48 protein-coding genes and 1 pseudogene are annotated in these 53,416 nt (G+C 65.2%); 21 read left to right on the top strand and 28 right to left on the bottom strand.

Features of this window, described 5'->3' with window-relative positions; genetic code table 11:
• The coding region (locus tag Q8R73_RS04035) for a LysR substrate-binding domain-containing protein (RefSeq protein ID WP_305718246.1) at positions 1–292 on the top strand (292 nt) is incomplete at its 5' end.
• Between the two features lie 26 nt (positions 293–318).
• Here Q8R73_RS04035 and Q8R73_RS04030 read toward each other — a convergent pair.
• From Q8R73_RS04030 to Q8R73_RS04015, 4 genes are all read right to left on the bottom strand, one after another.
• Positions 319–918 (bottom strand): thiamine pyrophosphate-dependent enzyme, encoded by a 600-nt coding sequence (locus Q8R73_RS04030; RefSeq protein WP_305718245.1) that lies wholly within the window; start codon positions 916–918, stop codon positions 319–321.
• Positions 915–1,484: a thiamine pyrophosphate-binding protein gene (locus Q8R73_RS04025; RefSeq protein ID WP_305718244.1), complete on the bottom strand. Its 570-nt coding sequence runs from the start codon at positions 1,482–1,484 to the stop codon at positions 915–917. The genes Q8R73_RS04030 and Q8R73_RS04025 overlap by 4 nt, the downstream gene beginning before the upstream one ends.
• A 138-nt stretch (positions 1,485–1,622) precedes the next feature.
• Positions 1,623–2,855 carry a rhodanese-like domain-containing protein gene (locus Q8R73_RS04020; protein WP_305718243.1) on the bottom strand — a complete coding sequence of 411 codons (1,233 nt, stop codon included), beginning with the start codon at positions 2,853–2,855 and terminating at the stop codon, positions 1,623–1,625.
• Between the two features lie 823 nt (positions 2,856–3,678).
• Positions 3,679–4,596, bottom strand: coding sequence for a DMT family transporter (locus tag Q8R73_RS04015; protein WP_305718242.1), 918 nt, complete (start codon positions 4,594–4,596; stop codon positions 3,679–3,681).
• A 207-nt stretch (positions 4,597–4,803) separates the two neighbouring features.
• Between Q8R73_RS04015 and Q8R73_RS04010 the strand changes: the two genes are divergently transcribed.
• On the top strand, positions 4,804–5,283 hold the full coding sequence (locus tag Q8R73_RS04010) for a MaoC family dehydratase (protein WP_305718241.1): 480 nt from the start codon (positions 4,804–4,806) through the stop codon (positions 5,281–5,283).
• Between the two features lie 31 nt (positions 5,284–5,314).
• Here the strand turns inward: Q8R73_RS04010 and Q8R73_RS04005 are convergent, their stop codons facing one another.
• The 7 genes from Q8R73_RS04005 to Q8R73_RS03975 form a co-directional block, all read right to left on the bottom strand.
• On the bottom strand, positions 5,315–6,751 hold the full coding sequence (locus Q8R73_RS04005) for an NAD-dependent succinate-semialdehyde dehydrogenase (RefSeq protein ID WP_305718240.1): 1,437 nt from the start codon (positions 6,749–6,751) through the stop codon (positions 5,315–5,317).
• Between the two features lie 77 nt (positions 6,752–6,828).
• On the bottom strand, positions 6,829–7,473 hold the full coding sequence (locus tag Q8R73_RS04000) for an ATP-binding cassette domain-containing protein (RefSeq protein ID WP_305718239.1): 645 nt from the start codon (positions 7,471–7,473) through the stop codon (positions 6,829–6,831).
• Positions 7,473–8,174 carry an ABC transporter ATP-binding protein gene (locus Q8R73_RS03995; protein ID WP_305718238.1) on the bottom strand — a complete coding sequence of 234 codons (702 nt, stop codon included), beginning with the start codon at positions 8,172–8,174 and terminating at the stop codon, positions 7,473–7,475. Before Q8R73_RS03995 ends, Q8R73_RS04000 begins: the two co-directional genes overlap by 1 nt.
• Positions 8,171–8,914: an ABC transporter ATP-binding protein gene (locus Q8R73_RS03990; RefSeq protein ID WP_305718237.1), complete on the bottom strand. Its 744-nt coding sequence runs from the start codon at positions 8,912–8,914 to the stop codon at positions 8,171–8,173. Before Q8R73_RS03990 ends, Q8R73_RS03995 begins: the two co-directional genes overlap by 4 nt.
• The gene (locus Q8R73_RS03985; protein WP_305718236.1) at positions 8,905–9,951 is read right to left on the bottom strand and encodes a branched-chain amino acid ABC transporter permease; all 1,047 of its coding nucleotides are present in this window, start codon (positions 9,949–9,951) and stop codon (positions 8,905–8,907) included. The genes Q8R73_RS03990 and Q8R73_RS03985 overlap by 10 nt, the downstream gene beginning before the upstream one ends.
• A complete protein-coding gene (locus Q8R73_RS03980; protein WP_305718235.1) occupies positions 9,948–10,868 on the bottom strand; it encodes a branched-chain amino acid ABC transporter permease in 921 nt (306 codons plus the stop codon). Before Q8R73_RS03980 ends, Q8R73_RS03985 begins: the two co-directional genes overlap by 4 nt.
• A gap of 100 nt (positions 10,869–10,968) precedes the next feature.
• Positions 10,969–12,264, bottom strand: a complete 1,296-nt coding sequence (locus tag Q8R73_RS03975; protein WP_305718234.1) for an ABC transporter substrate-binding protein — start codon at positions 12,262–12,264, stop codon at positions 10,969–10,971.
• A gap of 135 nt (positions 12,265–12,399) precedes the next feature.
• Here Q8R73_RS03975 and Q8R73_RS03970 point away from each other — a divergent pair, with 135 nt between their 5' ends.
• The 13 genes from Q8R73_RS03970 (at position 12,400) to Q8R73_RS03910 (ending at position 25,168) form a co-directional block, all read left to right on the top strand.
• A complete protein-coding gene (locus tag Q8R73_RS03970; RefSeq protein WP_305718233.1) occupies positions 12,400–13,236 on the top strand; it encodes a MurR/RpiR family transcriptional regulator in 837 nt (278 codons plus the stop codon).
• A 33-nt stretch (positions 13,237–13,269) separates the two neighbouring features.
• Complete coding sequence (locus tag Q8R73_RS03965) at positions 13,270–14,094, top strand: SDR family NAD(P)-dependent oxidoreductase (RefSeq protein ID WP_305718232.1); 825 nt, start codon at positions 13,270–13,272, stop codon at positions 14,092–14,094.
• 144 nt (positions 14,095–14,238) lie between these two features.
• Positions 14,239–15,291 carry a GTPase ObgE gene (obgE, locus tag Q8R73_RS03960; RefSeq protein WP_305718231.1) on the top strand — a complete coding sequence of 351 codons (1,053 nt, stop codon included), beginning with the start codon at positions 14,239–14,241 and terminating at the stop codon, positions 15,289–15,291.
• Positions 15,292–15,368: 77 nt separating this feature from the next.
• Positions 15,369–16,499: a glutamate 5-kinase gene (gene proB, locus Q8R73_RS03955; protein WP_305718230.1), complete on the top strand. Its 1,131-nt coding sequence runs from the start codon at positions 15,369–15,371 to the stop codon at positions 16,497–16,499.
• Between the two features lie 206 nt (positions 16,500–16,705).
• Positions 16,706–17,998 (top strand): glutamate-5-semialdehyde dehydrogenase, encoded by a 1,293-nt coding sequence (locus Q8R73_RS03950; RefSeq protein WP_305718229.1) that lies wholly within the window; start codon positions 16,706–16,708, stop codon positions 17,996–17,998.
• 22 nt (positions 17,999–18,020) lie between these two features.
• Entirely contained in the window at positions 18,021–18,665 is a 645-nt protein-coding gene (locus tag Q8R73_RS03945) for a nicotinate-nucleotide adenylyltransferase (protein WP_305718228.1), read from the top strand.
• A 226-nt stretch (positions 18,666–18,891) separates the two neighbouring features.
• Complete coding sequence (gene rsfS, locus Q8R73_RS03940) at positions 18,892–19,245, top strand: ribosome silencing factor (RefSeq protein WP_305718227.1); 354 nt, start codon at positions 18,892–18,894, stop codon at positions 19,243–19,245.
• Positions 19,246–19,337: 92 nt separating this feature from the next.
• Positions 19,338–19,820, top strand: a complete 483-nt coding sequence (rlmH, locus tag Q8R73_RS03935) for a 23S rRNA (pseudouridine(1915)-N(3))-methyltransferase RlmH (RefSeq protein WP_305718226.1) — start codon at positions 19,338–19,340, stop codon at positions 19,818–19,820.
• A 23-nt stretch (positions 19,821–19,843) separates the two neighbouring features.
• Entirely contained in the window at positions 19,844–21,223 is a 1,380-nt protein-coding gene (locus tag Q8R73_RS03930) for a murein hydrolase activator EnvC (RefSeq protein WP_371126029.1), read from the top strand.
• Positions 21,220–22,575: a S41 family peptidase gene (locus Q8R73_RS03925; RefSeq protein WP_305718224.1), complete on the top strand. Its 1,356-nt coding sequence runs from the start codon at positions 21,220–21,222 to the stop codon at positions 22,573–22,575. The genes Q8R73_RS03930 and Q8R73_RS03925 overlap by 4 nt, the downstream gene beginning before the upstream one ends.
• 181 nt (positions 22,576–22,756) lie before the next feature.
• Entirely contained in the window at positions 22,757–23,953 is a 1,197-nt protein-coding gene (locus Q8R73_RS03920) for a divergent polysaccharide deacetylase family protein (protein WP_305718223.1), read from the top strand.
• Positions 23,954–24,046: 93 nt separating this feature from the next.
• Entirely contained in the window at positions 24,047–24,550 is a 504-nt protein-coding gene (locus Q8R73_RS03915; RefSeq protein ID WP_305718222.1) for an RNA pyrophosphohydrolase, read from the top strand.
• A gap of 108 nt (positions 24,551–24,658) precedes the next feature.
• The gene (locus Q8R73_RS03910; RefSeq protein WP_305718221.1) at positions 24,659–25,168 is read left to right on the top strand and encodes an RNA pyrophosphohydrolase; all 510 of its coding nucleotides are present in this window, start codon (positions 24,659–24,661) and stop codon (positions 25,166–25,168) included.
• 128 nt (positions 25,169–25,296) lie between these two features.
• Here Q8R73_RS03910 and Q8R73_RS03905 read toward each other — a convergent pair whose 3' ends face one another.
• The 5 genes and pseudogenes from Q8R73_RS03905 to Q8R73_RS03885 form a co-directional block, all read right to left on the bottom strand.
• A complete protein-coding gene (locus tag Q8R73_RS03905; RefSeq protein ID WP_305718220.1) occupies positions 25,297–25,704 on the bottom strand; it encodes a F0F1 ATP synthase subunit epsilon in 408 nt (135 codons plus the stop codon).
• 94 nt (positions 25,705–25,798) lie between these two features.
• Entirely contained in the window at positions 25,799–27,241 is a 1,443-nt protein-coding gene (gene atpD / locus Q8R73_RS03900; RefSeq protein ID WP_305718219.1) for a F0F1 ATP synthase subunit beta, read from the bottom strand.
• A gap of 26 nt (positions 27,242–27,267) precedes the next feature.
• A pseudogene (locus tag Q8R73_RS03895) lies at positions 27,268–28,146 on the bottom strand (F0F1 ATP synthase subunit gamma).
• A gap of 115 nt (positions 28,147–28,261) precedes the next feature.
• Positions 28,262–29,791, bottom strand: coding sequence for a F0F1 ATP synthase subunit alpha (gene atpA, locus Q8R73_RS03890; RefSeq protein ID WP_305718218.1), 1,530 nt, complete (start codon positions 29,789–29,791; stop codon positions 28,262–28,264).
• On the bottom strand, positions 29,791–30,351 hold the full coding sequence (locus Q8R73_RS03885) for a F0F1 ATP synthase subunit delta (protein WP_305718217.1): 561 nt from the start codon (positions 30,349–30,351) through the stop codon (positions 29,791–29,793). The genes atpA and Q8R73_RS03885 overlap by 1 nt, the downstream gene beginning before the upstream one ends.
• 650 nt (positions 30,352–31,001) lie before the next feature.
• Between Q8R73_RS03885 and Q8R73_RS03880 the strand changes: the two genes are divergently transcribed.
• Positions 31,002–31,499 (top strand): septal ring lytic transglycosylase RlpA family protein, encoded by a 498-nt coding sequence (locus Q8R73_RS03880; protein WP_305718216.1) that lies wholly within the window; start codon positions 31,002–31,004, stop codon positions 31,497–31,499.
• Positions 31,500–31,677: 178 nt separating this feature from the next.
• On the opposite strand, the gene Q8R73_RS03875 is transcribed toward Q8R73_RS03880, so the two are convergent.
• Entirely contained in the window at positions 31,678–33,888 is a 2,211-nt protein-coding gene (locus Q8R73_RS03875) for a primosomal protein N' (protein ID WP_305718215.1), read from the bottom strand.
• A gap of 242 nt (positions 33,889–34,130) precedes the next feature.
• Between Q8R73_RS03875 and Q8R73_RS03870 the strand changes: the two genes are divergently transcribed.
• Positions 34,131–35,033: a tyrosine recombinase XerC gene (locus Q8R73_RS03870; protein ID WP_305718247.1), complete on the top strand. Its 903-nt coding sequence runs from the start codon at positions 34,131–34,133 to the stop codon at positions 35,031–35,033.
• Between the two features lie 104 nt (positions 35,034–35,137).
• A complete protein-coding gene (locus Q8R73_RS03865) occupies positions 35,138–35,728 on the top strand; it encodes a DUF4337 domain-containing protein (RefSeq protein ID WP_305718214.1) in 591 nt (196 codons plus the stop codon).
• Between the two features lie 52 nt (positions 35,729–35,780).
• On the opposite strand, the gene lpdA is transcribed toward Q8R73_RS03865, so the two are convergent.
• From lpdA to Q8R73_RS03810, 11 genes are all read right to left on the bottom strand, one after another.
• Positions 35,781–37,184 (bottom strand): dihydrolipoyl dehydrogenase, encoded by a 1,404-nt coding sequence (gene lpdA / locus Q8R73_RS03860; RefSeq protein ID WP_305718213.1) that lies wholly within the window; start codon positions 37,182–37,184, stop codon positions 35,781–35,783.
• Between the two features lie 35 nt (positions 37,185–37,219).
• Positions 37,220–37,966, bottom strand: coding sequence for an SDR family oxidoreductase (locus tag Q8R73_RS03855; protein ID WP_305718212.1), 747 nt, complete (start codon positions 37,964–37,966; stop codon positions 37,220–37,222).
• A 100-nt stretch (positions 37,967–38,066) separates the two neighbouring features.
• Positions 38,067–39,317: a 2-oxoglutarate dehydrogenase complex dihydrolipoyllysine-residue succinyltransferase gene (gene odhB / locus Q8R73_RS03850; protein WP_305718211.1), complete on the bottom strand. Its 1,251-nt coding sequence runs from the start codon at positions 39,315–39,317 to the stop codon at positions 38,067–38,069.
• 120 nt (positions 39,318–39,437) lie between these two features.
• Complete coding sequence (locus Q8R73_RS03845) at positions 39,438–42,413, bottom strand: 2-oxoglutarate dehydrogenase E1 component (protein ID WP_305718210.1); 2,976 nt, start codon at positions 42,411–42,413, stop codon at positions 39,438–39,440.
• A gap of 134 nt (positions 42,414–42,547) precedes the next feature.
• The gene (gene sucD / locus Q8R73_RS03840; protein ID WP_305718209.1) at positions 42,548–43,432 is read right to left on the bottom strand and encodes a succinate--CoA ligase subunit alpha; all 885 of its coding nucleotides are present in this window, start codon (positions 43,430–43,432) and stop codon (positions 42,548–42,550) included.
• Positions 43,433–43,469: 37 nt separating this feature from the next.
• Positions 43,470–43,949 (bottom strand): DUF1579 family protein, encoded by a 480-nt coding sequence (locus Q8R73_RS03835; RefSeq protein WP_305718208.1) that lies wholly within the window; start codon positions 43,947–43,949, stop codon positions 43,470–43,472.
• 3 nt (positions 43,950–43,952) lie between these two features.
• Positions 43,953–45,149 (bottom strand): ADP-forming succinate--CoA ligase subunit beta, encoded by a 1,197-nt coding sequence (gene sucC, locus Q8R73_RS03830; RefSeq protein ID WP_305718207.1) that lies wholly within the window; start codon positions 45,147–45,149, stop codon positions 43,953–43,955.
• A 158-nt stretch (positions 45,150–45,307) separates the two neighbouring features.
• Entirely contained in the window at positions 45,308–46,276 is a 969-nt protein-coding gene (gene mdh / locus Q8R73_RS03825) for a malate dehydrogenase (protein WP_291867862.1), read from the bottom strand.
• A 238-nt stretch (positions 46,277–46,514) separates the two neighbouring features.
• The gene (gene zapE / locus Q8R73_RS03820) at positions 46,515–47,699 is read right to left on the bottom strand and encodes a cell division protein ZapE (protein WP_305718206.1); all 1,185 of its coding nucleotides are present in this window, start codon (positions 47,697–47,699) and stop codon (positions 46,515–46,517) included.
• A 144-nt stretch (positions 47,700–47,843) separates the two neighbouring features.
• Positions 47,844–48,380, bottom strand: a complete 537-nt coding sequence (gene thpR / locus Q8R73_RS03815) for an RNA 2',3'-cyclic phosphodiesterase (RefSeq protein ID WP_305718205.1) — start codon at positions 48,378–48,380, stop codon at positions 47,844–47,846.
• A gap of 134 nt (positions 48,381–48,514) precedes the next feature.
• On the bottom strand, positions 48,515–49,219 hold the full coding sequence (locus tag Q8R73_RS03810) for an arylesterase (RefSeq protein WP_305718204.1): 705 nt from the start codon (positions 49,217–49,219) through the stop codon (positions 48,515–48,517).
• Between Q8R73_RS03810 and Q8R73_RS03805 the strand changes: the two genes are divergently transcribed.
• From Q8R73_RS03805 to Q8R73_RS03795, 3 genes are all read left to right on the top strand, one after another.
• Positions 49,218–49,952 carry an ABC transporter ATP-binding protein gene (locus tag Q8R73_RS03805; RefSeq protein WP_305718203.1) on the top strand — a complete coding sequence of 245 codons (735 nt, stop codon included), beginning with the start codon at positions 49,218–49,220 and terminating at the stop codon, positions 49,950–49,952. The genes Q8R73_RS03810 and Q8R73_RS03805 overlap by 2 nt on opposite strands.
• Complete coding sequence (locus tag Q8R73_RS03800; RefSeq protein WP_305718202.1) at positions 49,949–52,534, top strand: ABC transporter permease; 2,586 nt, start codon at positions 49,949–49,951, stop codon at positions 52,532–52,534. The genes Q8R73_RS03805 and Q8R73_RS03800 overlap by 4 nt, the downstream gene beginning before the upstream one ends.
• A gap of 273 nt (positions 52,535–52,807) precedes the next feature.
• Positions 52,808–53,416, top strand: a 609-nt coding sequence (locus Q8R73_RS03795; protein ID WP_305718201.1) for a Bax inhibitor-1/YccA family protein, incomplete at its 3' end; no start/stop codon positions are given.

Below are 53,416 nucleotides of genomic sequence, written 5' to 3'. Positions count from 1 at the left end.
ATTGACGCTCAACACCATGATGGAGGCCGATTCCTACCGCGCCCAGATCGCGCTGATGGAGGAGGGCCTGGGCTACACGCTGTTGCCGGCGTCCGCGATCCGCGCCGAACTGGCGGCCAAACGCCTGGAGATGGCGGCCCTGGTGAACCCGTCGGTTTCCCGCGAACTGCTGCTGGCGTCGCCGATCGCGCGCCCGTCATCGATCGCCACCAGCACCATCTCGGCGCTGGTCCTTGCCGAGATCGCACAACTGTCCAGGGAAGGCCTCTGGAACATCAAGCTAACGGGCTGAACGCAAAGCCCACCCCGTCCCCCGGCTCAGTTATAGAGCGCCTCGTCGCCGAGCACGGATTGCCGGAAGCGCGTGGTCAGGATGACGCCATCGGCCGGCGGCAAGGTAAAGACCAGGGCTTCGGGATTGATCTTCATCAGCGCGAACACCGTTCCCTTGCCCTGGTGGACGAGATCGCGAATCTCCGACACCTGTTCCATGGTTCGGACCGTGCACGAGGTGCGGATGCCGGCGGCGAGCGCCATGCCGGCAAGGTCGACGCCGGAGGCGGTGTGGGTCTTCTGCATGCCGGTCTCGCCGAAGCGTTCGTTGTCGAGCACCGCGATGGTCAGGTTCGCCGGCTTCTCGACCGCGATGGTGGCGAGAGAGCCGATGCCCATCAGCATCTCGCCGTCGCCGGTGATGACCAGCACCTTGCGCTTCGGCTGCGCCAGCGCGAGGCCGAGGCCCATCATCGCGGCGGCGCCCATCGCGCCCCACAGCGGAAAATTGTTGGCGTGGTCGCCGGCGGCCGAGACGTCCCAGTTCGGCGCGCCGAGACCGGCGACGACGAGAATATCGCCGCGGTCGCGCAGCAGTTCGTTGACGACGTCGCGACGATGAAGCAGTGCATTCGGATTGGTCATTTGCGCGCCAGTTCCTTGAAGTTCTTGGCTCCCAGCACCCGCTGCCCGATCAGGACCGCGGCCGGACGCCAGGTGTTGAAGGCGAGATTCGCAGCACCCCAGACCATCGGCGCGACATCGTCAGGGGTGTCCGCCCGGGTCACGATGACGCCCATGGCCTCGAGCGACGCCTGCGTGCCCTGCCCCATCGGGATTTGCCACGGGTTGAACTCGCCCCAGTCGCCCCGCATCGTCACCAGCATCAGCAGCGGCATGTGGCAGATCGCGGGAAGCGACAGCATGTTGATGCAGTTGCCGACGCCGCTCGACTGCAGCAGCAGCACGCCGCGCTGGCCGCCGAGCCAGGCGCCGGCCAGCATGGCCACGCCTTCCTCTTCCGTCGTCAGCGTGACGAGGCGGGTTTCCGGATCGGCATCGAAGGCGCGAATGAGACGGCTGTGGCCGGCATCCGGCACCATCGCGACCTGTTTGACGCCCGCTTCCTTGAGGATGCGGTAGACATCGTCAGGCCATGAGGGCAACGGCGCAGTCGCCTGGTCTTTGGTCTTGGCAGCCGTGTCGGCCATCGCGTGGCGCTCCTCAGGTCGGTTGGCGGATTTGATGCGTAGACTAGATTGTTTCGGCGGGGCGCACGACGCCCATTGTCGTTATGGCTTCTATCGCAAAATTGAAACTCTCGGCGGGTCTAGACCGCCGCCTCGCCGTCAGATCACATAGAACCCGTGCGTGGCATCGCGGCGGAGTTGCTCGACCAGGCCGTATTCCCAGTCGAGATAGGCCTGCATCGCGCCGGCATCGACGTCGGTGCCCTCATAGGGGCGCCGGTAGCGGTGCGCCGGATCGGGCTTCGGCAGGGCTGGCGGCGGCCCCGCTTCGAGCGCGCCGTCATAGCCGCCGTCGAGCACGCAGGTTTCCCAGCCCATTTGCGCGAGCCAGGACGCGGTCATGTCGGCGCGCACGCCCTTGTCGTCCGTCAGCAGGATGCGCGCGCCGCGCACCGGTGCGGCCATGTCGACCTCCTGCACCAGCTGGCCGCCCGGATAATGACGAAAGCCTGCGATGTGGCCGGCCTCATACTCCTCCGCCGAGCGGACGTCGAACCGATAGAGCGTGCGGTGGGTCTGCGCCTGCAGCGCCAGCGCTTCTTCCGGACCGAGATGCCGGACGCCGGCGCGATAGGCGACGTCACGGGCATTGGCTTCGGCGCCCGCGAAGGCGCCGATCTCGCCGCGCCTGCTGGCGCCATGCTCGAGATTTTGTTTGGCCAGCGTCCAGCCGATCGTGCCGTTGCGCAAGGCCGCCACCCTGTTGGCGACGCCGGCATTGATCAGCGACTGGGTGCCGATGATCGACCGGGTGCGGCCGGCGCAATTGACGATGATGGTGGTCGCGGGATCCGGCGCCGCGCGGCCGGCGCGCAACACCAGTTCGGCGCCGGGCACGCTGACCGCGCCCGGAATGTTCATGGTGGCGTATTCGTCGAACCGCCTGACATCGAGGATGGCGATATTGGCGCCGCTCGCGATCAGCCCGGCGACTTCGTTCGCAGGCAAGGAGGGGGTGTGGCGGCGGGACTCGACCAGTTCGCCGAAGGCCTTGGCGTAGGAATTCACGTCCTGGAAGACTTCGTAACCCGCCGCCTGCCAGGCCCGTAGCCCGCCGTCGAGCTGACGAACGTTGCTGTAGCCCAATGCCGCAAGGCGATCCGCGGCCTGCGCAACCAGGCCCTCGCCGGCGTCGTAGACGACGACAGGCACGTCCTTGCGCGGCAGCCGCGCGTCGGCTTCCAGCGCGATCCGGTCGGCCGCCATGTTGGCGGCGAACAGCGGATGGCCGGTGGCGAAGGCAGCCTCATGGCGCAGATCGAGCAACGCGATTTCCTCGCGCAGCAGCAGCATGGTGCGGACTTGCGAGGGGGTGACGGTGGGCAGGGTCATGGGCCGGTCGGGTTGAGGGTGAATTGAGGACGCCATGGGCTTAACAGCCCCACGGCATCCGGGGAAGCCTCCGGGCCCGGCACTTTCATGGTGTTGTGTTGTCACGGGCAGACGTGCAGTTGCGCACAAGGCGCGAGGGGGATCGAATTCGCAAACACAGCTTCGCATTCTCGCGGCGCGATACGCCCGAGGTTTGCGTCAGTGTCGCCCTCTTCAAGTAGAGAGGGCGCGGGGAAAGCCGGGCGCCGATCGCACCCGCGGTCGTGCACAAGAAGCGCACGAGTAGACCACAGGGCAACCGGATCATCCGGCTTTCCCCGCGCAACGGTTTACGGCTTATACGTGCTCACCCTGGTGAACCGGGCTTTCTTGCCACCATCGCCTTGCGGATTGATACATCCAAACCCGGTTGGGCCGGATGAATCTCCGCAAGACTTGACGCCAGCGTCGGGGCGCCAGGCCTGCACGATTTCGCTCGTCCGCGCCCGTCTCGACAAAGCTCCCGCCGGACCTCGTAGCCAATCCGGCGAGTTTCGTCGAAGACAGTTTTAAGCGCCGTTCGTCCGCGCGCCGGATAATCGCTCAGGGAGTTGATCCCGCCCCGCGATCCCTTGCGCGCCCGACGCTTCGCGTCCATCGCATCCCGCCGCGCGTTCGTGACGTGCGCACGCCCCTCGTTCGGGCGGGACGGGCGAATCAGTAAAGGTGATTTGCCCGACGTGTTAAGGGAAATATTTTTGTTTTCCGGCCTTGACTTTCAATTCCGATAATCAGAAGTGATTTGCCCGTCGGGTCGACGGCAGCCTTGCTGGAGGAAAAGAAGTCATGCCGGCGGGTTGACCACCGGCTCCTCGCGGCCGAGCCTCTGTTCGCGCCAGAAGATGTAGATCCCCGCGGCGATGATGATGGCCGCGCCGATGATGGTCGGCGGCTGCGGGATGTCGCCCCACACGAAATAGCCGAACATGACCGCCCAGACGATCATCGAATATTGATACGGCACCACCACGCTGGCGGGCGCGAGTTTGAGCGAGCGATTGACGCAGAGCAGCGCGCCGACCGAGATGAAACCGGCCGCGGCGAACAGGCCGAGGCTGCCGAGGCCGGGCGTCACCCAGCCGAACGGCGCCATCAGCGCACCCAGCGCGAAGGTGCCGACAAATTGCGAGGTCGCCAGCACGATATCCGGCGTCGCCCGCAGCGAGCGGGTAATCAGCATCAGCAACGCGAACGACAGGCTGCCGCCGAGCGCGATCATCGCGGGCCAGCTCACCGTCTGCGCCGACGGCCGCAGCGCGATCAGCACGCCGCAAAATCCGATCAGCACCGCGGTCCAGCGCCGCCAGCCGACATGCTCGCGCAGCACCAGCGCCGACAGCGCGGTGACGAAGATCGGCGCGGCCAGATAATAGGTGATGACGTCCGCGAGCGGCAGATAGACGGTCGCGATGAAGAACGCCGCGACTTCGAGGGTGGAGAGCGTCACCCGCAGGAGCTGCAGCCACGGCCGCTCCAGCCTGCCGAACGCCGCGCGCTGCTGCCAGGCGATCGGCAGCAGCACCAGCAGCGCCGCGCAGGCCCGCAGCCACAGCAACTGCCCGACCGAATAGGTCGCGACCATGTACTTGCCCAGCGCGTCGCCGAACGAGAACATGAAGATCGCCAGCAGCATCAACCCGATGCCGGCCAACCGCGCGGACCGCTCATCCAGCCCGGTCGAGATTTTCGCAAGCAAAGTCATGGGGTGACCGGGGCGCTTCCACTTGTTCTTGTCATGGCCGGGCTTGTCCCGGCCATCCGCGTCTTTGGCGTGACGCTGTTTTCGTGACCCTGTTTTAAAGACGTGGATGCCCGGGACAAGCCCGCGCATGACGAATTAGGCAGAACGGATTGCCGCAGCGACACCGCTGCGATACGGAAGGGTCGCAGAATCCACAGGAAATCCGGCATGACCGAGTTCGATCCCGCCTTGCACCGCATGGTGCCGGAACAACGCTGGTTCGAGGATTTCGTGCTCGGCGAGCGCTTCGTGATTCCCGGCCGCACCCAGACCCCGGCGGTGTTCGCCGCTTTCCAGACCGCGAGCGGCGACACCCATCCCGTTCATTACGACGTCGAATATTGCCGCGCCCGCGGCATGCCGGATTTGCTGGCGCATGGCTTCCAGACCCTGGTCCACACCGCGCCGGGGGCCGGGCTGTTTCCCTATAGCGTCGAGGAATCGCTGGTCGGTTTCCTCGAACAATCGAGCAAATTCCTCAAACCGGTCTATGCCGGCGACACCATCTACCCGGCGCTGGAAGTGACCGAACTGGTGCCTCGCCGGACCACCGGCGTGGTGACCCTGCGCAGCACCGTGTTCAACCAGCGCCGCGAACTGGTGCTGGAAGGAATGCAGAAATTCCTGATCCGCCGGCGGCCGGCCTAAGGCAGAACGAAGCCGCCGGCAGATCGATTTCTCAGACGCCGGTCTGCGAGATGAACTTGGTGTTGAAGTACGCATCCATGGCTTCGGTGCCGCCCTCCGAGCCATATCCGGAGTCCTTGATACCTCCGAACGGCACTTCCGGCAGCGCCAGACCAAAGCTGTTGATCGAAACCATGCCGGCTTCGATCCCGGCCCCGATCGCGGTTGCGGTCCTGGTCGAGCTGGTGAAGGCATAGGAGGCGAGACCGAAGGGCAGCCGGTTGGCCTCTTCGGTCACCTCGTCGAGCGTCGAGAAGCGCGAGATCAGCGCCAGCGGTCCGAACGGCTCCTCGTTCATGGCGCGGGCGTCCTTCGGCACGTCGCTGACGACCGTGGGCTCGTAGAAATAACCCTTGTTGCCGACCCGATGGCCGCCGGTTTCCAGCTTTGCGCCCTTGCCGATGGCGTCCTGCACCATGCCCTCGATCGCGGTGACGCGGCGCGGATTGGCGAGCGAGCCCATCTTCGAGTCGGGGTCCATGCCGTTGCCGACATTCATGGATCTGGCGCCCTCGACGAACTTGTCGACGAATTCGCGGAACACGTCGTCCTGCACCAGCATGCGCGTCGGCGAAATGCAGACTTGGCCGGCGTTGCGGTATTTCGCCGCCGACAGGATTTTGGCTGCCGACGTCACGTCCGCGTCGTTGAAGACGATCGCCGGCGCGTGCCCGCCCAATTCCATGGTGGCGCGCTTCATGTGCAGTCCGGCCAGCGCCGACAATTGCTTGCCGACCACGGTCGAGCCGGTGAAGGAGATCTTGCGGATCACCGGATGCGGGATCAGGTATTCCGAGATCTCCGACGGCACGCCATAGACCAGATTGATCACGCCATCCGGCACGCCGGCGTCGGCAAAGGCGCGGATCAGTTGCGCGGGAGATGCCGGGGTTTCCTCCGGAGCCTTGACGATGATCGAGCATCCCGACGCCAGCGCGGCGGAAAGCTTGCGCACCACCTGGTTGATCGGGAAATTCCAGGGCGTGAAGGCCGCGACCGGACCGACCGGCTCCTTGATGGCCATCTGGTAGATGCCGGGCCCGCGCGCCGGGATCAGCCGCCCATAGGCGCGCTTGGCTTCCTCGGCGAACCACTCGATGACGTCGGCGGCCGCCATCGCTTCCATTTTGGCCTCGGCCAGCGTCTTGCCCTGCTCCATCGTCAGCAGCGGCGCGATTTCGTCGTTGCGCTCGCGCATGATGGCGGCAGCCTTGCGCATGATCTTGCAGCGGTCGAACGCCGATACCGCGCGCCAGACCTTGAAACCGGCGGCGGCGGCGGCAAGCGCCTCGTCGAGGTCGGATTTTTCCGCGTGCGCGACCGTGCCGATGGTCTCTTCCGTCGCGGGATTGAGCACCTCGATGGTCTTGCCGCTGTGCGCCGGACGCCATTTGCCGGCGATGAATAATTGGGTGTTCGGATAGGCCACGAATACGTCTCCCTGATCGGTTTTTATCGGCGCAACATGCGAATAGTTCAGCAAAAGATCAAGTTGGCGCCGGAGCCTTACGCCGAGCCGGCGAGAGCGTCGGCGGTGCGGGTCATCTCCGGGCCTAGATAATTGCGAAATTTCGGCTCGCTCGCCAGCGTGCGGAAATCCGGCTGCCGGGTGACGCCGCCGTCCGCGACCAGCAGGAACTGCTCGGCGATCTCGGCGAGGATCTCCAGATGCCAGCTCGCGGTCGGGTGCAGGCACAGCACCACCAGCCGGCCCTCGGCGCGCAGCTTGCGGAAGAAGTCGAGCATGAAGCCGATATAACCGTCCTGCAGGTTGAACTGCGGCTCGTCGAACAGATGCACCATGGGGGCTGCGGTCGGCGAGGCCTGCAGAAACACCGACGGCACCAGCTTGCGAAAGCGGCGGACCTGGTAGGATTGATGGTAATGGATCGCCAGCCGGTCGCGCTCGCGGTACTTGACGAGATGGATATCGGTGCCGGCGACATAGACATGCCCCGCGGACGGCGCGTTGGAGCCGGTCATCATCTCGAACAACGTGGTCTTGCCGGCGCCGTTCGGCCCGACCACGCCGACGATCGCGGGCGCATCGATCACCAGATCGGCCTCCAGCGTGAAGGTCGGACGGCGCACGAAGCGCCCGCGCGTGTAGACCTTGCGAACGCGATCGAGCGCGAGCAGGGGTGCCGCCATCAGTGAACTCCGAGCAGGCGCGCGCGCAACGCAGCGTCGTCACGCAAGGTACCGGCATCGCCGGTCCAGGCAATCCGGCCGCGGTCGATCACCGCGGCATGGTCGGCGACCGACAGTGCGATCTCCGCGTTCTGTTCGACGATCAGCGAGGCGACGCCGGCCTCCCGCAGCTTGCGGATGGTGGCCAGCACGTCGCCGACGATCTTCGGCGCCAGCCCCTGGCTCGGCTCGTCGAACAGGATCAGGCCGGGAGCCCCGACCAGCGCGCGGGCGATCGCCACCATCTGCATCTCGCCGCCGGACAGGTTTTCACATTCGCGCTCCATCAGATATTCGAGCGGCGAGAATATTTCGCAGGCCTCCTTGATGCTCCAGGCCCGGAACCGGGTGCGCTTTTGCGCGATGCCGAGATTGCGCGCCACCGTCAGCGTCGGACACAGCCGCCGGTCGTCGGGCACCCAGCCGATGCCGGCGCGGGCGATCTCGTGGGTCGGGCTGCGGGTCACGTCATTTCCTTCGAACCGGACCGCGCCGCGGCGCGGCCGGGTCAGGCCGAGGATCGAGCGCAGCATCGTGGTCTTGCCCGCGCCGTTGGGGCCGAGCAGCGCGAACACTTTCCCGCGCTCGACGGCCAGCGAGGCACCGAACAGCGCCTGCGTCTCGCCATAGAACGTATCGACCGCGTCGACTTCGAGGATCATGCGAACCGTCCGAGGTTGGAACGCCTGACCCATTCGTTCTGCTGCAGTTCGTGCGGCGTGCCGCGCGCGACCACCTGGCCCCAGTGGATCACCGAAATGCGGTCGGCCAGCGCGAACAGGAATTCCATGTCATGCTCGATCGCCACGATGGTGAGTTTTCCCTTCAGCCGCCCGACCAGCGCCGCCAGCCGCTGCACGCCGTCGGAGCCGAGGCCCGAGGTCGGCTCGTCGAGACAGAGCACGCGCGGGCTCTGCGCCAGCGCCACCGCGATTTCCAGCGCCCGGCGATCGCCATAGGGGAGATCCCTGGCGCGGACAGCGGCCTTGTCGGCGAGGCCGACGGTGGCGAGGACCGCCATCGCGCTTTCGGCAAAGCCGCTGTCATTGGCGGCGGCGTGACGCATGTCGAAGCCGCGGGCGCGAAACGCCGGGAGACCCACGGTGACGTTTTCGCGCGCGGAGAACTCGTCGAACAACGTCATGATCTGGAACGAGCGGGCGACGCCGTGGGCGGCAATGCGGTGCGGGCTGAAGCCGGTGACGTCCTTGCCGCCGAGCCGTATCGATCCCCGGCCCGGTTTGACCCGGCCGGTGAGGACGTTGAAGAAAGTGGTTTTGCCGGCGCCGTTCGGCCCCATCAGGCCATGAAATTCGCCTTCTGGCACCGCGAGGTCGATGCTTTCCAGCACCACGCGGTCGCCGAACCGGACATGGATGCCTGCGGCCTCGATCAGCGCCATCGTTCGGCTCCGAACAACAGCCGCATGGCCGAATTGCCCTGCCGCCGGATCAGCGAGTGCTTCTGGAACGCGGCGGTAACCGCGCCGGCGATGCCCTCCGGACGGAACAGCACGATGGCGATGAACAACAGCCCAAAATACAGCATCCAGGCGTTGGTCAGCGCCCCGATCACGTCGCGCGCGATCAGGAACACGAACACGCCGACCACCGGCCCCCAGAAACTGACGAGGCCGCCGCCGACCAGCGTCATCATCACGACATAACCGGACTGATGCAGGCTCATCACGTCGGGGAAGGCCGCGAGCTGCGCCATCGCGAACAGGCCGCCGGCCAGTCCCGAGATCGCCGCAGACAGTGTGAAAATCGAGGCCTTGTAGAGCCAGACGTGATAGCCGAGATGCGCAGCGCGGGTCTCGCTCTGCTTGATCGCGGCGACGACGCGGCCATAGGGCGAATGGGTCAGCCGCCACATCGCCACCACGGCCAGCGCAAACACCACCAGAACGAAATAGTAGAACGCGACATTGTCGGCGAGGTCGAATGTGACGACGCCGAAATCCGCCGGCAGCCGGGCGATTTTCAGGAGTCCGTCCTCGCCGCCGGTGATGCCGTGCGACTTGATAGCCAGCGTCCAGAAGATCTGCCCGAAGGCGATGGTCATGAAGGCGTAATAGATGCCGCGCCGGTGCGAGATGAACAGCGCCACCAGCGCGCCGGCGAGCCCGGCGACCGCGAATGCCGCCACCAGACAGACCCAGAGATTGGCGGCGACGTTGAACTGGCAAAGACCAAACGCATAGGCGCCGATCCCGAAATAGGCGCCGTGGCCGAACGACGGCAGTCCGGCGGTGCCCAGCACCAGGTTGAATGCCAGCGCATACAGCGACCAGATCAGGATCTCGATGCCGAGATAGGGATAAAGCCCGACCCGCGAGATCCACAGCGGCACCGTGGCCAGCACCAGCCACAGCACCAGCATGGCGGGCGTCACGAGGCGCGTGGCATCGGATGAAAGTGACGGCGAGGTCGACGTCATGCTTCGAGCACGCTCTTCTTGCCCCACAGGCCGCGGGCGCGGACGGTCACCACCGCGACCAGCAGGATGTACATCGACAGCAGGGACCATTCCGAGGCGTAGGCGCCGGACAGGCCGACGCAGAGGCCGACCAGCAGACCGGCCACCACCGCGCCCCAAAAGCTGCCGACGCCGCCGAGCACGATGACCAGAAACGCCGGGATCACGGCATCGACGCCCATATGCGGACGGATGCCCCAGATCGGCGCCACGATGATGCCGGCGATCGCGGCCAGCATGGTGCCGAGAACGAACACCAGGAGCCGCAGCCGCGTCAGGTTGATGCCGAGCGCGCGCACGATCTCGCTGTCATGCGCGCCGGCCTTGACGGTGGCGCCGAACGAGGTCTTTTCGATCACCAGCCAGACCACGCCGATGATCGCAGCGGCGATGCCGGCGGCATAGAAGCGATAGGTCGACCAGATCAGGTCGCCGAACAGAAAACCGCCGGAGACCGCCTGCGGCACCTGCAACACGTAGTCGCGGGTGCCCCAGATCAGCCGGATGGTCTCCTCGATCACCATCGCCGCGCCGAAGGTCAGCAGCAGTCCGTAGAGCGGATCCTTGCCATAAGTGCGGCGCATGCAGAATTCGATGGCCATGCCGACGATGCCGACCGCGATCGGTGCGATCACCAGCGTCGCCGCGTAGCGCCAGCCGAGCGGCAGGGCGATCCAGGCTTTGGCCAGTTCGGCCGGAAATGGCGGGCGCGACCCCATCAGCTGCATCGCGAGATAGGCACCGAGCGCGAACAGCGAGCCGTGCGCCAGATTGATCTGCTCCATCAATCCGACGATCAGCATGAAGCCGAGCGCGATCAGCGCGAACAGGAGGCCGAGCGTCAGGCCATTGAGGAGATGCGGAAGAAGATCGAACAAGCTGTGTCTCGGTTTTCTTGATTGTGAGACGGCAGCCGGACTCTCGACGAGAGCCCGGGTGCTACTGACTGGCTGCGGCGCAAAATCCGCCGGCCGGGGATCAGGAATCGACGGTCGGCACCTGCTCGTAGGGAGTAAGCTTGCACTTGGCCGCGGCGGCCGTATCCGCAGCAGCCTTGGGCTCGGTCCAGCTGATGATTTCGAACAGGTCGGTCTTGTCGACCGGCTTGGTGTTGCGGCGCGCGAGATAGATCGTCTGCTGCATCTGATGGGTGACCGGATCCATATAGGCATCGAAGTGCTGCATGCGGTCGGTGGCCGAGACCTTCAGGTTTTCGAGCTCCTTGATGATCTTGACGTTGTTGGTCGATCCGGCGCGCTCGATCGCCTTCAGCAATTCGCGGGTCGCCATGTAGCCGTTGTAGGAGACGTTGCCGGGCACCGGGATGGCGCCTTCCTTGTTGGCGGCCTGCCATTTCCTGACGAACTCGGCGACGCCGGGCAGCGGCAGCTTGTGATACCAGGTGGTGCCGAACACGCCGAACAGACTGTCGGGCGAACCCCACACATCGGGCCAGTCCTGCTGGTTGTTGATCCAGGCGGGCTTGCCGTCGAGCTTGAGCTGCGCCACCTGCTCGCGCAACGCCTTGATGTCGTCGCCGCCGATCGCGGTCGCCACCACGTCCGGCTTTGCTTGCTGGATTTTCAACAGATAGGCCGTGAAGTCGCGGGTGTTCTGCGGCACCAGCAGATTGTCGATGATCTTGCCGCCGGAGCCCTCGACCAGTCCCTTGGTGGAAGCCGAAGTGGTGTGGCCCCAGACATAGTCGTTGGTCAGCAACATCCAGTTCTTGCCGATCGAATCCACCGCGTTCTTGACCGACGCCTTGGAAAAATTGGTGCCGTTGCCGTCCCAGACGAATTTCACCCGCGAACAGTTTTCGCCCGCCTCGCTCGGCGCGGACGAATTGGTGTTCATGTAGATCACGCCGTATTTGCTGGCGACCTGGGTGATGGCGTTGGCGACGCCGGAGTGGATCGCGCCGAGCAGGATGGTGCAGTCTTCCCGCGTGATGAAGCGCTCGGCGACCCGGCTTCCGGTAGCCGGTGTGGTTTCGGTGTCGGCGGTGATCCAGGTGATCTTGCGGCCGAGCACGCCGCCCCTGGCATTGGCCTCTTCGATCGCCAGCTGGATGCCACGCATGTCGTCCTGGCCGCTGTTGCCATATTGGCCGCTGGCGTCGCAGGTCAGGCCGAGCTTGATCGGCTTGGCGGCGCCCTGCGCCCAAACCCGGTTCTCCTTCCAGGGACCGAAATAGCTGGCCGTGCCGCCGATGACGCTGGCCATCAGGCTGCCCTTCAGAACGCCGCGTCGCGAGATCCCACGCTTCTTCATCGTTCTCTCCCAAAGACTGTTTGAACGTCTGCCGGTTTCTTGTTGCGGCTATTAGAATGAACGTTCTATTGTGGCATGTAAAGTGGAATATTTGATCCAAGCGGCGAAACGCCGCGACTGGGGTAGAGTGCGGCGATGAACAAGGCTGCCGACAAATTCACGAGTTACGACGAGCTGCGCGGCGCGATCGCCCAGCGGCACCGGGCGCTGTCCGGCCGGTTGCAGCAGATCGCCGAATTCGTGCTCGACCATCCGACCGAAGTCGCGCTCGGCACCGTGGCCGAGGTCGCGGCGCGTTCCGGCGTTCCGCCCTCGGCGATCGTCCGCTTCGCGCATGCGCTCGGCTTCGGCGGTTTTACCGAGATGCAGCAGGTGTTCCGGTCGCGGCTCGTGGCCGGCGTGGCGCCGAGCTACAAGGCGCGGCTGGCGCGCATGAAGCACGAGGAGAAATCGATCCTCGGCCGCAAGCCCGCGGCGGTGCTCGGACGCTTCGTCGCGGAAGCCCAGTCGGCGCTGGTGACGCTGAGCCAATCGGCGCATGCGCGCGAACTGGACGCCGCCACCGCGATCCTGGCGGAGGCGCGCGACATCTATCTGCTCGGCCTCGGCGGCTCGTTTCCGGTCGCCACCCATCTGGCCTATGTGCTGCGAAAGCTCGGACGGCGGGTAATGCTGCTCGACGGCATCGGCGGCAGCATCCACGAACAATCGCATCCGGCGGGTCCCGAGGACGCGCTGGTCGCCATTAGCTTCCGCAATTACTACCCGGACACGGCCCGGCTGTTTCCCGAACTGGTGGCGCGCGGCGTTCCCGCGATCTCGATCACCGACAGCCTGCTGAGCCCGATCGTCGAAGGCGCCAGGGTCGTGTTCGAGATCCAGGACATGCCGGAACCGGCGCTGCGCACGCTGGTGGCGCCGATGTGCCTGGTCCAGGCCCTCGCCATCGGCCTCGACCTCGCGGCAGACTGACGCTTCCAGATTTCCAATCGGAGGAGAAACGAGATGGCTTCACACGATGCCGCGCAATCGTTAGCGGGCAAGGTCGCACTGGTGACCGGCGCCGGACGCGGGCTCGGCCGCGCCTTCGCCGAGCGGCTCGCCAGCCTCGGGGCCGATGTCGCGATCCACGGCATGCGCGAGAACGGCCCGGCGGAATATGGCGAGGGCACCACGCTGACGGCGGTGGCGGAAGCGGTGGCGGCGGCATACGGCATTCGCACCATCCGCGTGCTCGGCGACCTGACCAAAGGCGAAGACATCGATCGCATCATCGAGACAACATCGGACGCGCTCGGGCCGATCGATATCCTGGTCCACAATGCCGGCGGCGACATCGCCGCGGCCGGCGGCAAGCCCGACCCCAATGACGCCGTCGGCATTTCCGAGCAGGACGTGCGCGCCGTGCTGGACCGCAACCTGCTCTCGACCATCCTGACCTGCCAGGCGGTGGCGCGCGGCATGATGGAACGGCGCGCCGGCCGCATCGTCACCATCGGCTCGGTCGCCGCCTTCAAGGGCCGTACCCAGGGCTCGATCTATGCCGTCGCGAAAGCCGGCGTCACGCACTACACCCGCTGCCTCGCCGATCAATTGCGGTCCTACGACATCACCGTGAACTGCATCGCGCCCGGCGACACCCGGACCGGCCGCTTCATGGGCACGCGCGCGGTGGATCAGGCCCGCATGGTCGAGACCGGCACGCTGGACCGCATCGCCACCATCGACGAGGTGGCCCGGGTGGTCGAGGTGTTTGCGGGTCCGCTCGGGGCGTTCGTCTCCGGGCAGGTTTTGCGGGTCGATGGTGGCGGACAGTGCTGGCCGGGGTAGGCCTTCAAGAATTCGCAAAACAACCCCATGCAATGAAATGTCAACGCCGCCAAACGCCCCAAAAAGGTCCGAAACGGGCGCTTTTTGCGTCGATTCCGGCATCTAAAGGTTGCCCCTTCGACCCCCCTGCACTACCTGTAGCCCATGAAATTCCTTGACGAAGCAAAGGTCTATATCCGCTCCGGCGACGGCGGTAACGGCTGCGTGGCGTTCCGCCGCGAGAAGTATATCGAGTTCGGCGGCCCCTCCGGCGGCAATGGCGGCCGCGGCGGCGACGTCATCATCGAGGTGGCGGACGGCCTGAACACGCTGATCGACTACCGCTATCAGCAGCACTTCAAGGCGCAGAAGGGCACCAATGGCATGGGCAAGGACCGCCATGGCGCCAACGGCAAGTCGATCGTGCTCAAGGTGCCGGTGGGCACCCAGATCTTCGACGAGGACCGCGAGACCCTGATCCACGACTTCACCGCGCTCGGCGAGAAATTCGTGCTGGCCGAAGGCGGCAATGGCGGCTTCGGCAACGCGCATTTCAAATCCTCCACCAACCGCGCCCCGCGCAACGCCAATCCCGGCCAGGAAGGCGAGGAGCGCTGGATCTGGATGCGGCTGAAGCTGATCGCCGATGCCGGCCTGGTCGGCCTGCCCAATGCCGGCAAGTCGACCTTCCTCTCGGTGGTCAGCGCCGCCAAGCCGAAGATCGCCGACTATCCGTTCACGACGCTGCATCCGCAGCTCGGCGTGGTCGATGTCGACGGCCGCGAATTCGTGCTGGCGGATATTCCCGGCCTGATCGAGGGCGCGCATGAAGGCGCCGGCCTCGGCGACCGCTTTCTCGGCCATGTCGAGCGCTGCCGCGTGCTGCTGCATCTGGTGGATGCGACCTGCGAGCATGCCGGCAAGGCCTACAAGACGGTGCGGACCGAGCTCGATGCCTATGAGGGCAATCTCGCCGACAAGATCGAGATCGTGGCGCTGAACAAGATCGACGCGGTGACGCCGGACGAATTGAAGAAGCAGAAGGACCGGCTGAAGCGCGCGGCGAAGAAGACGCCGCTGTTGATGTCGGGGGTCACGGGCGAAGGCGTCAAGGACGCGCTGCGGGCGCTGGTCGCGGTGATCGGCGAAGCCCCGGTATCGGTGAAGGCCAAGGGCGCCGCCCAGGCCGAGCCGTGGTCGCCGGCGCCGCAGGGCTGACCCCGGTTCGTCAGCCTGACTTGCGCCGATTCTCTCCGGCTGCAAAACTCGTAACACCGCTTCACCCGACAGCATCCATGACCCGCCCCTCTCTCAAGAATTTCCGCCGCATCGTCGTCAAGGTCGGCTCGTCGCTGCTGATCGATTCCGAGGCTGGCGAAGTGCGGGGGGCGTGGCTCGCGGCGCTCGCCGCCGATCTGGCCAGGCTGCACGGCGAGGGCCGCGACGTGCTGGTGGTCTCGTCGGGCTCGATCGCGCTCGGCCGCAGCCGCCTGAAACTGCCGCGCGGCCCGCTGAAGCTGGAGGAGAGCCAGGGCGCCGCCGCGGTGGGGCAGATCGCGCTGGCGCGGATCTGGTCGGAGGTGCTGGGACATCATGGCATCCGCGCCGGACAGATACTGGTGACGCTGCAGGACACCGAGGAGCGCCGCCGCTACCTCAATGCGCGCTCCACCATCGCCAAGCTGCTGGAATGGCGCGCGGTGCCTGTGATCAACGAAAACGACACCGTCGCCACCAATGAAATCCGCTACGGCGACAATGACCGGCTCGCCGCCCGCGTCGCCACCATGGCGAGCGCCGATCTGTTGATCCTGCTGTCCGACATCGACGGCCTCTACGACGCGCCGCCCGGCGCCAACCCCAACGCCAAACTGATTCCGATCGTGGAGTCCGTCACGTCGGAGATCGAGGCGATGGCGGGCGCGGCGGAATCCGAATTGTCGCGCGGCGGCATGCAGACCAAGATCGAGGCGGCCAAGATCGCCACCACGTCGGGCACCCACATGCTGATCGCGTCGGGCAAGATCGAGCACCCGCTGCAGGCGATTGCCGACGGCGGCCGCTGCACCTGGTTCCTGACCCCGGCCAACCCCGTCACCGCGCGAAAACGCTGGATCGCGGGCTCGCTGGAGCCGAAGGGCACGCTGACCATCGACGCCGGCGCCGTCACCGCGCTGCGCGCCGGCAAGAGCCTGCTGCCGGCCGGCGTGATCCGGGTCGACGGGCAATTCGCCCGCGGCGACGCCGTGGTGGTGCGCGGCCCCGACACCCACGAGATCGGCCGCGGCCTCGTCGCCTATGACGCGGATGATGCGGAGAAAATAAAGGGCCGCTCGTCGCCGGATGTGATGATCATCCTCGGCATCAGCGGCCGGGCGGAAATGATCCACCGGGACGATCTGGTGATGGGGACGTCGCGGGGGTGACCGATGGACCGGATCTACTCTCCATTAGCGCGTTTCCTGGCCGCCAATCGCTTCCCTCCCTCCCGTTTGATCCGTTCGAACATGTCGCTGATATCGGCCTGCCGCCCGCTGTCGAAACCCTTCTGGATTTCGGCGCGCAGGGTCTACCCTTCGCCAAACCGGGATTTCCGTGCTAGGACATGGCCTTAATTGACCAGGGAACCGCCATGAGCGCGCCGCTGAAGGCGATCGACGGCAATGCCGATCTGCCTGCCTTGATGACCGGGCTTGCCGCACAGGCGCGCGCTGCCGCGCGGGTGCTGGCGCTTGCCTCGCCGGAACAGAAGAACCGCGCGCTGGAGGCGATCGAACGCGCCATCCGCGCCCATGCCGCCGATATCCTCGCGGCCAATGCCGAGGACGTCGCGGAAGTCCGCAACGGCGGCGCGACCGCGGCCTTCATCGACCGGCTGACGCTGACACCGGCGCGGATCGAGGCGATGGCCGAAGGTGTCGCTGTTGTGCGGGGGATCGCCGATCCCGTCGGCCTCGTCACCGAGCGCTGGCAGCGTCCGAACGGCATGACCATCGAACGCGTCCGGGTGCCGCTCGGCGTCGTCGCGGTGATTTTCGAAAGCCGCCCCAACGTCGCCGCCGATGCCGGCGTGCTGTGCCTGAAATCCGGCAATGCGGTGATTTTGCGCGGCGGCTCCGACAGCTTTCGCTCCTGCCGCGCGATCCACGATTGCCTGGTGCAGGGTTTGCGCGAAGCCGGCCTGCCGGAAGCCGCGATCACGCTGGTGCCGACGCGGGATCGCGCCGCGGTCGGCCTGCTGCTGACCGGATTGAATGGCGGCGTGGATGTGATCGTGCCGCGCGGCGGCAAGAGCCTGGTGGCGCGGGTCGAGGCCGAGGCGAGGGTGCCGGTGTTCGCGCATCTGGAAGGCGTCAACCACGTCTATGTCGATGTATCAGCCAATCCCGACATGGCGAAGGCGATCGTGCTGAATGCCAAGATGCGTCGCCCCGGCGTCTGCGGCGCGACCGAAACCCTGCTGGTCGATCGCGCCGCCGCCCCGGCGATGTTGAAGCCGCTGGTGACGATGCTGATCGACGCCGGCTGCGAGGTGCGCGGCGACGACGCCGTGCAGCGCACCGATCCCAGGGTGAAGCCGGCTTCCGAGGAGGACTGGGACACCGAATACGAGGACGCGATCATCTCGGCGAAAGTCGTCGACGGCCTCGACGCGGCGATCGCGCATATCCAGAACCACGGTTCGCATCACACCGATGCGATCGTGACCGAGGACGCCGATGCCGCCCGCAAATTTCTTGCCGAGGTCGACTCCGCGATCGTGCTGCATAACGCCTCGACCCAGTTCGCCGACGGCGGCGAGTTCGGCTTCGGCGCCGAAATCGGCATCGCCACCGGCAAATTCCACGCCCGCGGCCCGGTCGGCGCCGAGCAACTGACCAGCTTCAAGTACCGGGTCCACGGCACCGGACAGACGCGGCCGTGAAAACAACATCGCGGTGGCGCGTTTGAGTAAACCTTCGGTCGCCGCGCTTTCGGTCGCCCAATCCATCCCGCTCTACAGCAACGGCATGCGCGTCGGCCTGCTCGGCGGCTCGTTCAATCCGCCGCATCTCGCGCATCGCGCCATCAGCCTGTTCGCGATCAAGCGGCTGAAGCTCGACCGCGTATGGTGGCTGGTGACGCCGGGCAATCCGCTCAAGGATACCGGCGGATTGCATGATCTCGATGCGCGCGCTAAAGCGGCGCGAGAGATGGCGGACGATCCGCGCATCGATATCAGCTGTCTCGAATCCGTCATTGGAACGCGATACACTGTCGACACCATCAGCTACCTGCGCCGCCGCGCTTCCGGCCTGCGCTTTGTCTGGATCATGGGCGCCGACAACCTCGCGCAATTTCATCGCTGGCAGAACTGGCGGCGCATCGCCTCCGAGATGCCGATCGCGGTGATCGACCGTCCACCGCAAAGCTTTCGCGCGCTCGCGGCACCCGCGGCCCAGGCGCTGGCGCGCTATCGCCTGCCCGAGAATCAGGCAGGCCGGCTGGCGGACCAGCGCGCGCCGGCCTGGGTGTTTCTGACCGGCATGAAACTGAACCTGTCATCGACCGGCCTGCGGAACCCGGACGGAAGCTGGAAGACAAAGAAGTAACAGTCGGGATGGAAGTGAGAGCCGGGGTTCACTGGAATATTGAAACCGTTAACCCCACATGCCTAGAATAGCCCGTGGATGCCAGGATTCGGCGTTCGCGATACAGTGAAAGGAATGGTCCCTGACCACATCTGTATTGTCCAAGTCTGTTTTGCCCAAGGTTGCGAAAACGGCCGCAAAAACCGCACCCAAAACCGCGCGTAAAACATCGACCAAAGCTGTGGCCTTGAAGGCGCTACCCGACGCCGACAAGACCCTGAACCTGATCCTCTCCCGCCTCGACGACATGAAGGCGGAAGAAACGGTCACCATCGATCTGCGGGGCAAATCGGCGTTCTCCGACTACATGATCGTGACCACCGGCCGGGCCAACCGGCACGTCGGCGCGATCGCGGAAAATGTCGCCAAGAGCCTCAAGGAAAACGGAATCAAGCGCCTTCACATCGAGGGCTTGCCCAACTGCGACTGGGTACTGATCGATTCCGGCGATGTGGTCGTGCACGTGTTCCGACCCGAAGTGCGCGAATTCTACAATCTCGAGAGATTGTGGACCCAGGGCCCGACGGTGGCGGCGACGTAAGCAGGTCGGTTTTGGACTGATCGGTTGCGCCGGTGTGAATCGGCCGAGCGCGCGGTAGCGTGCGGCGCGCGAATGCGCGTGGAAATGCAGATATGCGCCTCGTCGTCATCTCAATCGGCCGGCTCAAGCAGGGTCCGGAGCGGGAACTCGCCGACCGCTACCGCGAACGGTTCGGCGACATCGGCCGCAAGCTCGGGTTTCGCGGGCTCGAAATCCAGGAAATTCCCGAAAGCCGCGCGCGCGACGCCGCAACCCGGATATCCGAGGAAGCCGCGGCGATTTCAGCCGCCATCCCGGACAAATCGATGCTGGTGGCGCTGGATGAGCGCGGCGACAATATCGACAGCGCCGGCTTCGCGAAGCACCTCGGCCGCTGGCGCGACGAGGCGGCCGCCAACACTATTTTCGCGATCGGCGGCGCGGACGGACTTTCGCCCGAATTGCGGCGCAAGGCTAAACTCTGCGTTGCATTCGGCGCTGCGACCTGGCCGCACCAAATGGTTCGCGTGATGCTTCTGGAACAGATCTACCGGGCCGCGACCATACTGGCCGGCCACCCTTATCACCGCGCCTGACCAAAGAGCACAGATCGGGATTGATGCAGCCAACGCGGAACATTCGATTCTACCCAGGCACCGCTCGTCGCGGTCGGCCGGGTGCGGTCCGCTTTCCGCTTTGGCCGCTTTCGATCGCCTTGCTGTCGGCCGGCTATGCCGTCATCCATCCGGCGCCGGCGACCGCCCAGGTCGCGGCAGCCCCTCAGGCCGTTGCGATCTCACCCGATGCCATCAAGCAGCGCGAGCAGGAACTCGAAGCCATCCGCGCCCAGCAGAAGAGCGCGGCGGAATTGCAGGCCAAGCTCAAGGCCGATATCGCCGTCATCGGACAAGATCGCAGCAAGCTCAACGCGCAGCTGATCGACATCGCCGCGCAGGTGCGCGGCGTCGAAACCAGGATCGGCGATGCCGAAGCGCGGCTGCGCCCGCTCGACAGCCGCGAACAGCAAATGCGCGGCTCGCTGGATTCGCGGCGTTCCGAAATCATCGAAGTGCTGGCGGCGCTGCAGCGCGCGGGAAGACGGACGCCGCCGGCGCTGCTGGTCCGGCCGGAAGACGCCCTGCAATCGCTGCGTACCGCCATGCTGCTGGGAGCGGTGATCCCGGAATTGCGCGGCCGCGCGGAAAGACTGGCCAGCGACCTCACCGAACTGGTGACGCTGCGCAAGACCATCGCCACCGAACGGGACCAGCTTGCGGCCGACCGCGACAAGCTCCGGGATGACCAGACCCGGATGGCCGCCCTGATCGACGAGCGGCAGCGCCAGCAGAGCGCGGCCGAAAAGGACATGGATGCGGAAGGCGCGCGCGCCATCGCGCTGTCCAGGCAGGTCGACAGCCTGCAGGGCCTGATCGGCAAGATGGAACAGGACCTGAAGAGCGCCGCGAAAGCGGCCGCGACCGCCCATCTGCAGGGTGCCCCGACCGGCAAGCCCAATCTGGGGGCCTTGAAGGACCCCGCCCGGATGAGCCCGGCCATTGCCTTTGCCTCCGCCAAGGGTCTATTCGCAATGCCGGTTAATGGCCGCAAGATTCGCGAATTTGGCGGTTCCGACGGGGCTGGCGGCGTGGAAAAAGGCATTTCTTTGGCAACCCGGGTCGGCGCCCAGGTCACAACACCGTGTGACGGCTGGGTTGTCTATGCCGGACCCTTCCGCAGCTACGGACAACTCTTGATCCTCAACGCCGGGGGCGGGTATCATGTGTTGATCGCCGGGATGGAGCGTATATCGGTTAACATCGGCCAGTTTGTACTTACGGGGGAGCCGGTCGCGACCATGGGAACGAGATCCCAAGTTGCGTCGATCCTCGCGGCCACCGCGAGTCAGCCCGTACTCTATGTCGAGTTCCGTAAGGACGGCACTCCAATCGATTCAGGTCCATGGTGGGCCGCAAGTGAAGGCGAAAAGGTTCGCGGATGATGCGCAAGACTTCTGTAATCCTCCTTAGCGCCGCCACCGGCGCGGCATTGACGCTGTTCGTGACCCAGCCCCGCGCCGTCCTGATGGGATCGAGCGCGCGCGCCGCGACATCGGACACCTATCGGCAGCTCAATCTGTTCGGCGATGTGTTCGAGCGGGTCCGCAGCGACTACGTCGAGAAGCCCGACGACGGCAAGCTGGTCGAGTCCGCGATCAGCGGCATGCTGACCGGCCTCGATCCGCACTCCAGCTACATGGACGCCAAGAGCTTCCGCGACATGCAGGTGCAGACCCGCGGCGAATTCGGCGGGCTCGGCATCGAAGTCACGATGGAAGACGGCCTGATCAAGGTGGTGTCGCCGATCGACGACACGCCCGCCTCCAAGGCCGGCATCATGGCCAACGACATCATCACCAATCTCGACGATGAAGCGGTGCAGGGCCTCACCCTCAATCAGGCCGTCGAGAAGATGCGCGGCCCCGTCAACACCAAGATCCGGCTCAAGATCATTCGCAAGGGCCAGGACAATCCGATCGACGTCACCCTGGTGCGCGACAACATCCGCGTCCGTTCGGTCCGCGCCCGCACCGAGAGCGACGATATCGGCTATATCCGCATCACCACCTTCAACGAGCAGACCACCGAAGGCCTGAAGCGGGAAATCGGCAACCTGACCACGCAGATCGGCGCCGACAAGCTGAAGGGCTTCATCATCGACATGCGCAACAATCCCGGCGGATTGCTGGAGGAAGCGGTCACCGTTTCCGACGCCTTCCTCGATCGCGGCGAGATCGTCTCGACCCGCGGCCGTAACGCCGAGGAGACCCAGCGCCGCGCCGCCCATGCGGGCGATCTGACCAAGGGCAAGCCGGTGATCGTACTGATCAATGGCGGCTCGGCATCGGCTTCGGAGATCGTCGCCGGCGCGTTGCAGGACCACAAGCGGGCAACGCTGGTGGGCACCCGCTCGTTCGGCAAGGGTTCGGTGCAGACCATCATTCCGCTCGGAAGCGGCAACGGCGCGCTGCGTCTCACCACCGCGCGCTACTTCACGCCATCGGGCAAGTCGATCCAGGCCAAGGGCATCGTGCCCGATATCGAGGTCCTGCAGGACGTGCCGGATGAGCTGAAGTCGCGAACCGACACCAAGGGCGAAGCCTCGCTGCGCGGCCATCTGAAGTCCGAGGGCGACGAGAAAACCGGCTCGCAATCCTACGTGCCGCCGGACGCCAAGAACGACAAGGCGTTGAGGCTGGCGGCCGACCTGCTGCACGGCATCAAGGCCAATGCGTCCGCGCCGACCGGCGAAAAGGCCGCGATCGACAAACCCGCCAGCAAGGTGGCGAACTGATCCGATCCCTCTGACGGGGTTGTGCGAACAGGGTGGCCTTCGGGCCGCCCTTTTTGCTGCAAGGTGCCGACCGGTTCCGGCCCGTCCATGATCCGGGCCTTCGCCGGATAGTCGCCGTGGCGTATCTGCCGCGGCCTTGCCCGGCCGTGGTATCGTCGAATCAGCTGATTCGGGGAGACCTATGGCAGATGCGGCCGACGATCTGAGCACACCGCTCGGACAGCAGACGGCGGGCCGGAAGCGCCGTTTCCGGCTGCCGTTTACCGGGACCCAGGCGCTTGCCGTCCTGCTCGGACTGTTGCTGGCGGTTTTTGCAGGCTTCGCCATCTTCGGCGACAATCCGCTGGGCGGCGAGCCGGTCGCGCGGATCGCGCTGCGTCCGCCTGCTGCCCCGGCCGGGGCGGAAAAATCCGCCGCGGCGCCCGCCGCCGAGCCCGGCGTCAAGTCCGAGACCAGGCCAGCCGCGCCGGCGGACCAGAAGACCGTCACCATCATCGACGGCTCCAGCGGCAAGCGCCAAGACGTCGTGATCGGGGGCGCCGCCGACAAGATCGAGACCGACAAGGCGACCGCCATGACCGGGGTGGATCCGCGCCTGCTCGAGAAATCGCGCCACGGCATGATCCCTGTCGTGGCCGATGGGCTGAAGCCGTTCACCGTTTATGCCGCCGAAGCCGACCGCGCCAGGGCGGCCAAGATGCCCGTGGTGTCGATCGTCATCGCCGGCCTTGGGGTCGGCGCGACCAGGACCGCCGACGCGATCATGAAGCTGCCGCCCGCGGTGACCCTGGCGTTCACGCCCTATGGCTCGGATCCCTCCAAACTGGCCGAGCGGGCCCGCGCGCAGCGCCATGAGATCCTGCTACAGATTCCGATGGAGCCGTTCGACTATCCCGACAACGACCCCGGCCCGCAGACCCTGCTCACGACGCTCTCGGCCGATGCCAATCTGGATCGGCTGCACTGGCATCTCAGCCGCTTTCAGGGCTATGCCGGAATCGCCAATTTCATGGGCGCACGCTTCGTCGTCACCGACGCCGCGATGCAGCCCATCATCAGCGAGGCCGCCAAACGCGGGCTCGGCTATCTCGACGACGGCGCAGCGCCGCGCTCCGCTGCGCCCGCTCTGGCGGCTGCCCAGGCGATGCCGTTCGCCAAGGCCGATTTCGCCATCGATGCGGTGCCCACCGCCGCGGAGATCGACCGGGCGCTCGCCAGGCTGGAAAATCTGGCGAAGGAACGCGGCACCGCGATCGGCGTCGCCTCGGCGCTGCCGATTTCGGTCGAGCGGATCGGCATCTGGATCAAGGCGCTGGAGGGCCGCGGCATCATGCTTGTGCCATTGACAACCGCGATGCTGAAATCAAAATCGGGTTGATATCCGCCTGGCGCGACTTCTGATCTTTTGGAGCTTGCCGCCGGAGCAGCACCTGTGACTGCAAGAGGTTTGACGGCAAAAGGCTTGAACGTAATGGCGCGCTACGAAGACCTGCCCTATCGAACATGCGTCGGCATGATGCTGATCAACGCTGCGGGGCTCGTCTTCATCGGCCGCCGCGCCGGCGGCATCGAACATGTCGACGAGACCCATGTCTGGCAGATGCCGCAGGGCGGCGTCGATCCCGGCGAGGACACCTGGGAAGCGGCGAAGCGCGAGCTCTACGAGGAAACCAGCGTCCGCTCGGTCGAGAAGCTCGGCGAAGTCCCGGACTGGCTGATCTACGATATCCCGCGCACCGTGGCCGGCCGCGCCTGGAAGGGACGCTATCGCGGCCAGCGCCAGAAATGGTTCGCGGTCCGCTTCACCGGCGAGGACAAGGAGATCAATGTCGCGAGCCCGGGCGGCGGCCACAAGGCGGAGTTCATCAGCTGGCGCTGGGAGCCGATGAAGAATCTGCCCAATCTGATCGTTCCGTTCAAGCGCCCGGTCTATGAGCGCGTGGTGAAGGAATTTTCCAGGTTGGCGGGTAATTAATGTACCCGTCGTTCCGGGGCGTGAGCAAAGCGAGCGAACCCGGAACCTCGGGATTCCGGGTCTGGTCCTTCCGACCATCCCGGAATGACGCCTAACGCATCACCTTTGATGGCAGAGATAAAACCCTATCGCCCCAATGTCGGCATCGCGCTGTTCAACGCCGCCGGTCAGGTGCTGATCGGGCGGCGTTTCAGGGACGACGGACCGGAAATCATTCTGCCGGGCCTGGAGTGGCAGATGCCGCAGGGCGGCATCGACGCCGACGAGAATCCGCGCGACGCGGTGATGCGCGAATTGTGGGAGGAGACCGGCGTCGTCAGTGCCGGCTATCTCGGCGAAACCGGCTGGCTGACCTACGAGTTTCCGGCCTATGCCGGGCCGCCGTCGCACCGGCTGGCGAAATTCCGCGGCCAGCGCCAGAAATGGTTCGCGCTGCGCTTTACGGGCGACGAGGCCGAGATCGATCCGCTGACGCCGCGCAACGGCCAGCCGGCGGAATTCGACCAGTGGCGCTGGGAGCGGCTCGATGCCGTCGCAGACCTCGTGGTGCCGTTCCGGCGCGAGGTGTACCGGACGGTGGCACGCGAGTTCGCGAAGTACGCGCCCCGGCAGGTCTAATTCAATTCGACATCGCGAAGACATCCCCATGCAACGCTTGGCATGCCCGGCGGCGCAGCACGGTGCAACGCCGCCTCCTGCTCGAACGAGAGGATTATGACAGGTCGAATTCCGAGCTAAATCGGACCCTAGTGCATCGCCGTCGAGGTGAGCTGATGCTGGATGCTCTTGAAGTGATCGAGCCGCTCGATGGCGCGGTCGAGTTCGGAGCCCTCGTGCTCGGCGAGCTTCTCTTCCATGCCCGAAATCGTGTCGGCGAACTGCGCCCGGTCCAGATCATCCACCGAGGTCGCGACATCGGCGAGCACCGTGAGGCCTTTCTCGGAGACTTCGGCGAGGCCGCCGAGCACGATGATCCTATGCCTGGTGCCACCCACCGTCACCGTCAGGATTCCCGGACGGATCACGGCCACGAGGGGCGCATGGTCGGCAAGCACGCCGAAATCGCCCTCGATGCCGGGAACGTCGACCTGATCGACTTCGCCGGAGAAGGCGAGTTGTTCGGGCGAGACGAGATCGAAGTGGAAGGTGGCCATGGGTAGTCCTGCGAATGGCGAATGGCGAATGGCGAGTAGTGAGGAAGGGAATGGCGCTTAACTATTCGCCATTCCCTGTTCGCTATTCGCCCGCTTAAGCTGCTTCAGCCGCGAGCTTCTTGCCCTTTTCGACCGCTTCCTCGATGGCGCCGACCATGTAGAAGGCGGCTTCCGGAAGGTAATCGTACTTGCCTTCGCAGATGGCGCGGAAACCCTTGATGGTGTCGGCGAGGTCGACGAACTTGCCCGGCGATCCCGTGAAGATTTCAGCGACGTGGAACGGCTGCGACAGGAACCGCTCGATCTTGCGGGCGCGGGCGACCGCGATCTTGTCCTCTTCCGACAGTTCGTCCATGCCGAGAATGGCGATGATGTCCTGCAGCGACTTGTAGCGCTGCAGCACCTGCTGGACCATGCGCGCGGTCTGGTAGTGCTCCTCGCCGACGATCAGCGGCGACAGCATGCGCGAGGTCGAGTCGAGCGGGTCGACCGCGGGATAGATGCCCTTTTCCGAGATTGCGCGGTTCAGCACCGTGGTCGCGTCCAGATGCGCGAACGAGGTGGCGGGCGCCGGGTCGGTCAAGTCGTCGGCCGGCACGTAGATCGCCTGCACCGAGGTGATCGAGCCCTTGTGCGTGGTGGTGATGCGCTCCTGCAGCGCGCCCATGTCGGTGGCCAGCGTCGGCTGATAGCCCACCGCCGAGGGGATACGGCCGAGCAGCGCCGACACTTCGGAGCCAGCCTGGGTGAAGCGGAAGATGTTGTCGATGAAGAACAGCACGTCCTGGCCCTGATCGCGGAAATGCTCGGCGACGGTGAGGCCGGACAGCGCGACGCGCATGCGGGCGCCGGGCGGCTCGTTCATCTGGCCGAACACCAGCGCGCATTTCGATTTGACGCTCGGATCGGGATGGTGAGGGTCGGCGTTGACCTTGGATTCGATGAACTCGTGGTAGAGGTCGTTGCCTTCGCGGGTCCGCTCGCCGACGCCGGCGAACACCGAATTGCCGCCATGCGCCTTCGCGACGTTGTTGATCAGTTCCTGAATCAGCACGGTCTTGCCGACGCCGGCGCCGCCGAACAGGCCGATCTTGCCGCCCTTGGCGTAGGGCGCGAGCAGGTCGACGACCTTGATGCCGGTGACCAGAATTTCGGCTTCGGTGGCCTGGTCGGTATAGGTCGGCGCTTCCTGATGGATCGCGCGCGAGCCTTCGGAGGCGATCGGACCGGCTTCGTCGATCGGCTCGCCGATCACGTTCATGATGCGGCCGAGCGTGCCGGCGCCGACCGGCACCTGGATCGGGCCGCCGGTGTCGCTGACCTCCTGGCCGCGGACCAGGCCCTCGGTGGTGTCCATCGCGATGGTGCGCACCGTGGATTCGCCGAGATGCTGCGCAACTTCCAGCACCAGGCGGTTGGTGCCGTTCATGGTGGTGATGGCGTTGAGAATCGCCGGCAGGTGTCCTTCGAACTGCACGTCGACGACGGCGCCGATGACTTGCGTGACGCGTCCGGTCTGGTTGGCGGGTGTAGCCATAAAACTCTCTCCTTGAAGTCCGAAACTCAAAGCGCCTCGGCGCCGGAGATGATCTCGATCAGCTCCTTGGTGATCATCGCCTGACGGGTGCGGTTGTAGATCAGCGTCTGCCTGCGGATCATGTCGCCGGCGTTGCGGGTGGCGTTGTCCATCGCGCTCATCTGCGCGCCGTAAAACGAAGCGTTGTTTTCCAGGAGCGCGCGGAAGATCTGCACCGCCAGATTGCGCGGCAGCAGGCCGCCCAGAATCTCGTCCTCTTCCGGCTCGTATTCATAGGGCGTCGCCGGGCCGGCATTGGCGGCGGGCGCTTCCACCACCAGCGGAATGATCTGCTGCGCGGTCGGGATCTGCGAGATCACCGACTAGAAGCGCGAATAGAACAACGTGCAGACGTCGAACTCGCCGGCATTGAAGCGTGCGATCACCTTCTTCGCGATATCATCGGCGTTGACGAAACCGAGCTGGCGGACCGAGCGCAGTTCGACGTGCTCGACGATCTGCCGCTCGAAGGTGCGCCGCAACTGCTCATAGCCCTTGCGGCCGACGCAGAAGAATTTGACTTCCTTGCCCTGGTTCATCAGCGCCAGCGCGCGCTCGCGGGCGAGCCGCACGATCGACGAGTTGAACGCGCCGGACAGGCCGCGCTCGCCGGTGCAGACCAGGAACAGGTGCACCTGGTCATTGCCGGTACCGGCCAGCAGCGCCGGAGCGACCGGCGAACCGGCGGCGGCGCCGGCGATATTGGAGATCACCGCATCCATCTTTTCCGCGTAGGGACGCGCCGCCTCGGCCGCGCTCTGCGCGCGCCGCAGCTTGGAGGCCGCGACCATCTGCATGGCCTTGGTGATCTTCTGCGTCGCCTTGGTGGAGGCGATGCGGACCCGCATGTCTTTCAGTGAAGCCATTCTCAGTTCACCCCGGCGATCCGGTCCATGACCCTACCGCAAGCCCCTTTTTCGTCACGCCCGGCGTTGCACCGGTCATGACGGCAATCAACGAATGTCGTTCAAGCGAACGACATCAAGCAAACGTCTTGGTGTAACCCTCGACCACGGCCTTGAGCTTGGCGGCGGTGTCGTCGCTGAGATCGCGGGTGTCGCGGATGGTGTTGAGGATGTCGACGTTCTTGCCGCGCAGCAGCGACAGCAGGCCGTCCTCGAAGCTGCGGACCTTGGCGACCGGCAGCGCGTCGAGATAGCCGTTGACGCCGGCATAGATCACCACGACCTGCTCTTCCATCTTCAGCGGCGAGAATTGCGGCTGCTTCAAAAGCTCGGTGAGGCGCGAACCGCGGTTCAGCAGGCGCTGCGTCGAGGCGTCGAGATCGCTTCCGAACTGGGCGAACGCCGCCATTTCGCGGTACTGCGCCAGCTCGCCCTTGATCTTGCCGGCGACCTTCTTCATCGCCTTGGTCTGCGCCGACGATCCGACGCGCGACACCGACAGGCCGACGTTCACCGCCGGACGGATGCCCTGGAAGAACAGATCGGTTTCCAGGAAGATCTGGCCGTCGGTAATCGAGATCACGTTGGTCGGGATGTAGGCCGACACGTCGTTGGCCTGGGTTTCGATGATCGGCAGCGCCGTCAGCGAGCCGGAGCCCTGGGAGTCGTTGAGCTTGGCGGCGCGCTCGAGCAGGCGGGAATGCAGATAGAACACGTCGCCGGGATAGGCTTCGCGGCCCGGCGGGCGGCGCAGCAGCAGCGACATCTGGCGGTAGGCGACGGCCTGCTTCGACAGATCGTCATAGATGATGACGGCGTGCATGCCGTTGTCGCGGAAATATTCGCCCATGGTGCAGCCGGTGAACGGCGCGATGTACTGCATCGGCGCCGGATCGGACGCGGTGGCCGCGACGATGATGGAGTATTCCAGCGCGCCCTGCTCTTCGAGCACCTTGACGAACTGGGCGACGGTGGAGCGCTTCTGGCCGATCGCGACATAGACGCAATACAGCTTGATCTTCTCGTCGGTCTGCGCGTTGAGCGGCTTCTGGTTCAGGATGGTGTCGAGCGCGATCGCGGTCTTGCCGGTCTGGCGGTCGCCGATGATCAGTTCGCGCTGGCCGCGGCCGACCGGGATCAGGGCATCGATCGCCTTGAGGCCGGTCGCCATCGGCTCGTTGACCGATTTGCGCGGGATGATGCCGGGCGCCTTGACGTCGACGCGCATGCGCTTCTCGGCCTGGATCGGACCCTTGCCGTCGATCGGGTTGCCGAGCGCGTCGACGACGCGGCCGAGCAGGCCCTTGCCGACCGGCGTATCGACGATGGCGCGGGTGCGCTTGACGGTCTGGCCTTCCTTGATCTCGCGGTCGGCGCCGAAGATCACGATGCCGACATTGTCGGTTTCGAGGTTCAGCGCCATGCCGCGGGTGCCGTTCTCGAATTCGACCATTTCGCCGGCCTGGACGTTGTCGAGGCCGTAGACGCGGGCAATGCCGTCGCCGACGGACAGCACCTGTCCGACTTCGGAAACTTCAGCCTCCTGGCCGAAATTCTTGATCTGGTCCTTGAGGATCGCGGAAATTTCCGCGGCGCGGATGTCCATCAGCCTGCCTCTTTCATCGCGTGCTTGATCGAATTGAGTTTGGTGCGAAGCGAACTATCCACCATGCGGCTGCCCAGCTTGACGACCAGGCCGCCGATGATCGAGGGATCGACATTCACGTTGAGCGCGACGTCCTTGCCCGTTACCGATTTCAGGGCGGTCTTCAGGGCGTCGAGATTCTTGTCACTGAGCTGTTCGGCGACCGTCACGTCGGCGGTGGCCTCGCCCTTGAACCTGGCCACCAGCGCGCGGAACGCGCGGATCACGTCGGCGATGGCAAACAGCCGGCGGTTGGCGGTGAGGACCCTGAGGAAATTGGCGGCGACGCCCGAAATTTCAGCCTTGTCGAGCACGGCGGCCAGCGCCCGCGACTGCTCGCCTTCCGAGAAAACCGGGCTGCGGACCAGCCGCTTCAGATCAGCGCTATCGGCGAGCATGGCCTCGAATTTCTCGAGATCAGCCTTCACCGCATCGATGGATTTTTCATCGCGCGCCAACTCGAACAGAGCCGTTGCGTAACGACCGGACACTCCCGAAACCGACGGATCTTCAGCAGCCACTGCGCGCTCTTTTTTGCTGTCAAACTCGCAAGGCAAGAACCGTCGCCACGATGCGGCGCCTAGCGATCCAAGCCCTTGGAATTCAAGCGGGACTTCGATTTACGACCGGCACGGACATCACCGGGCTCGCTAAAATCGCGGCTTTGCTAACATAGCAAGAGCGCAGGTGCAACATGACCGCGGCGACTGGCGATGCCTTGTCGCAGGTTCTTTTGCAGCCGCTGTGCAGGCCGTTGCCCGGCCGCGAATCCGGTGCAGCAAATCATTCGCTGCCCGCAATGTCGCCTTGCGCTCACAGCCGTGAATCGTTCCGCGGTCGTGCTGCATGCCTCCCATGATCCGAAGGCGGGAACAGCGGCTCCCGCGAGTCATTCCATCCACGCGTTACTTGACCGATGACCGTCTGCTCCGACGATGACTTTGCTTGTCAGTATTTCCGAGTAATAATTAAGTTAATTTTATCTTAATCCGTAGAATTACGGAACATTTATCGATTATCTGCATTCGGTCACAAGATGTTTCAGGCCGACATGAAACAATTAGACTGCCTAGTTTACGCCTCATTAAGACACCAAACGACGGCCACTCACATCGGGACGGGGGTTCCACTTGCCACATATGTGGCAATACTATCTTGAGGGACGTTTTATATGCTGACTTCCAATAACCCGACACCGGGAAAACTAACCCGGTCTCGCACGGCGTTAGCCCTTTTCGCCGCAACTCTCCTGCTCGGTGCAGGCGTCACCGAAGCTGCCGCCAAATCCAAAAAGCAGCACCACCGCAATTCCCATCACGCCGCCAAATCCGCCAAACCGTCCTGGCTCAATGCCAATGCGGCGGTCCCGCCGTCGTCGGGCTCCGGGCGCAGCTTCTCGGGAATGGCTTCGTTCTATGGCAATGAATCCGGCAGCAAGACCGCCTCCGGCCAGCGCTTCAATCAGAACGCCATGACCGCCGCTCACCGCTCCCTGCCGTTCGGCACCAAGCTGAAGGTGACCCATGGCGGCCGCAGCGTCGTCGTCACCATCAACGACCGCGGACCGTTCATCAAGGGCCGCGTACTCGACCTGTCGACCGGCGCGGCGAGCGCGGTCGGACTGACCCGCGCCAAGGGCGTCGGTCGCGTGGTCGCCGAGGTCCTGTGACCCGTTCGGGCGTTTGATCGCCCATTCCTTCGGACAGATCCAGCAAGCGTTGCGTCCGAGTAGGGCCGCAGAACTTTCTGTGTGCCGAAGAAGCCTGCCGTCGCCCTGACGGCAGGCTTTTTGCGTTCGTCATTCCGGGTTCGCGTCTTCGACGCGCGCCCCGGAATGACGGCATCCTTTACAAAAAGCTCTGCGGGTCGACGTCGACCTCGAGCTTGAGATTGCCTTTCGTCTTCGGCGCCGTCGCGAGCCATTCGCGCAGATATTCCGACAGGTCGACATGGCGCAGCGACTTGACCAACAGCCGGAAGCGATAGCGGCCCTTGATGACGGCGAGCGGCGCTTCGGCGGGACCCAACACCTTGATCCGCTCGTCGAGCGGCGCGATCGCCGCCAGCTTGCGCGCAAAGCCTTCCGCGGTAGGCCGGTCGCCGGCCGAAATGATCAGGCTGGCGAGCCGGCCGAACGGCGGATAGCCCGATCGTTCGCGCGCCTCGATCTCGCTGGCGTAGAACGCCTCGCGGTCGCACGCCACCAGCGCCTTCATCACGGGATGTTCGGGCTGGTGGGTCTGCAGGTAACCGACGCCGCGGCCCTGGTCGCGGCCGGCACGGCCGATCACCTGGTTGAGCAATTGAAACGTCCGCTCGGCGGCGCGCGGATCGCCGTTGCTCAAGCCCAGATCGGCGTCGATCACGCCGACCAGATTGAGGCGCGGGAAATTATGGCCCTTGGCCACCAGCTGGGTGCCGATGATGATGTCGACCCGGCCGGCCGCGATCTCGTTCAGCTCGCTGCGCATGGTCTCGATCGAGGTTATGAGATCGCTCGACAGCACCATGGTGCGCGCTTGCGGAAACAATTGCGCGGCTTCCTCCTGCAGGCGCTCGACACCGGGGCCGACCGCGACCAGCGATTCCTCGGCCTGGCAATGCGGGCAGACCTTCGGGCGCGGCATCGAGAAGCCGCAGTGATGACAGACCAGGCGCTGGCGAAAGCGGTGATCGACCAGCCAGGCGTCGCAGATGGTGCAGGCGAAGCGATGGCCGCAGGCCCGGCACAGTGTCAGCGGCGCATAGCCGCGGCGATTGAGGAACAGCAGCGCCTGCTCCTTCCGCTCGATGGCGATTTGGACCTGTTCGGCCAGCACCGGCGAGATGAAGCGGCCGCGCGGCGGCGCGGCGCGGCGCAGATCGATCGCCTCGATATGCGGCATGTGCTGGCCGCCGAACCGTGCCGGCAGCACCACGCGCTGATAGCGGCCCTTTCGGGCGTTGACCTCGGTTTCGACCGAGGGCGTCGCCGACGCCAGCACGATCGGAATTTTCGCGATATGGGCCCGCACCACCGCCATGTCTCGGGCGTGGTAGTGCGCGCCCTCGTCCTGCTTGTAGGCCTGGTCGTGCTCCTCATCGACGATGATCAGCCCGAGATTGCCGTAAGGTAAAAACAGCGCGGAGCGCGCGCCCACCACGACAGGCGCTTCGCCCGCCGCGATCGCTGCCCAATTGCGTTGCCGCGTGCGCGGGGTCAATTCGGAATGCCACTCCAGCGGCCGCACCCCGAAACGCGCGGCAAAGCGGTCGAGGAACTGGCCGGTCAACGCGATCTCCGGCATCAGGATCAGCGTCTGTTTTTCGCGCCGTATCACCTCCGCGATGGCTTCGAAATAGACTTCGGTCTTGCCGGAGCCGGTGACGCCGTCGAGCAGTGCGACATGAAAACTGCCATTGGCCGCCAGCGCCCGCATCGCATCCACGGCGATGCGCTGCTGGCTGGTAAAGTCAGGCTGGGAGAAGGACGGATCGGGCGCCGGCGGCGGCAGCGCCCGCGGCATCGGTTCCACCGTCAGCGTGCCCTCGTCGACCAGGCCGTCGATGACGCCGGCGCTGACGCCGGCTTCCCGGGCGGCCTCGGCTTTGCCGTGCAGCAGGCCGTCGGACAGCATATCGATCAGCCGACGCCGCGCCGGCGTCAGGCGCTTTGGCGCGGCCCCGATCAGGCGCACGCCCATCCGCACCCGCTCGGGCCCGAGATGTTCGCCCATCCGCAACGTCATCCGCAGCACCATGCCGCGCGCCGACAGCGTGTAGTTGGCGACCCAGTCGACCAGCGAACGCAGTTCCGGCTTCAGCGGCGGCACGTCGAGCTTCTCGCCGACATCCTTGAGCCGGTTATGCAGCCGCGGATCCGGATTGGCGTTTTCCGCCCACACCACTGCGACCACCTCGCGCGGCCCGAGCGGCACGCACACCACGTCGCCCGGCTTCAAATCCATGCCGCGCGGCACCCGGTAGGAATAGTTTTGATTGAGCGCGACCGGCACCAGCACGTCGACGACGCGCGTCGACGAGGCGGATGATGTGCTGGCGCGCGCGGAATGGTCCATCGGGGAATCAGACTCGGAGTCAAAAGGACGGGGCCAGCTTAGGACCGTGCGCCGGCCGGGGCCAGTGCCGCCGCCGCCTTGGCCGGTTAGCGAACGGTAAACGAAAGAAGTGCGATATAGTCCATCCAAATCAGCAAGGCAGCGCCGTGGCCAAGAACGCAACCAAGTCCATTCCTGCCGCGTCCGTTCCTGCGATCCAGCCGATCGAACTCGACTGCGCCGCCGACGACATCGCGCTGCAGATGACGCGCTGGCTGTCGCATCTGCGCGCCGAGCGGCGGCTGTCGCCGAAGACGCTGGAGGCATATGCCCGCGACCTGCGCCAGTGCCTGGGATTTCTGAGCCGGCACTGGGGCGCGCGGGTGACGCTGGCGCAGTTCGCCGCGCTCGAGGCCAGCGACGTCAGGGCGTTCATGGCGATGCGCCGCGCCGACGATATCGGCGGCCGCTCGCTGATGCGGGCGCTGGCCGGTCTGCGCTCGTTCGGGCGCTTCCTCGAACAGGAGGGCAAGGGCAAGGTCGGCGCGCTCTCGGCGATCCGCGCGCCCAAGGTCGGCAAGAGCCTGCCCAAGCCGATCCAGATGGCGGCCGCCAGGCGTTTTGCCGACGCCGACGAGCGCGCCGGCGACACCCGCGACCCCTGGATCTGGGCGCGTGACGCCGCCGTGATGGCGCTGTTGTACGGCTCGGGCCTGCGCATCTCCGAAGCGCTCGGCCTGAAGCGCCGCGAAGTGCCGCTGCCGGGCGAAGGCGACGTCATCATCGTGACCGGCAAGGGCAACAAGACCCGCATGGTGCCGGTGCTGCAGAACGTGCTGGCGCTGGTGCAGGCCTATGTCGCGATGTGCCCGCATCAGATCAGGCCGGAAGGCCCTGTTTTCGTCGGCGCGCGGGGCGGCCCGCTCAGCCCGCGAATCATCCAGCTCACCATGGAGCGGCTGCGCGGCGCGCTCGGCCTGCCCGACAGCGCGACACCGCATGCGCTGCGGCATTCCTTTGCGACCCACCTCCTGAACCGCGGCGGCGACCTGCGCGCGATCCAGGAGCTGCTCGGCCACGCCTCGCTCTCGACCACGCAGATCTACACCGGGATCGACAGTGAGCGGCTGCTGGAAGTTTACAAGTCGGCGCATCCGCGCGCCTGAGCGCCATCTGTCAAACCCGACACACGGCCGTCACATCCGCTTGCGACTTGCGTGGGCCGCGATGTTCGGTCATTCGTGTCTGCATTCCACAGGGGGAGAGAATCATGGGCGCGCATGAAAGCATGGAGCACGCGGAGCATGCCGAGCATGCGTCCGGCTCCAACAAGAAGATCGCATTGCTGATCGCCATGATCGCGCTGTTTCTGGCGTTCTCGGAAACGCTGGGCAAGGGCGCGCAGACCGACTCCATCAGCAAGAACGTCGAGGCCTCCAACCTGTGGGCGTTCTTCCAGGCCAAGAGCATCCGCCGCACGGTGGTCGAGGCGACGTCGGACCAGGCCCGCCTGAGCCTCGGCCTGATGGGCGACGATGCCGCCAAGGCGGCGCTGGAGAAGCAGATCGAGAACTGGAAGAAGACCGCGGCGCGCTACCGCTCGGAGCCCGAAACCGGCGAAGGTTCGGAGCAGCTGGCGGCGCGCGCCAAACAGGCCGAACATGCCCGCGATCTCTCGATGGCGCGCTACCATCATTACGAGCTCGCCTCGGCCGCGTTTCAGATCGGCATCGTGCTGGCGTCGGCCACCATCATCACCGGCATGATCGCGCTGGCCTGGGTGGCGGGCCTGCTGGCGGTCACCGGGCTGGCGTTCACGGCGATCGGCCTGTTTGCGCCGCATGCCGTGCATTTGATGTAGTTTTCTTCACCTTCTTCCATCCGGAAGAGATGAAGGCCCGCCGGGGCCTGGATCACATGTGGATGGCGCGCTTGCCGACCGCGAGCGCCGCTTCCTTGACGGCTTCCGAGCGGGTCGGATGGGCGTGGCAGGTGCGGGCCAGATCCTCGGCGGAGCCGCCGAACTCCATCAGGACGCAGGCCTCATGGATCAATTCCCCGGCCTCGCGGCCGATGATGTGCACACCGAGCACCCGGTCGGTTTTCGCGTCCGCAAGAATCTTCACGAAACCATCCGTGGTCTGGTTGACCTTGGAACGGCCGTTAGCGGTGAAGGGGAATTTGCCCACGGTATAGGCGATACCGGCCTGCTTCAGCTCTTCCTCGGTCTTGCCGACGGCGGACACTTCCGGCGTGGTGTACACGACGCCCGGGATAACGTCGTAGTTCACATGCCCGGCCTGGCCTGCGAGAATCTCGGCGCAGGCGACGCCTTCGTCCTCGGCCTTGTGCGCGAGCATCGGACCGGCCACCACATCGCCGATCGCATAGACGCCCTTCACGCTGGTGGCGAAATGCGCATCGGTCCGGATCCGGCCGCGATCGTCGAGCGCGACGCCGGCCTCCTTGAGGCCGAGGCCCTCAGTGTAGGCAACGCGCCCGATGCAGACCAGCACCACGTCGGCCTCCAGCTTTTCGGCAGCTCCGCCCGCCGCCGGCTCGACACTGGCCGACAATGTCGTGCCCGAGGTATCGACGCCGGTGACCTTGGCGCCGAGCTTGAAGGAAAACCCCTGCTTTTCGAGAATGCGCTGGAATTGTTTGGCGACTTCGCCGTCCATGCCGGGCAGGATGCGGTCGAGAAACTCCACCACGGTGACCTTGGCGCCGAGCCGGTGCCACACCGAGCCGAGCTCGAGCCCGATCACGCCGGCGCCGACGATCAGCAGGCTCGAAGGCACCTTGTCGAGCGCCAGCGCGCCGGTCGACGACACGATGCGCTTCTCGTCGATCTCGATACCCTTCAGCCGCGCGATGTCCGAGCCGGTGGCGATCACGATGTTTTTGGTCTCGAGCGTTTGCGTCTTGCCGTCACCGCCGGTGACCTCCACCTTGCCGCTGCCGAGCACCTTGCCCTTGCCGTGGATGACGTCGATCTTGTTCTTCTTCATCAGGAACTCGACGCCCTTGACGTTGCCGTCGATGCCCTGCTGCTTGAAATTCATCATCGCTGGCAGATCGAGTTTCGGCTCGGAAACGCCGATGCCCATTTTGGCGAAGGAATGCCCGGCCTCCTCGAACATTTCGGAGGCATGCAGCAGCGCCTTCGACGGCATGCAGCCGACATTGAGGCAGGTGCCGCCGAGCGTGGCGTTCTTTTCGACCACGGCGACCTTCATGCCGAGCTGCGCGGCCCGCACCGCGCAGACATATCCGCCGGGCCCGGTGCCGATGATAACGAGATCGTAGGAAGCCATGATTGAAGTCCTGTAGCTGGAACGTGTGACAGGAATTAGCGCCCGCCCGATACGTCGAGAATGGCTGATGTCACGTAGGAGGCATCGTCCGACATGAGCCAGACGATGGCACTGGCGATTTCGTCTGCGGTGCCGACGCGCTTCATCGGCACGCCGGCGGCGAGCCGGTGGGCGCGTTCGGGATCGCCGCCCGAGGCGTGGATCTCGGTGTCGATCAGCCCGGGCCGGATCGCGGCGACGCGAATGCCCTCGCCGGCGACTTCGTGGCCGAGCCCGATGGTGAAGGAATCGATCGCGCCCTTGGACGCGGCGTAATCGACATAGGTATTGGGGGAACCGAGCTTGGCGGCCACCGACGACAGGTTGACGATGACGCCGCCCTGGCCGCCATGGCGGGTCGACATCCGCTTCACCGCCTCGCGCGCGCACAGTATGCTGCCGGTGATGTTGACCGCCATCATGCGCTGGATGCGCTCGGCCGACATCTCGTCGACCCGCGACGTCGTCCCGACGATGCCGGCATTGTTGACCAGCGCCCCGAGCGTCCCGAATGCGTCGGCCGCCTTGAACATCGCGAGGATGTCGCGCTCGTCGCCGACGTCGCATTTCACCGCGATTGCCTTGCCGTTGCGGCCCTCGATGGCGGCGACCACCTGGCGCGCCGCGGTTTCATTGCTGGCATAGCCGACCACGACGCGAAAGCCGCGCGCTGCGGCCGCAATCGCGGTGGCGCGGCCGATGCCGCGGCTTCCGCCGGTGATGATCACTACCTTGTCGGTCAAGATTTATCCCCCTCGCTCGCAATCCGCGGTGACGATCGGCGCCGGCGGAACCGTGCCGCCGCGGTGCCGCCCGGAGGCGGACATCCGTTTCGGAATGCCGTCAGAGATCCAGCACCAGCCGTGCCGGATCTTCCAGGCTTTCCTTGACGCGGACCAGGAACGTCACCGCTTCCTTGCCGTCGATGACGCGATGATCGTAGGACAGCGCCAGATACATCATCGGCCGGATCTCGACCTTGCCGGCGATTGCCACCGGGCGTTCCTGGATCTTGTGCATGCCGAGAATGGCGGATTGCGGCGCGTTCAGGATCGGGGTCGACATCAGCGAACCGTAGATGCCGCCATTGGTGATGGTGAAGGTGCCGCCCTGCATTTCGTCGATCTTGAGCTGGCCGTCGCGGGCGCGGCGGCCGTAATCGGCGATGCTCTTCTCGATGTCGGCGATCGACTTGTGGTCGCAGTCGCGCACGACCGGCACCACCAGCCCCTTGTCGGTGCCGACCGCGACGCCGACATGGTAGTAATTCTTGTAGATCAGGTCGGTGCCGTCGATCTCGGCATTGGCGGCCGGGATATCCTTCAGCGCCTGCACGCAGGCCTTGGTGAAGAAGCCCATAAATCCAAGTTTACTTCCGTGTTTCTTCTCGAACACGTCCTTGTACTGGGCGCGCAGCGCCATGATGTGGCTCATGTCGACCTCGTTGAAGGTCGTCAGCATCGCGGCGGTGTTCTGCACGTCCTTGAGGCGGCGCGCGATGGTCTGGCGCAGCCGCGTCATCTTCACGCGCTCCTCGCGCGCGGCATCGTCGGCCGGCGACGGCGCCCGCACCTGCACCGAGGCGGCCGGCTGATTGACCGGGGTCGGCGCCGAGGCCGCCTTCTCGATCGCCGCCAGCATGTCGCCCTTGGTCACCCGTCCATCCTTGCCCGAGCCGGGCACGGTGGCGGCATCGACGCCGCTCTCGGCGGAAATCTTGCGTACCGACGGCGCCAGCGGCGCATCCGAGGGCGCAGCTTTCGGTGCGACAGCAGCGGGCGCGGCGGCAGCGGGCGCCGGCGCGGCAGGCGCGGCTGCTTTGGCCGGGGCCGCAGCGGGTTTGGCGGCGGCAGCGACAGCGCCGTCATTGATCTGGCCGAGCAGCGCGCCGACCGCGACGGTCTCGCCGTCCTTGGCGATGATGTCGCCGAGCGTGCCCGCGGAGGGCGCGGGAACCTCGATCGTGACCTTGTCGGTCTCGAGTTCGACCAGGGGTTCATCGACCGCCACGGCATCGCCGGCCTTCTTGAACCAGCGGCCGATGGTGGCCTCGGTCACGGATTCGCCGAGCGTCGGAACGCGAATTTCAGTCATCGTTTGGTTTCCTCTTGCGTGATGGCCGGGCTCGTCCCGGCCATCTACGCCTTGGTCGGTTTTCACAAAGTAAGACGTGGATGCCCGCGACAAGCGCGGGCATGACGACTTAGTTAGATGTCAGCCCAGCGCATCGTCCAGGAAGGCCTTGAGCTGCGCCAGATGCTTCGACATCAAACCGGTGGCGGTCGCCGCCGAGGCGGCGCGTCCGGCGTAGCGCGGACGCTTGTTCGGCGCGTGGATCTGGTTCAGCACCCATTCGAGATAGGGCTCGATGAAATGCCACGCGCCCATGTTGCGCGGCTCTTCCTGGCACCAGACCAGTTCGGCGCCCTTGAAGCGCGCGAGCTCGTGCACCAGCGCCTTCAGCGGCACCGGATAGAGCTGCTCGACGCGCATCAGATAGATGTCGTCGATGCCGCGCTTTTCGCGCTCTTCGTAAAGATCGTAATAGACCTTGCCCGAACACAGCACGATGCGGCGGATCTTGTCGTCCGGCACCAGCTTGATCTTCTCGTCCGGCAGCATCGCCGCGTCATCGTAGAGCAGCCGGTGGAACGTGGTGCCGGCGCCGAGTTCGTCGAGCCGCGAAACCGCGCGCTTGTGCCGCAGCAGCGACTTCGGCGTCATCAGGATCAGCGGCTTGCGGATCTCGCGATGCAGCTGACGCCGCAGCACGTGGAAGAAGTTGGCAGGCGTGGTGGGGTGGACCACCTGCATGTTGTCTTCGGCGCACATCTGCAGGAAGCGCTCGAGCCGGGCGGAGGAATGCTCCGGTCCCTGCCCTTCATAGCCGTGCGGCAGCATGCAGACGAGGCCGGACATGCGCAGCCATTTGCGTTCGCCCGAGGAGATGAACTGGTCGAACAGCACCTGCGCGCCGTTGGCGAAATCGCCGAACTGCGCTTCCCAGACCGTCAGCGCTTTTGGCTCCGCCAGCGAATAGCCGTACTCGAAGCCGAGCACCGCTTCTTCCGACAGCAGCGAGTTGATGACTTCGTAGTGGCCCTGATCGACGCCGAGGTGATTGAACGGCGTATAGCGGCTCTCGTCCTCCTGATCGATCAGCACCGAATGCCGCTGCGAGAAGGTGCCGCGCTCGGAATCCTGTCCCGACAGCCGGACGTGATGCCCCTCTTCCAGCAGCGTGCAGAACGCCAGCGCCTCGCCGGTCGCCCAGTCAATGCCGATGCCGCCATCGATCGCCTTGGCGCGGTTCTCCAGGAACCGCTGCGCCGTGCGATGCACCCGGAAGCCGTCCGGCACCTTGGTGATCCTGCGGCCGATGTCGCGGAGGACCTCGACATCGACGCCGGTAACGCCGCGGCGCGGATCCTCTTCCTGGTCGGCCGACTTGAAGCCGGCCCATTTGCCGTCGAGCCAGTCGGCCTTGTTGGGCTTGTAGCCCGAGCCGGCCTCGAGTTCGGCGTCGAGCCGGGCGCGCCAGTCGGCCTTGGCCTTCTCGACCTCGCCCTCGGTGATCACGCCTTCGGCGATCAGCCGCTTGGAATAGATCTCGACCGTGCCGGGATGGGTGGCGATCTTCTTGTACATCACCGGCTGGGTGAACGCCGGCTCGTCGCCCTCGTTATGGCCATGGCGGCGATAGCAGAACATGTCGATGACGACCGGCTTGTGGAATTTCTGCCGGTATTCGATCGCGACCTTGGCCGCGAACACCACGGCTTCCGGATCGTCGCCATTCACATGGAAGATCGGCGCATCGATCATCTTCGCCACGTCGGACGGATAGGGCGAGGAGCGCGAATAGCGCGGATAGGTGGTGAAGCCGATCTGGTTGTTGACGATGAAATGCAGCGAACCGCCGGTGCGGTAGCCCTTGAGGTCGGACAGCGCGAAGCATTCCGCCACCACGCCCTGGCCGGCGAAGGCGGCGTCGCCATGCAGCAGCAACGGCAGCACCGAAATGCGCATGTCCGGCGGATCGCCGTGCTGGTCCTGCTTGGCGCGCACCTTGCCGAGCACCACCGGGTCGACGATTTCGAGATGCGAGGGGTTGGCGGTCAGCGACAGATGGATCTTGTTGTTGTCGAACTCGCGGTCCGACGAGGCGCCGAGATGATATTTGACGTCGCCGGAGCCCTCGACCGCGTCGGGATTGGCCGAGCCGCCCTTGAATTCGTGGAACAGCGCGCGGTGCGGCTTGCCCATCACCTGGGTCAGCACATTGAGGCGGCCGCGGTGCGGCATGCCGACCACGATTTCCTTCACGCCGAGATTGCCGCCGCGCTTGATGATCTGCTCCAGCGCCGGAATCAGCGATTCGCCGCCGTCGAGGCCGAATCGCTTGGTGCCGGTGAATTTGACGTCGCAGAATTTTTCGAAGCCCTCGGCCTCGATCAGCTTCATCAGGATGGCGCGGCGCCCTTCGCGGGTAAAACTGATTTCCTTGTCCGGCCCTTCGATGCGCTCCTGGATCCAGGCCTTCTGCGCGCCGTTGGAGATGTGCATGAACTCGACGCCGAGCGTCTGGCAGTAGGTGCGCTCGCAGATCGCCACGATCTCGCGCAGCGTCGCATATTCGAGGCCCAGCACGTGATCGAGGAAGATCTTGCGGTCGTAGTCGGCCTCGGTGAAGCTGTAGGACCGCGGATCGAGTTCTTCGCGGTCGCGCGCCGGCTCGATTCCGAGCGGGTCGAGCTTGGCGTGGAAATGACCGCGCATGCGGTAGGCGCGGATCAGCATCAGGGCGCGGACCGAATCCCGGGTGGCCTGATGAATGTCGGCCGCCGTGACTTCACTTCCCTTGTCGTTTGCCCTGGGCTGCGCCTGCGCCTTGGCGGCGATCTTGGCGCCGACGGCCTTTTCGACCTGCGCCCAGTTGCCGTCGAGCGCGGACGTCAGATCGTCGCGCGGCGTCAGCGGCCAGTTGTCCCGGCCCCAGGACGGCCCGTCGGCGTTCTTTTGCGCGTCGGCGGGTGCGTCCTTCAGGCTCTTGAAGAAGGCCTGCCAGTCGGCGTCGACCGAATTGGGGTCTTTCTCGTAGCGGGCATAGAGATCGTCGATATAGGGAGCATTGGTGCCCTGCAAAAACGAGGAGAGGGCAAAGGCGGCGTTCGCGTCCTGGCGAGACATACTGGCGTCCTGGTGATTTCGACTAGCGCATGGAATACGGCGCAAAGGCCGATCCGGGCACCGGATCGGCCTGATAGGGCATCTTTTACCCTATTTAGGGCGAATGTTCGCCCCGAAAAGAACCAAGGATTGAATTAGGACTTCAATTTTTCGACAAGAGTCTTCCCGAGCCGCGCCGGCGATGGCGAGACTGTGATTCCGGCGGCTTCCATCGCCGCGGTCTTGGAGCCGGCGTCGCCCTTGCCGCCGGAAATGATGGCGCCGGCATGTCCCATGCGGCGGCCCGGAGGGGCGGTGACGCCGGCGATGAAGCCGACCATCGGCTTGGCGCGCCCGCGCCTGGCCTCGTCCCGGATGAACTGGGCGGCGTCTTCCTCGGCCGAACCGCCGATCTCACCGATCATGACGATCGAGGTGGTCTTGGGATCGGCCAGGAACATTTCCAGCATGTCGATGAATTCGGTGCCCTTGACCGGGTCGCCGCCGATACCGACCGCGGTGGTCTGGCCGAGGCCTTCCTGGCTGGTCTGGAACACGGCCTCATAGGTCAGCGTGCCCGAGCGCGAGACGATGCCGACATTGCCCGGCTTGAAGATGTTGGCCGGCATGATGCCGATCTTGCACTCGCCGGCGGTCATCACGCCAGGGCAATTTGGCCCAATGAGCCGCGACTTCGATCCCTGCAGCGAGCGCTTGACCCGCACCATGTCGAGCACCGGAATGCCCTCGGTGATGCAGACGATCAGCGGAATTTCCGCGTCGATGGCTTCGCAGATCGCGTCGGCCGCACCCGGCGGCGGCACGTAGATCACGCTGGCGTCGGCGCCGGTCTTTTCCCGCGCCTCGGCCACGGTATCGAACACCGGCAGATTGAGATGCACCGACCCGCCTTTGCCCGGCGAAATGCCGCCGACCATTTTGGTGCCATAGGCGATTGCGGCTTCCGAATGAAACGTGCCGTTCTTGCCGGTAAATCCCTGGCAAATGACTTTCGTGTTCTTGTCGATCAGGATGGACATGTCTGGGTTTGCTTTCGCGGACGGCGGGACAAAGGGATCAGTGGATGCGCCGGTAAACGCCGGTGAGCACGTCGGCCCAGCCTTCCGCGTCAGGCGAGAACTGGATTTTCATGCTGTAGCTGTTGTCGTCGATGATTTCATAGACATGACGCGCATTGCCGCGCAGCGAGCCGCGCACCAGGATCAGGGCGTTGCCGGTCCAGCCGCCGGAGGCCGGCGACGGCGGGTAGTAGCCGAGCGAGTCGTGCCAGAACAATTTGTAGAGCCGGTCTTCGCGGTCGTAGGTGAACACGCCATGCGTCGCAAAGGTTTCCTGGCCGTCGCGGGTCTGGCGGGTGTCCTGAATGAGATAGAAGCCGTTGAGATCGATGCGGGCGGTGACGTGCGAGATGGCGGGCCCGCCGGCGGTCCAGCGCGACGGATACACCATCTCCTCGCCGGTCCACTCGCCCGCGAACGCCGAGAGCCTGCGGTGCTCCGCGAGTGGCGTCGGTGCGGCGAGATGGTCCTGGGCCATGGGCTAGCCTCCCTTGACGGCCTTGACGATTTTCTGGGCGGAATCATCGAGATTGTCGCCGGCCAGCACGTTGAGGCCGGAATCGGCGATGATCTTCTTGCCGGCTTCGACATTGGTGCCTTCAAGCCGCACCACCAGCGGCACTTTCAGCCCGACTTCCTTCACCGCCGCGACCACGCCCTCGGCTATGACATCGCACTTCATGATGCCGCCGAAGATGTTGATCAGGATGCCCTTCACATTGGGATCGGCGGTGATGATCTTGAACGCCGCGGTGACCTTGGCCTTGTCGGCGCCGCCGCCGACATCGAGGAAGTTCGCCGGCGCCATGCCGTAGAGCTTGATGATGTCCATGGTGGCCATCGCAAGCCCGGCGCCGTTGACCATGCAGCCGATGGTGCCGTCCAGCGTGATGTAGTTGAGATCGTATTTGGACGCCTCGATTTCCTTGGCGTCTTCTTCGCTCTCGTCGCGCAGCGCCACGACTTCGGGATGGCGGTACAGCGCGTTGTCGTCGAACGACACCTTGGCGTCGAGCACGCGCAGGTCGCCCTGTTTTGTCACCACCAGTGGATTGATCTCCAGCATCGCCATGTCCTTGGCGACGAACGCGGTATACAGCTGCACCACCAGTTTTTCCGCCTGCTTGGCGAGATTGCCGCCCAGGCCCAGCGCCTTCGCAACTGTGCGGCCGTGGTGGCCCATGATTCCGGTAGCAGGATCGACCGAGAAGGTTACGATCTTCTCTGGCGTCTTGTGCGCCACTTCCTCGATGTTGACGCCGCCTTCGGTGGACGCCACGAACGACACTCTGGAAGTTTCACGGTCGACCAGGATCGACAAATAGAACTCCTTGTCGATCTCGGAGCCTTCCTCGATATAGAGGCGATTGACCTGCTTGCCGGCCGGGCCGGTCTGTTCGGTGACCAGCGTTGCGCCCAGCATTTGCTTGACGAACTGGTTGACGTCGGCGGCGGACTTGGTGACGCGCACGCCGCCCTTGTCGCCGGCAGAGGCTTCCTTGAATTTGCCCTTGCCGCGCCCTCCGGCATGGATCTGGCTCTTCACCACCCAGACCGGACCGCCGAGTTCGTCGGTGGCGAGGTCGGCGTCGGACGCCTTGAGGATGGCGACCCCGCGCGGCACCGCCACTCCGAATTCCCGCAGCAACGCCTTGGCCTGGTATTCATGGATGTTCATCTGGACGTTCCCCAAACCCTCATTGCGACGAATCTGAAATTCTAGTGCTTATGCTGGGTGGCACACCATATGCCACGATCGCTGTCATCACATGCTCCGGAGCCTCCGGCGCCTGTTCCGGGGTCCGCTTCCGGCGAACCCCTGAGCAACCGGCGGAATCAGCGGCCGAGCAGATCCGGCGCGATCTTCTTGCAGGCATCGACCAGACCCTGCACCGCGCCCACCGACTTGTCGAACGCCTCGCGGTCCTTGCCCGCCAATTCGATCTCGACGATGCGCTCGACACCCTTCGATCCGATCACGACGGGCACGCCGACATACATGTCCTTCACGCCGTATTCGCCGTTGAGATAGGCCGCGCAGGGCAGCACGCGCTTCTTGTCCTTGAGATAGCTCTCGGCCATCGCGATCGCGGACGCGGCGGGGGCGTAGAATGCCGAGCCGGTCTTCAGCAGGTTGACGATCTCGGCGCCGCCATTGCGGGTCCGGTCGACGATCTCGTCGATCCGTGCCTGCGAGGTCCAGCCCATCTTGACCAGGTCGGGCAATGGAATGCCGGCCACGGTGGAATATTTCACCAGCGGCACCATGGTGTCGCCATGTCCGCCCAGCACGAAGGCGGTGACGTCCTCGACCGAGACGTTGAATTCATCGGCCAGGAAATAGCGAAAACGCGAGGAATCCAGCACGCCCGCCATGCCGACCACCTTCTTGTGCGGCATGCCCGAGGCCTTCTGCAGCGCCCAAACCATGGCGTCGAGCGGGTTGGTGATGCAGATGACGAAGGCTTCGGGAGCGTATTTCTTGATGCCGGCGCCGACCTGCTCCATCACCTTGAGGTTGATGCTGAGGAGATCGTCGCGGCTCATGCCGGGCTTGCGCGGCACGCCGGCGGTGACGATGCAGACCTTGGCGTTGTCGAGCGCTTCATAGGAGTTGGCGCCGGTGAAATGCGCATCGAAACCGTCGACCGGCGAGGATTGCGCGATGTCGAGCGACTTGCCCTGCGGCACGCCCTCGGCGATGTCGAACATCACGACGTCCCCCAGCTCTTTCAGGCCGATGAGATGAGCCAGGGTTCCGCCGATCTGACCGGAGCCAATCAAAGCAATCTTGTCACGCGCCATGGGAAATCTGTCCTGTGAAGGTCAAGGAGGATGGGTAGAAGGAAGCTGGATGGCTGGTTATCCCTTTCGAAGGACCCGTTCAAGTCAACCTATGCCCAATTATCGCCCCTGCCTCGATTTCGACCAGGGGCGGTTGTCATTCCGGGGCGCGTCGAAGAGGCGAACCCGGAATTCAGAGGTTATCGGTCGAGATTCCGGGTCTGGTCCTGCGGACCATCCCGGAATGACGGCACCGGTGTTACGTCTCCACCAATCCGGTGCTGGAGCCGCTCGCGGCCGAATCCTTGTGGCCGTGCGGCAGCGCCAGATAGGATTCCGAACTCATCTCGATCAGCCGTGAAGATGTCCGCTTGAATTCGTTGGCCTCATGGCCTTCGGTCGCTCCATACAGCGACAGCGGATCGGCCCCGGCCGAGGCCATCAGTTTCACCGCATTGTCATAGAGCGTGTCGATCAGCGTGATGAAGCGCTTGGCGGCGTTGCGATCGGCGTAATCCATCGCCGGAATGCGATCGATCATGATGGTGTGGTAGTCGTGCGCGAGCCGCAGATAGTCGGACGCCGCCAGCGGCTTCTCGCAGAGGTCCGGAAACGAAAACCGCGCCACGCCATGCGCCGAACACGGCACGCGCAGGATACGGCCCTTGATCGAAATGTCGCGCGGCCGGCAGGGCGCGTTGCCGGTCATCCGGCCCCAGGCCATGTCGAGCGCGGCCGCGGCGCCGCGATCCGCCGGCACCAGCCACATCTTCACGCCCGCGAGCTTTTCCAGCCGGAAGTCGGTGCGGGCGTCGAGCCGCAGCACCTCCATATGCGTGGATATCTGTGCGATGAAGGGCAGAAACAGCGCCCGGTTCAGGCCGCCCTTGTAGAGATCGTCGGGCGCGACATTGGAGGTTGCCACCACGACGGTGCCGAGCTCGAACAATTTCGAGAACAGCCGGCCGAGGATCATCGCATCGGCGATGTCGGTGACGTGGAATTCGTCGAAGCACAGAAGCCAGGCCTCGTCGAAGATCGCGGCGGCCGTGAGCCCGATCACGTCGCCATCGGAAATCTCGCCGCGCTTGATGTTCTGGCGGTAGCCGTAGATCCGCTCGTGCACCTCGGCCATGAATTCGTGGAAATGGGCGCGGCGCTTGTGCACCACCGGGCTCTGCTGGAAAAACAGGTCCATCAGCATGGTCTTGCCACGGCCGACCTCGCCGTGGACGTAGAGGCCGCGCGGTGGCGGCTCGCGCTTGTCGGCAAACAGTCGGCCGAACAGGCTTTGCTTGCGCAGCGGCTTGTAGCCGCTCAGCCGCGCCTCGAGATCCGCAAACGCATCGACGGCCGCAGCCTGCGCGGGATCGGCCTCGATCGCGCCGGAGGACACGAGGCTCTCATAATGGGCGCGGAACGAGGCATCGGGCGGAGACAGCATGCCCCTTACGGCCCCAGCGGGAGCAAAATTGCAAGGTATGAAATAGTGGGAGGGGTATGCGGAGGCTGACCTGCACAAAACTCGTCATGGCCGCGAGGCGGGTAGAGCGGCCTATCGATTGAACCTCAGGCGCGACACCGCCGCTCACGCGCTCAGCGCGTAGGAATCCTCGACCACATAGGGGCCGCCGCCGGTGGAGGCGCGGGAAGAGAACAGCACGAAGCGCGACGCCGTGAACACCCGGGTGGGGAAATAACCGCGCACCGACAGATAGTCGGCGACGTCCTGGTTGGAGGCGTCACGCAGCCGGGCCAGCGTCACATGCGGGGTGAATTTGCGGCCCTCGGGGTCGAGCCCGATGCGCTGCATCAGGCGTTCCAGCTCGGCCTGCAGCTCGATCAGGGGGCGGCTCGGCACGACGGAAGCGACCACCGCGCGGGGCTTCTTGCCGCCAAAACTCGACAGGCCCTGCAGCGCGACCTCGAACGGCTTGCGGTTGATGCGAAACAGCAGCGAGGCGATCTCGTTCGCCGCGACGCCGTCGATATCGCCGATGAAGCGCAAGGTGACGTGATAATTTTCGGGGTCGACCCAGCGCGCGCCGGGAAGGCCGCCGCGCAAATTGGAAAGCGTCTGGCCGATCTCGGCCGGGATTTCCAGTCCAGTGAACAAGCGCGGCATCGCAAGACTCCCGATGCAAGAACCCGGTATCGAATCACCGATGATTATTTTTTACCGCAGGATTGTGACTCTGCGAAGCATGGGGCGCGAGGCCCGTGAAAACTCCTGTGCTTAAGGTTATCGCTGCCTGTTTTTCAACTGGGTTGCCCTGGTATCGTGCCCAGAAATGCCTCCACCGTGGGCAGGATGTTCCTGACGATGACGTCGATGCCCTCCGCGGTCGGATGCAGCCCGTCCGGCTGATTGAGACTGGCCTCGGTGGCGACGCCCTCGAGGAAAAATGGATACAGCGGCACGCCGAACTCCCTGGCGATGTCGGGATAGATCGCGTTGAAGCGGGCCGCGTAATCGGCGCCGTAATTTGGCGGTGCGTACATCCCGCACAGCAGAACGGCGATGTTGCGGGCCTTCAGCCGCGTCAGAATGTCCGTCAGCGCCGATCGGGTCACCTTGGGATCGACCCCGCGCAGCGCGTCATTGGCGCCGAGCTCGACAATCACGGCCTGGGTTCCCTCCGGGATCGACCAGTCGAGCCGGTCGCGGCCGCCCGAACTGGTGTCGCCGGAAACCCCGGCGTTGATGATGTCGACCGCTATGCCCTTGGACTGCAATGCTTTTTGCAGCCGAGCGGGAAACGCCGCGGGGGCCGACAGGCCGAAGCCGGCACTCAGCGAGTCACCCAGAACCACCATCTTCACCGGCTTGCTCTCGCGGGCCGCCGTCGCCTGGGCGCAGGCCGTAGCGGGCGCCAGCAGCGCCAAGCTCAACACGAGCATGTGCGCGAACATCCGCCGTGCCCCCTCGACCTTGCCCGGGGAAGTGCCATATGAGCGGACCATGGACAGTCTCATCGAACCCTCATCACTGGCCGGCCCCGAGCCGGACACCATTGCCATCTCAAACGTCAATCTCTCGCTCGGTGCGGGCGCGGCGCGCGTGCATATCCTCAAGGATATCAGCCTGCGGGTCGCTTCAGGCGAAGCGATCGGCCTGATCGGCCCCTCCGGCTCAGGAAAATCCACCCTCCTGATGGTGATGGCGGGGTTGGAGCGTCCTGACAGCGGAGAGGTGGTGGTCAGCGGCACCCCGTTCAATGCCCTCGACGAGGATGCGCTGGCGCGCTTCCGCGGCCGCCACGTCGGCATCGTGTTCCAGTCGTTCCATCTGATTCCGACCATGACGGCGCTGGAAAATGTCGCCGTCCCGCTGGAGCTCGCCGGCAATCCCGATGCGTCCAGGCGCGCGGCGCAGGAACTGGCCTCGGTCGGGCTCGGCGACCGCCTGCATCATTACCCCACCCAATTGTCCGGTGGCGAACAGCAGCGCGTCGCGCTCGCCCGCGCGCTGGCGCCCGACCCGGCGATCCTGGTGGCTGACGAGCCTACCGGCAATCTGGACGAAACCACCGGCAAACAGATCGTCGATCTGCTGTTCACCCAGCATGCCGAGCGCGGCATGACGCTGGTGCTGGTCACCCACGATACCTCGCTGGCGCAGCGCTGCGACCGCGTGGTGCGGCTGCGCTCCGGCCGGATCGACACCCAGCCCGCCGTTCGCGAAGCCGCTTCATGAGCCTTGCTCTCGAACGTATTACCGCCGAACCCAACTCCGGCAGCCGCGCCACGGCGCTCGCGCTGCGCTACGCCCTGCGCGAATTGCGCAGCGGCCTGCGCGGCTTCTATGTGTTCATTGCCTGCATCGCGCTTGGCGTTCTGGCGATTGCCGGGGTCGGGTCGGTAGCGGCGAGCCTCGGCGACGGGCTGGCGCGCGAGGGCCGCACCCTGCTCGGCGGCGATGTCGCCTTCTCCCTGATCCAGCGCGAGGCCAAGCCGGAGGAAATCGCGTTTCTGCGATCGCGCGGCGAAGTCTCCGTCGCCGCGACGCTGCGCGGCATGGCCCGCACCGGCGATGGCCGCCTCGCTTTGGTCGAGCTCAAGGCGGTGGACCGTGCCTACCCGATGCTCGGCGTATTGACGCTCAAACCAGCGATGCCGGTGGCGGATTTGCTGGCGGAGCGTGACGGCGCGTTTGGCGCCGCCGCCGATTCGATTCTGCTGGCGCGGCTCGATCTCAAGGTCGGCGACCGCATCTCCGTCGGCAATGCGACATTCCAGATTCGCAGCTTGGTCTCAGCCGAGCCGGACAAGCTGGCCGGCGGCGTCGGGCTGGGTCCGCGCTTCCTGGTCAGCGAAGCCGGTCTGCGCGCCACCGGGCTGCTGCAGCCGGGCAGTCTGGTGCGCTGGATTTATCGGGTCAAACTGCCCGATAGCGCCGCCAATGATCGCGCCGCGGCCGCGCTCGCCGATGACGCCCGAAGCAGCCTGCCCGAGGCCGGCTGGGAGATCCGCAGCCGCGACAATGCTTCGCCGCAACTCGAACGCACCATCAACCGCTTCACCCAGTTTCTGACCCTGGTCGGCCTCGCCGCGCTGCTGGTCGGCGGCGTCGGCGTCGCCAATGCCGTCAAGAGCCATATCGATCGCCGCCGCGACGTCATCGCCGCCTTCAAGGCGCTGGGCGCCACCGGCCGCGACGTCTTCACCATCTATCTGACCCAGGTGGTCGTGCTCGCCACCGTCGGATCGGTGATCGGTCTTGTCGCCGGCGCGGCGCTGCCCTTTGCCATCGTCGGCATTTTCGGCAAGCTGTTGCCGCTGCCGGTGGTGCCGGCGCTGCATCTCGACGAGTTGGCGCTGTCGTTCGTCTACGGCCTGTTGACCGCGCTCGCCTTCGGATTGTGGCCGCTCGGCCGGGTGCATGACGTTCCGGTGGCGGCGCTGTTCCGCGAGGCGGTCAGCAGCGAATGGCATCGCCCGCGCTGGGGTTATCTGGTGCTGATGGCTGCCGTGATCTCGCTGCTGATCGCGGTGGCGATCGGGCTCGCCTATGACAAGCGGGTCGCGGCGGTATTCGTGGCCTCCTCGATCGTGGTGTTCGCGCTCCTGCGCGGCATCGCCGCCGGCCTGATGGCGCTGGCGCGTCGGCTGCCGCGCACCCGCATCACCATGCTGCGGCTGGCGATCGCCAACATCCACCGGCCCGGCGCGCTGACGCCGTCGGTGGTGATGTCGCTCGGCCTCGGCCTCGCGGTGCTGGTCACCATCACCCAGATCGACGGCAATCTGCGGCGGCAATTCCTGGCGGCGTTGCCGGACCGCGCGCCGTCGTTCTATTTCATCGACATTCCCACCGGCGAGTCCGAACGTTTCGACGCCTTCCTGAAGCAGACCGCGCCGCAATCGACCGTCGAGGACGTGCCGATGCTGCGCGGACGCATCGTCGGCGCCCGTGGCGTCAAGGCGGAAGAGCTCAAACCGTCATCCGATATCGCATGGGTGCTGCAGAGCGATCGCGGCCTGACCTATACCGCCGAAATTCCCAAGGGATCGAAGGTGGTCGAGGGCCAATGGTGGAGCGCCGATTATGCCGGCCCGCCGCTGGTCTCGATCGAGAAGAAGATCGCCGACGGGCTCGGCCTCAGGATCGGCGACGAGATCGTCATCAACGTGCTCGGCCGCGACATCCCGGCCACCGTCGGCAATATGCGCACCGTGGACTGGCAAGGGCTGGGCATCAATTTCGCGCTGGTATTCTCGCCCAACGCCTTCAAGGGCGCGCCGCATACCCATATCGCGACCCTGACCGAGGCCCAACCGGACCCCGCCGGCGACGCCCGGATCGTCAAGGCGGTAGCCGACGCCTTCCCGACGGTGACCAGCGTGCGGGTGCGCGAGGCGCTGGAGACCATCGGGACGGTGGTGACCAATCTGGTGCTGGCGATCCGCGGCGCCAGCACGGTGACGCTGATTTCGGCCATCCTGGTGCTGGGCGGCGCCCTGGCCGCCGGCCACCGCCACCGGGTCTACGACGCCGTCATCCTGAAAACCCTCGGCGCCACAAGGGCCCGGCTGCTTGGCGCCTATGCGCTGGAATATCTGATGATCGGCTTTGCCACCGCGATTTTCGGGGTGTTCGCCGGTTCCGTTGCCGCTTGGCTGATCGTGACCCGGCTGATGACCCTGAGCTTCACCTGGCAGGCCGGCAGCGCCGCGGGCGTGGTGGCGGCGGCGCTGATCGTGACGGTGGGCCTCGGGCTCCTCGGCACGCTGCTGGCCCTGAACCAGAAGCCGGCAACGGTGCTGCGAAATCTGTAACAAATTGTAATGGTGGCCGCCAAGGTTAACGCGGGCTTGCCGCGACCCGCCCGCCTCGGGCGCCGCCTGATAACATGCCGCAGAGCGACATTCAGCCGCGCATGGAAGCTGGCGGTGAACTTGCGGTGAATGTGGTAGTTTCCCACATATCAGTCGGGTCAGACGCCGGCCTGTTGACGCAAAGTCCTGTCAGCAGAGACGGCATCTGAGATAGATTTTCTAGCTGGCGCGGCAAACCCTTGCTTCGCCGGGCCAACAAATGGGAATTCGACCATGTCGGACCTAGACCGCAACTACGCTTCTCCCTTCGGCCGGGCCGCCGGGCGCACTGACGCTGCGATCGTCGACGCCGGTCTGCGCTCCTACATGCTGCGCATCTATAACTACATGACCATCGGCCTGGCCATCACCGGCCTCGCTGCGCTGGGTGTCTATATGGCGGCGGTGACCACCGATCAGGCCGGCGCCGCGGCCAGGTTCGGCAACGCCTATCTGACGCAGTTCGGCTACGCGATGTATGTCAGCCCGCTGAAGTGGCTGTTCATCCTGGCGCCGCTGGCCATGGTGTTCGCGATCTCGTTCGGCATCAACCGGCTGAAGCCCGCTACGGCACAGCTGATGTTCTGGGCGTTCGCGGCGCTGATGGGCATCTCGCTCTCGTCGATCTTCCTGGTGTACACGCACACCTCGATCGTGCGGGTGTTCTTCATCACGGCTGCCTCGTTCGGTGCGCTGAGCCTTTACGGCTACACCACCAAGCGTGACATGACCGGCATGGGCTCGTTCCTGATCATGGGCCTGTTCGGCGTCATCATCGCGAGCGTGGTCAACATCTTCCTCGCCAGCTCGATGCTGCAGTTCATCGTGTCGGTGGTCGGCGTG

It is taken from the genome of Bradyrhizobium sp. (assembly GCF_030697065.1).
Classification (GTDB): domain Bacteria; phylum Pseudomonadota; class Alphaproteobacteria; order Rhizobiales; family Xanthobacteraceae; genus Bradyrhizobium.
This window is presented reverse-complemented; position numbering and strand designations above follow the sequence as displayed.

Bases quoted from the DNA above. Each gene is read 5' to 3' on its own strand.
- zapE (WP_305718206.1), bottom strand. From the start codon at position 47,699: ATGCTGTCTCCGCCCGATGCCTCGTTCCGCGCCCATTATGAGAGCCTC.
- Q8R73_RS04020 (WP_305718243.1), bottom strand. From the start codon at position 2,855: ATGACCCTGCCCACCGTCACCCCCTCGCAAGTCCGCACCATGCTGCTG.
- sucC (WP_305718207.1), bottom strand. From the start codon at position 45,149: ATGAACATCCATGAATACCAGGCCAAGGCGTTGCTGCGGGAATTCGGA.
- Q8R73_RS03990 (WP_305718237.1), bottom strand. From the start codon at position 8,914: ATGGCGCTGATCGAGGCCGCAGGCATCCATGTCCGGTTCGGCGACCGC.
- Q8R73_RS03915 (WP_305718222.1), top strand. From the start codon at position 24,047: ATGGCGCGCTACGAAGACCTGCCCTATCGAACATGCGTCGGCATGATG.
- Q8R73_RS03870 (WP_305718247.1), top strand. From the start codon at position 34,131: ATGACGCGCTGGCTGTCGCATCTGCGCGCCGAGCGGCGGCTGTCGCCG.
- Q8R73_RS03965 (WP_305718232.1), top strand. From the start codon at position 13,270: ATGGCTTCACACGATGCCGCGCAATCGTTAGCGGGCAAGGTCGCACTG.
- mdh (WP_291867862.1), bottom strand. From the start codon at position 46,276: ATGGCGCGTGACAAGATTGCTTTGATTGGCTCCGGTCAGATCGGCGGA.
- odhB (WP_305718211.1), bottom strand. From the start codon at position 39,317: ATGACTGAAATTCGCGTTCCGACGCTCGGCGAATCCGTGACCGAGGCC.
- Q8R73_RS03800 (WP_305718202.1), top strand. From the start codon at position 49,949: ATGAGCCTTGCTCTCGAACGTATTACCGCCGAACCCAACTCCGGCAGC.
- sucD (WP_305718209.1), bottom strand. From the start codon at position 43,432: ATGTCCATCCTGATCGACAAGAACACGAAAGTCATTTGCCAGGGATTT.
- Q8R73_RS03985 (WP_305718236.1), bottom strand. From the start codon at position 9,951: ATGACGTCGACCTCGCCGTCACTTTCATCCGATGCCACGCGCCTCGTG.
- Q8R73_RS03880 (WP_305718216.1), top strand. From the start codon at position 31,002: ATGCTGACTTCCAATAACCCGACACCGGGAAAACTAACCCGGTCTCGC.
- thpR (WP_305718205.1), bottom strand. From the start codon at position 48,380: ATGCCGCGCTTGTTCACTGGACTGGAAATCCCGGCCGAGATCGGCCAG.
- Q8R73_RS03950 (WP_305718229.1), top strand. From the start codon at position 16,706: ATGAGCGCGCCGCTGAAGGCGATCGACGGCAATGCCGATCTGCCTGCC.
- Q8R73_RS03975 (WP_305718234.1), bottom strand. From the start codon at position 12,264: ATGAAGAAGCGTGGGATCTCGCGACGCGGCGTTCTGAAGGGCAGCCTG.
- Q8R73_RS03805 (WP_305718203.1), top strand. From the start codon at position 49,218: ATGGACAGTCTCATCGAACCCTCATCACTGGCCGGCCCCGAGCCGGAC.
- Q8R73_RS03925 (WP_305718224.1), top strand. From the start codon at position 21,220: ATGATGCGCAAGACTTCTGTAATCCTCCTTAGCGCCGCCACCGGCGCG.
- atpA (WP_305718218.1), bottom strand. From the start codon at position 29,791: ATGGACATCCGCGCCGCGGAAATTTCCGCGATCCTCAAGGACCAGATC.
- Q8R73_RS03930 (WP_371126029.1), top strand. From the start codon at position 19,844: ATGCAGCCAACGCGGAACATTCGATTCTACCCAGGCACCGCTCGTCGC.
- Q8R73_RS03810 (WP_305718204.1), bottom strand. From the start codon at position 49,219: ATGGTCCGCTCATATGGCACTTCCCCGGGCAAGGTCGAGGGGGCACGG.
- Q8R73_RS03845 (WP_305718210.1), bottom strand. From the start codon at position 42,413: ATGTCTCGCCAGGACGCGAACGCCGCCTTTGCCCTCTCCTCGTTTTTG.
- obgE (WP_305718231.1), top strand. From the start codon at position 14,239: ATGAAATTCCTTGACGAAGCAAAGGTCTATATCCGCTCCGGCGACGGC.
- Q8R73_RS03910 (WP_305718221.1), top strand. From the start codon at position 24,659: ATGGCAGAGATAAAACCCTATCGCCCCAATGTCGGCATCGCGCTGTTC.
- lpdA (WP_305718213.1), bottom strand. From the start codon at position 37,184: ATGGCTTCCTACGATCTCGTTATCATCGGCACCGGGCCCGGCGGATAT.
- Q8R73_RS03865 (WP_305718214.1), top strand. From the start codon at position 35,138: ATGGGCGCGCATGAAAGCATGGAGCACGCGGAGCATGCCGAGCATGCG.
- Q8R73_RS04030 (WP_305718245.1), bottom strand. From the start codon at position 918: ATGACCAATCCGAATGCACTGCTTCATCGTCGCGACGTCGTCAACGAA.
- Q8R73_RS03920 (WP_305718223.1), top strand. From the start codon at position 22,757: ATGGCAGATGCGGCCGACGATCTGAGCACACCGCTCGGACAGCAGACG.
- Q8R73_RS03970 (WP_305718233.1), top strand. From the start codon at position 12,400: ATGAACAAGGCTGCCGACAAATTCACGAGTTACGACGAGCTGCGCGGC.
- Q8R73_RS03835 (WP_305718208.1), bottom strand. From the start codon at position 43,949: ATGGCCCAGGACCATCTCGCCGCACCGACGCCACTCGCGGAGCACCGC.
- atpD (WP_305718219.1), bottom strand. From the start codon at position 27,241: ATGGCTACACCCGCCAACCAGACCGGACGCGTCACGCAAGTCATCGGC.
- Q8R73_RS03905 (WP_305718220.1), bottom strand. From the start codon at position 25,704: ATGGCCACCTTCCACTTCGATCTCGTCTCGCCCGAACAACTCGCCTTC.
- Q8R73_RS04015 (WP_305718242.1), bottom strand. From the start codon at position 4,596: ATGACTTTGCTTGCGAAAATCTCGACCGGGCTGGATGAGCGGTCCGCG.
- Q8R73_RS03875 (WP_305718215.1), bottom strand. From the start codon at position 33,888: ATGGACCATTCCGCGCGCGCCAGCACATCATCCGCCTCGTCGACGCGC.
- proB (WP_305718230.1), top strand. From the start codon at position 15,369: ATGACCCGCCCCTCTCTCAAGAATTTCCGCCGCATCGTCGTCAAGGTC.
- Q8R73_RS04010 (WP_305718241.1), top strand. From the start codon at position 4,804: ATGACCGAGTTCGATCCCGCCTTGCACCGCATGGTGCCGGAACAACGC.
- Q8R73_RS04025 (WP_305718244.1), bottom strand. From the start codon at position 1,484: ATGGCCGACACGGCTGCCAAGACCAAAGACCAGGCGACTGCGCCGTTG.
- rlmH (WP_305718226.1), top strand. From the start codon at position 19,338: ATGCGCCTCGTCGTCATCTCAATCGGCCGGCTCAAGCAGGGTCCGGAG.
- Q8R73_RS04000 (WP_305718239.1), bottom strand. From the start codon at position 7,473: ATGGCGGCACCCCTGCTCGCGCTCGATCGCGTTCGCAAGGTCTACACG.
- Q8R73_RS03995 (WP_305718238.1), bottom strand. From the start codon at position 8,174: ATGATCCTCGAAGTCGACGCGGTCGATACGTTCTATGGCGAGACGCAG.